The organism is Sphaerisporangium fuscum, from assembly GCF_018531465.1.
In the GTDB taxonomy this organism is placed as follows: Bacteria; Actinomycetota; Actinomycetes; order Streptosporangiales; family Streptosporangiaceae; genus Sphaerisporangium; species Sphaerisporangium fuscum.
In genome coordinates this window covers 226160-282802 of sequence record NZ_JAHDTF010000004.1, presented here as the reverse complement: position 1 = coordinate 282802, position 56643 = coordinate 226160, and the positions used below count along the sequence as shown (strand labels likewise).

Here is a 56643-nt window from a genome sequence, read left to right as displayed (position 1 = left end):
CCCGACCCCGGCGGCGGTCGACTCCCCCAGCACCGCCAGCCTGATGGGCTCGCCGCTGCCGGGAACGGACCCACGGCGAGGTCCGGCGGCCTCCGGGAGGCGCGGAGTCCGCTTCCGGACCACCAGGCCCTGCACGGCCAGCACAGGCGCGAGGCCCAGCGCCAGCGGCCAGGCGTGTCGCTCGTTCATCATCCGCCCATCTCACGGCGAGCCGTTCACCCCGCCCCGGCGACCGGTGCCCGAACGACGAAACCCCCGGAAGAAGATCTTCCGAGGGTTTCGGTTGGTAGCCCCGACCGGATTCGAACCGGCGCTACCGCCTTGAGAGGGCGGCGTCCTAGGCCACTAGACGACGGAGCCAGGCTTTGATGACCATCATATTGCTTTCGCAGTGTGGTAGTCCCGACCGGATTCGAACCGGCGTTACCGCCTTGAGAGGGCGGCGTCCTAGGCCACTAGACGACGGGACCGTGCGCACTGCTTGCCGGAGCCGGAAACCGGACCCGGCGCGACACCCTGGGGCGTCGCGGCAACGGGCGTTACTCTATCGCACCCTGAAGAGCACGACCAAACCGATCGCTCCGGACCCCCTGCGGCGCGCACCCGGCAACCGGGACGGAACCCCTCGCGTCAGTCTCGGCGCCTTGCGAGGTCGAGGAGGCCGCGGCGGTAGGCCTCGGCGACGGCGGAGGCGCGATCGCGGGCGTCCAGCTTGGCGAAGATGTGGACGAGATGGGTTTTGACGCTCGCCTCGCTGATGAACAGCCGCGAGGCCGCCTCGCGGTTGGTCGCGCCCTCGGCCACCAGTTCGAGCACCTGCACCTCGCGCGGGCTCAACGTCCCTCGGGTCACCGGCTCGCGCACCCTCTCCACCAGCATGCCCGCCACCGACGGCGCGAGGACGGTCTCCCCGCGGCTCGCGGCCCGCACCGCGCTCAGGAGCTCCTCCGTGGGCGCGTCTTTGAGCAGGTAGCCGATCGCTCCCGCCTCCAGCGCGGGGAAGACGTCGCCCTCGGAGTCGAACGTCGTCAGGACCAGCACCCGAACGCCGGGAGCCGTCCCGGCCAGCCGCCGGATCGCCGTGACGCCGTCCGTCACCGGCATGCGGAGGTCCATGAGCACGACGTCGGCCGCGCGCTCCAGCGCGAGCTCGACGGCCTCGCGCCCGTCGGCGGCCTCGCCGACCACCTCGATGTCCGGCTCGTCGAGGAACGCCGCGCGCAGGCCGTCGCGGACGATCGGGTGGTCGTCGGCGATCAGCAGCCGGATTCGCGCGCTCACATCGGCTCCACGGGGTCGGGCGCGGGCAGGGCGGGGACCAGGGCGGCGACGACCGTGCCCTGTCCGGGAGAGCTCTCGATCTCGAGGCTGCCGCCGACGCCGCGCAGCCGCTGGCGCATGGTGCCCACCCCGTAGCCTCCCTCACCCGCGCGGACGGCGGGCCGGCTCCCGTCAGCGGAGGAGGGGTCGAAGCCGGTGCCGTCGTCGCGGACGTCCAGGAGGACGACGTCGTCGAGGTAGGACAGCGTCACCCAGACGTGCCTCGCGCCGGAGTGCTTGGCGACGTTGGCCAGAGCCTCCTGGGCGACGCGGAACAGCGTGGTCTCGACGGCGCCGGCCAGCGGCCGTGGCGTTCCCGTCACCTCCACCGCCGGCGTGACCGGCGAGCCCTCCGCCCACCGCCGGGTCATCTCGGCGAGCGCGTCCGGGAGGTGCGAGTGTTCCAGCGGCTCCGGCCGCAGCGCCCGTACCGAACGGCGGGCCTCGGTCAGGCTCTGCCGCGCCAGGGACCGCACCTGGGCCATGTGCCGCCCCCACCGCTCGGCGTCGCCGTGGGCGCGCTCCGCGGCGGCACTGAGCGCCACCAGGACGGCCACCCCCGCAGCACCGGAGCCCTGGACGAAGGCCGCGAGTGTGGAGACCGCCAGGAGGGCGTACGCCAGTCCCAGGAGGACCCACCTCGTCCGGAGCCCTCCCGGATCCGCGGCTTCGTCCGGGCCCATCCAGGTCACGGTCGCAGTATTCCTGGGCGCGGGTCGAGTCGCCCAATCGCCGGTGCCGCCCTCGACCGATCGGACGACGCGCCCATCGGCCGGACGACGTGCCGACGGCACGATCCGCGGGCCTCCCGGGACGGCCATCCTGGGACCGCCGTGACCACGGCGCACATCCTCGCGACGAAGGAGCGATCACGACATGCACGACGCCACCCGTGCGGAAGGCACCCCCAGGAGGCCGGTGACGACGTTCGTCTTCGCGTCCGGCGCGAACGGCGGCGGCTCGGGCGACGCCGAGCTCACCATGCGGGGGCATCGCGTCCTCGGCCTCGACCTGCCCGGCCACGAGGCCGGCTCCGGTCAGTTCCGGCGGTCGTACCAGGCCCCGCAGGACCTCGGCGCGTTCGCCGCCGAACCCTCCCCGATGGCCGGGATCACGATGGACGACTACGTGGAGCAGGCGGTGCGGGCCGTGCGGCGGGTCGGCGCGTACGGCCCGGTCGTCCTGGTGGGCGGCAGCATGGGCGGCGCCATGCTGGGACCCGTGGCGAACGCCGTGCCGGATCTCCTCCACCGGCTGGTGTACATCTCGGCGTTCTGCTGCACGGAACTGCCCAGCGCCGCGGCGTACGTCGGCACCCCGGAGGCGTCCACGAGCCTGATCGCGAGCATGGCGGCGGGCATGGTGGGCGACCCCGCGAAGCTCGGCGCCGCGCGGACGAACTGGCGCTCGGCCGACGACCGCTGGCTCGACGACCTCAAGGCCGCCGTGATGGCCGAGGGGAGCGAGGCGGAGTTCATGTCGATGCTCAACGGCCTGCAACCCGACGAGTCCCTCGAGGTGATGACGGCGGACGCCCGGGGCCACAAGGAGACCTGGGGGCGGGTGCCCCGGACCTACGTCCGCCACTCGCTCGACCGGGTGATACCGCCCGCCCTGCAGGACCGCATGATCAGGGAGGCCGACGCCCTGACCCCGGGCAACCGGTTCGACGTGCGGACGGTGCGCACCAGCCACATGCCCACGAGGGCGGGATGGCGCGAGATCGTCGACATCCTGGACGAACTGGCGCCGTGAGAAGCGGTGCGACCACCGCCGGGAAAAGCAGAACGCCTATGCCTTCGCGGAAGGCATAGGCGCCAGCAGGAAACCTGCTGGGGTACCAGGACTCGAACCTAGACTAGCTGAACCAGAATCAGCCGGGCTGCCAATTACCCCATACCCCATTGCTTGCGACCCCCTGTGCTGCGGGCTCGCTCGCGACTTCCGAAAGAATAGCCCAGCTTGGCGGCCAAGACCAAAACGATTGAGGAAGCGCCGGATCCGTCCCGGTAAGCGGGGATCGTGACCGCTGGTCTGGGGGGTTGTCGGAGTGCCGAGCACGCGGGTTGTGTGTAACGCTGCAAGGGACAGCCTTTGCACGTGAGGAGCGCGCGCGTTGACCGACAACCCCTTCTTCGTCCCGAGTGCCCTGCCCTACGGGCTGCCGCCGTTCGCCGAGATCCGCGAGGAGCACTACGCGCCCGCCTTCGAACGCGGCATGGCCGAGCAGCTCGAGGAGGTCGAGGCCATCGCCGGCAACGCCGAGCCGCCCACGTTCGAGAACACCGTCGCGGCCCTCGAACGGTCGGGGCAGCTGCTGACCCGCGTCTCCGCCGTGTTCTTCAACCAGGCCTCCTCCGACACCAATCCGAAGGTGCAGGAGATCCAGAAGGACGTCACGCCGAAGCTGGCCCAGCACGACGACGCGATCCACCTCAACGGCCGCCTCTTCGAGCGCATCAAGGCGATCTCCCCCGAGGGGCTGGACGCCGAGCAGCAGTGGCTCCTGCAGCGGTACGTCACCGACTTCGTCCGGGCGGGCGCCGAGCTGGGGCCGGCCGACCAGGAGCGGCTCAGGGCGCTGAACGAAGAGCTGTCCACTCTTTCGACCCAGTTCGAGCAGAACCTGCTCGCCGACACCAACGCCTCGGCGATCGTGGTCGAGGACGTGGCGGAGCTCGACGGCCTGTCCGACGACGCGATCAGGGCGGCGGCGGAGACGGCGAAGTCGCGGGGGCTCGAGGGCAAGTACGTCCTCACGCTCGTGCTCCCGACCGGGCAGCCCGCGCTCGAGGAGCTCACGAACCGCGAGCTGCGCGAGCGCATCCACAAGGCCTCCGTCGAGAGAGGCCTTCGCGACAACTCCGAGCTGATCGTCCGGATCGCCGGGCTCCGCGCCGAGCGCGCCGCCCTTCTGGGCTACCGCAACCATGCCGAGTACGTCGTCGCCGACCAGACCGCGCCGAGCACCGAGGCCGTCACCGAGATGCTGGGCAAGCTGACCCCGGCCGCCGTGGCGAACGCCCACAGGGAGGCCGGCCAGCTGCGGGAGGAGGCCGGCTTCGAGATCGCGGCCTGGGACTGGTCGTTCTACGCCGAGAAGGTGCGCGAGGCGCGCTACTCGGTGGACAGCCGGCAGATGCGGCCGTACTTCGAGCTCGACCGGGTGCTGCGCGACGGCGTCTTCCACGCCGCGGGCAGGCTCTACGGGCTGAGCTTCACCGAGCGGCCGGACCTGGTGGGCTACCACCCCGACGTGCGGGTGTTCGAGGTGTCCGAGGAGGACGGCACACCGCTCGGGCTGTTCCTCGGCGACTTCTACGCCAGGGCGTCCAAGCGGGGCGGCGCGTGGATGAACAGCCTGGTCAGGCAGTCGTACCTGGAGGGCACCCGGCCGGTCGTGGTCAACAACCTCAACATCGTCAAGCCGCCGGCCGGGGAGCCGACGCTGATGACGTGGGACCAGGTCAACACGATGTTCCACGAGTTCGGCCACGCGCTGCACGGGTTGTTCTCGGCCGTCGGGTACCCGAGGTTCTCGGGCACGGCGGTGCCGCGCGACTTCGTCGAGTACCCCTCGCAGGTGAACGAGATGTGGGCGGTGTGGCCGGAGGTGCTCGCCAACTACGCCCGGCATCACGAGACCGGCGAGCCGATGCCGCAGGATCTGGTCGACCGGATGCTGGAGGCCCAGAAGTTCAACCAGGGCTACGCGACGGTGGAGTACCTCGCGGCCACGCTCCTCGACTGGGCGTGGCACACCTTCGAGGACAGGCCCGTCGACGCGCAGGAGTTCGAGGAGCGGGCGCTGCGCGAGGCCGGGGTCGACCTTCCGCTGGTGCCGCCGCGCTACCGCAGCACGTACTTCGCCCACATCTGGCAGGGCGGCTACAGCGCCGGCTACTACTCCTACATCTGGAGCGAGGTGCTGGACGCCGACACGGTCGAGTGGTTCAAGGAGAACGGCGGCCTGACCCGGGAGAACGGCGACACCTTCCGCCGGGAGCTGCTGTCCAAGGGCGGCAGCGTGGACGCCATGACGGCCTTCCGCGCCTTCCGCGGCCGCGACCCGCACATCGAGCCCCTCCTCACCCGCCGCGGCCTGCTCTGACGGGCGAGTGACGGCGGGCCGTCCTCCCGGCGGCCCGCCGTCACTTATGTCCGGTAGATGGCAATCGGGGGAAAAGTTCCGCAAAAGCGGACTGTGGCCCGGTTCATGCCCTATGCTCCCCGTCGTGAAAAGGCTCTTCCATACCGCCCACATCTACATGATCGTCGGCGTGATCAGCGGCCTGTACTACCGCGAGATCACCAAGCTGAACGACTTCACGGGCGACACCCAGCTCGGCGTGGTGCACACCCACCTGCTCGCGCTCGGCATGCTCTTCTTCCTCGGCGTCCTCGCGCTGGAGAAGCTGTTCACCCTGTCCGCCGAGAAGAAGCTCTTCGACTGGTTCTTCTGGGTCTACAACGCGGGTCTCGCGTTGACCGTCCTCATGATGACCATCCACGGCACCCAGACCGTGCTCGGCGCCAAGACCAGCGCGGCGATCTCCGGTATCGCGGGGCTGGGCCACATCGTCCTGACCGTGGGCCTGATCCTCTTCTTCGTCACCCTCGGCAAGCGCATCCCCTCGGCCAAGGAGACCGAGCAGGGGTGAGGCGCTCCCTCAGGGAGCCTTCTCGAGCTCGGCGATGGTCGTGCTGAGCCAGTCGCACTCGGCGAGGCTCGCCGCGCGGGCCACCACCAGCATGCCGCGGCGGAAGCGGTCGGCCGTCTCCGCCGCGCGCAGCGGCCTGCCGCTGGTGTAGAAGAAGCTCGCGGGCCGTTCCAGGAACTCCAGCCGCCGCCGCAGGACGCGCGCCTGGTCGGCCGGGTCGGGCAGGCGTGACAGGAACGCCAGCAGGGTGAAGAACCGCACCTGGTCGGTGATCTCGACCTCCTTGGGCTCCCGCAGGCGCCGCAGCAGCTCGGCGTGGCCGGCGTCGGTGAGCGAGAGCACCTGCCGGGGCGCCGCGCCCGTTCCCTCCTCCTCGCGCCGCTCGACCAGCCCGGCCTCGACGAGGCGGGCGATGGCGGGGTACAGCGCCCCGTCGCTCACCACCCGGATGTGACCGCTCAGGTCGCCGATGCGCGACTTCAGCTCGTAGCCGTGCATGGGTCCCTCACTGAGGAACCCGAGGATCGACAGCGGCAGCACCCGGCCTCCATCCATGACTCAGGGGCGTCACGACCCGACTTGCATCGGGCACATCGTATCGCTATACCTCTAAACGAGGCACATCGATTCGAGGTATCCACCCATGCGACTCATCCGGCTCGCCCTCCCCGTCTACGTCGAACTGCTCACCGCCGTCGTCGCCGTCAGCCTGATCGACACCCTGTGGGTGTCCGGGCTCGGCAGCGCGGCCGTGGCGGCCGTCACGATCGCCGCCACGACCGAATACCTGGCCCTCGGCGTGATGCTCGCCGTCCAGACGGGCACCACCGTGCTCATCGGGCGGCGGGACGGCCACCAGCCGCTCGGCCCGCTCATCCGCACGTCCTGGCTGCTGTGGGGGGCCGTCAGCGTGGCGGTGGCGGTCCCCGGCGTGCTGCTCAGGGACGACCTGGCCCGGCTGTTCGCCGAGGACGCCACCACCGCGTCCCTGGCCTCCGGCTTCTACGCGATCTCACTCGGCGGCCTGCCGGTGTTCTTCGCCCAGTGCCTGGTCGACGGCATCTTCAAGGGCCTGGGCGACACGCGTACGCCCATGCGCACGGCGCTGCTGTGCAACGCGCTGGTGATCGGCCTGGACCCGCTGTTCATCTACGGGCTCGGCCTCGGCGTGCGCGGCGCCGCGCTCGCCACCCTCGTCGCCCGCCTGCTCACGCTCATGGTCGCCGCCGTGATCCTGCTGCGCCGGCTGCCACGTACCGCCGAGCCGGCCGGAATCCGCTCCGGCTCCCCCCGCGCCGAGACGGCCGCGATCCTGCGTACCGGACTGCCCATGTCCGGGGACTTCCTCGCGCGCAGCATCGTGGGGATGGTGCTGGTCGGGCTGGTCGGCACCTACGGGGTGGCCGCGCAGGCCGGGTACGGCATCGGCATGAAGATCATGCTGGCCGGGGTCATGGTCTTCTACGCGCTGCGCCAGGCCACGATGATCGAGACCGCGCGCACGGGCGCGACCACACCGGCCGGCGCGCTACGCCTCGGCCTGGCGGCGGGCGTGGCGGCGGCGGTCGTGCTCAACGTGGCCGCCGCCCCCGTGATCGGGTGGTTCACCGCCGATCCGGCCGTGGCCGGCGAGGCCGTGTGGTTCCTGAGGTGCATGACGGCCTACCTCGTGCCCTTCGGCGGCCTCATCGCCCTCGGCGGGGTGCTCCAGGCGAGCGCGAGGGGCGGCCGCCTGCTCGCCGCCACACTGGCGGGCTTCGCGGTGCAGCTGCCCCTCGCCTACGGGCTGAGCGCGTGGCTCAGCGTCACGGGTGTCTGGCTGTCGATGAGCGCGGGGACCGTCGTCGCCCTCGCGCTCGCGTGCCTGCTGGGCCTCGACGGCCTCAGGACTGGGCGCCCAGCTTCGCCAGGGCGGCCCGCAGCCGGTCGAGGGCCCTCTCTCGCCCCAGAGCCTCGATCGACTCGAACAGCGGAAGCCCCACAGTGCGGCCCGTGACCGCGACACGTACCGGGGCCTGCGCCTTGCCGAGCTTGAGACCGTGCTCCGCGCCGACCTCCTCCAGGGCCGCCTTCAGCGACTCCGGGTCGAACGAGACGGTCTCCAGGCGGGCGATGTAGCCCGAGAGGATCTGCTCGGCGCCCGGCTTCATCGCCTTGTCCCAGCTGGCCTGGTCGAAGACGGGCTCCTCCAGGAAAAGGAAGTCGACGTTGGCGGTGATCTCCGACAGGACGGCGATGCGGGTCTGGGCCAGCGGGGCGAGCTTGGCGAACGCCTCCCGGCTCCAGCTCGGGTCGAGCCACGGCTCGCACCGGCTGATGAAGGTCGCAAGCGGCAGCGCCCGGATGTACTCGCCGTTGAACGCCCGCAGCTTCTTCTCGTCGAAGAACGCCGGGGAGGGGTTGACGTCGGAGAGCTTGAACAGCGGCACCATCTCCGACCAGGGCATGATCTCACGGTCGTCGCCGGGCCCCCAGCCGAGCAGCATGAGGTAGTTGACCATGGCCTCGGCGAGGTAGCCCTCGTCGCGGTAGGACTCCAGGGCCACCTTGTCGCGGCGCTTGGAGAGCTTCTGGCGCTTCTCGTTGACGATGACCGGCACATGCGCCCAGATGGGCGGCGTGACGCCGAGCGCCTCCCACAGAAGCTGCTGCTTGGGGGTGTTCGACAGGTGCTCCTCGGCGCGGACGACGTGGGTGATCCGCATCTCGACGTCGTCGATCACGTTGGCGAGGACGAACAGCGGCGAGCCGTCGCTGCGCGCGATGACGAAGTCCTCCATCGCGTCGTTGGGGAACTCCACCCGCCCCCGCACCAGGTCGTCCACCACGGTGACGCCCGCGTCGGGGGTGCGGAAACGCACCGCGCCCTCGCCGAGGCCGCGGTCGCGGCAGAACCCGTCGTACCCCTGGTGCTCGGACCCGGTGCGGGCCTTGACGTCGTCACGGGTGCAGGTGCAGTGGTACGCCCGGCCGTCGGCGACCAGCTTGGCCACCGCCGCGCGGTGCTGCTCCTCGTAGGCGGACTGGAAGTAGGGGCCCTCGAAGTACGGCGAGTCGCCGTTGATGCCGATCCAGGCGAGCGCCGAGATGATGCCCTCGGTCCACTCGGGACGGTTGCGCGCGGCGTCGGTGTCCTCGATGCGCAGCACGAACTTGCCGCCGGACTGCTGGGCGAGGGCCCAGTTGAACAGCGCCGAACGCGCGCCGCCGACGTGGAACATGCCGGTCGGGGAGGGGGCGAAACGCACCCTCAGCGTGGGCTCCGACGAGCCCCCCTGGAGATCAGTCACGGGAAACCACCCGGTTGGTCAGAGTGCCGATGCCTTCGATGCCCACGCTGACCTCGTCGCCGTCGTTGAGCGGCCCGACCCCTTCGGGCGTGCCGGTGAGGATCACGTCACCGGGGATCAGGGTCATGACGTCGGTGATGTAGGAGATCAGCTTCGGGATGTCGTGGATGAGCTGGGACGTGCGTGCGGTCTGCCTCAGCTCGCCGTTCACGGTGGTCGTGATCGCGAGGTCGGACGGGTCGAGCTCGGTCTGGATCCACGGGCCGAGCGGGCAGAACGTGTCGAACCCCTTGGCGCGAGACCACTGCCCGTCCTTCTTCTGCAGGTCACGGGCCGTGACGTCGTTCGCGCAGGTGTACCCGAAGATCACCTCGTGGGCCCGCTCTACCGGCACCTCGCGGCACAGCCGGCCGATCACGACGGCGAGCTCGCCTTCGTAGTCGACGCGCTCGGACAGCTTGTGCGGGTACGCGATGGACTCGCCGTGACCGATCACCGAGGTGGACGGCTTGAGGAACATCAGCGGCTCTTGGGGCGCCTCGCCGCCCATCTCACGGGCGTGCTCGGCGTAGTTCTTGCCGATCGCCACGATCTTGCTCGGCAGCATCGGCGTCACGAGGCGGACCTCTTGCAGCGGGTAGCGCTCGCCGGTGAACTGGATCGCGCCGAACGGATGCCCGTCGATCCTGGAGACGAACTCCTCACCCTGCGCGCCTTCGACCACACCGAACGCGACACCTTCACCTGTGGAGAACCTTGCGATACGCACTCCACAAGGCTAGTGCCGCGCGCCGACCCGCCAGGACACCTGACCCGGCCCGGCGCGGAGGGGACGGCGGGGGCGAGGGGGGCGGACCGTAGGGTGGCCGTACCGGGGCCGTACCGGCACGGTCGTCCGCTCTCGACGACCGTCCGGGCCCGGGGACGAACTCGCCTGAGGAGGAGTGGACATGTCCGTTGTGAAGATCAACGTCTTGACCGTCCCGGCCGAGATGCGCGACGAGCTCGAACGCCGGTTCGGCAACCGGGCGGGGATGGTGGAGTCGTCCGACGGCTTCGAGTGGTTCGAGCTCCTGCGTCCGGTCGAGGGCACCGACAGGTACCTGGTGTACACGCGCTGGCGCAGCGAGGACGACTTCCAGCGCTGGCAGCAGAGCCGGGCCTTCCAGGCGGGCCACGCCCAGGCCGCCGCCGACGCCGCCGCCCAGGGGCACGGCCACGGGCAGGCTCCCGCCGGTCACGGGCACGGGCAGGGCCCGGCGGCCACCGACTCCGAGGTGTGGACGTTCGAGGTCGTGCAGAGCGCCGGGCGCAAGGAGGCCTGAGCGCCCCGCGGCGGCCTGCTCACTTCGCGGTCGAGCGGCTGAAGCGGGCGGCCCATTCCCGCAGGTGGACGACGAGTTCGGGAGGCTGGACGACCTCGAAGCCGGCGCCGAGGCCGCCGAGGATCATGGCCGGCCAGTCGAGGGTCTCGGTGGCCATGCGCATCCGGCAGCTGCGCTCGTCGATCTCCTCGGCCGTCGCCCACTGGCCCACCGCCCGGCGGACCACCTCCGCGGGAGCGTGCACGACCACCTCGACGGCGTAGGTGGAGGGCATGGTGTCGATGCCGGCCCGGACGAACGCCGCCGCGTCCTCGGCCGGCAGTTCGCGCGGGCGGAACCGCTCGCCGGTGCCGTGCGGCTCCTGGAGCCGGTCGAGGCGGAAGCTGCGCCAGTCGTGGCGGGTCAGGTCATAGGCCACCAGGTACCAGCGGCGTCCGAGGGACACCATCCGGTGCGGTTCGACGTGCCGGTCGCTCCGCTCGCCGCCGCGCGCCTCGTAGGAGAACCGCATCCGCTCCTCGTCCCGGCAGGCCTGGGCGACGGCGGTGAGCACGCCGGCGTCCACGGTCGGTCCGGCGCTCCACGCCATGGGCACGGTCGCCTCGCGCAGCGCCTCGACCCGGCGCCGCAGCCGGGGTGGCATGACCTGCACCACCTTGGTCAGCGCGCGCACCGAGGACTCCTGGATGCCCGCGATCGACCCCTGCGCCGCCATGCGCAGGCCGACGGCGAGCGCGACGGCCTCCTCGTCGTCCACCACCAAGGGAGGCAACACGGCCCCCGCGGCGAGCTGATAGCCGCCGTCCACGCCGCGGAAGGCCTCGACCGGGTAGCCGAGCTCCCGCAACCGGTCGACGTCCCGGCGCAGGGTACGGACCGACACCTCCAGCCGTCCGGCCAGTTCGGCGCCGGGCCAGTACCGATGCGTCTGGAGGAGGGAGAGCAGCCGCAGGGTCCGTGAGCTGGTGTTCGCCATGACGTCAGCATGCCTGCGATTGAGGTCAGGAAGTGACCGCTGCGGAAGCGAAGGTGGGCACAGGAGATGGATGATCGTCGCGGTCTCGCGCGGGCCCCCTCGTCATCCCACTCCTGCCCGGGGACCATCACCCCACTAAACTGCGATAAATGATCGTTCTCAGTCGACGCGAGGTTGAGGCGCTGCTCGACGTCGACGCTCTGATCGACGCTCTGGCCCCGGCGATGGCGGACCTCAGCGCGGGCCTGGCCTCCGTACCCGACAGGAGCGCGGCGGTCGTGGCCGAGCGGAACGCCCTGCTGCTCGACATGCCCGGATACCTGCCGTCCTCGGGAGCGCTCGCCAGCAAGCTCGTGTCGGTGTTCCCCGGCAACGCCGGGACCGGTCTCCCGGTGCGCCAGGCGGTCATCGTCGCCTTCGACCCCGAAACCGGGGAACCCGCCGCTCTTCTGGACGGCACCTACATCACCGCCATCCGCACCGGCGCGTGCTCGGCGCTCTCCGCCCGCCTCCTGGCGCGCGAGGACGCCGCCACGCTGGCCGTTCTCGGCACCGGCGTCCAGGCCCGGGCCCACGCGCGCGCCGTCTCCCGGGTACGGCCGATCACCGAGATCCGCATCGCCGGGCGTGACCACGCCAAGGCCGCCGCGCTGGCGAAGGAGTTGTCGGGCGAAATCCCCGCCGACGTGCGGGCCACCGCGACGTACGAGGAGGCGCTCTCCGGCGCCGACATCGCCTGCGCCACCACCTACGCCCTGGAGCCGGTGGTGCGCCGCGCCTGGGTGGACCCGGGTCTGCACATCACCTCCATCGGCTACAACCCACAGGGCCGCGAGATCGACGACGCGACCATCGCCGAGGCGTCACTGTTCGTCGAGTCCCGGCACGCGGCCCTGGCGGCGGTCCCGCCGAACATGGACATCGCCGAGCCGCTCTCGCGCGGCGTCATCACCCCCGACCACATCCGCGCCGAGCTGGGCGAACTGGTCGCCGGCACCGCCGTCGGCCGTACGGACGACGAGCAGATCACCCTCTACAAGTCGGTAGGGGTGATCGTGCAGGACACCGCGGCCACGGCTCTGGTGCTCGCCGCGGCCCGCGAGCGGGGGACGGGCGTCCAGGTCACCCTCTGAGGCCGGGACCGGAAGGGCCGTGGCGTACCCGTCCGGGCATCTGCTTGTTAACGATGCGGTGGATGAGCCTCCTGCGACTTGACCGGTTCGATGTGATTCGGACAGCATGATCCGCCCCCATTTCTGGTCACGGAAGGAACTGGCGTGCGCCGCCGGACTCGAGTTCTCGGTCTTCTCCTCTCCCTCGTCCTGACCGGCGGCGCGATCTCCCAGGCTGTACCGGCGAACGCCGGAAGCCGGGAGGCGCGCGCCGCCGTCAAGCCCACCGCGGAGTGCCAGGGCGACTGGCTGCCCGCCACGCCGACCTCCGCCCAGGTCATGTCCGGGGAGGTCCAGTTCCTCGACCTCCCGCCCGTGAAGATCGGCAAGACGATCGACTGGCACTGGAGCCCGTACAAGAACCGCTCCTGGGACATGGTGTTCGCCTCCCTGCGGTGGGTCGGGCGCCTGGTCGCCGACTACGAGACCTCCGGTGACGAGAAGCTGCTCGCCCGGGCCACCGAACTCACCAAGAGCTGGGTGGAGAGCAACCCCCGGGGCGGCTCGCGGGCCAGCAAGTACGCCTGGGACGAGCACCCGATCGCCCTGCGCGCCCCCGTGCTGGTCTGCCTCAGCCGGCACGTCAAGGCGTCCTGGCTCACCGGCAGCCTGATCGACCACGCGAAGATGCTGTCGAACCCGGCCCTGTACGAGAAGGGCCACAACCACGGCATGGACCAGGACATCGCCCTGCTCCGCATCGGCTGCCGCACCGGCCACGACGAGTGGGCGAGCCTCGCCATCCGCCGTATGACGGGGTCGGTGAAGCTCGACATCGACTCCCAGGGCGCGCTCCAGGAGCAGGCCCCGCGGTACGGCATCTACGTGCACGAACGGCTGAAGGTCGGCATGGAGTCGATCACCGACTGCGGGCGCAAGGTGCCTTCGGAGATCAAGAAGCGCTGGGAGTCGCTGGAGGGGTACATCACCCACGCCACCCAGCCCAACGGGTACATGGCGCCGATCGGCGACGGCGGCGCGGACGTCAAGCCGGTGGGGTACCAGCACTCGAAGAAGACCGTGCAGGTCTTCCGCGCCGGGTACGTCTTCGGCCGCACCGCCTGGGACAAGCCCGAGTCGGCGTGGTACTCGATCCGGTTCGGTCCCGCCCTGAAGTTCCACGGGCACGAGGACCACATGGGCGTCACCTACTACGCCCAGGGGCACGACGTGCTGGTGGAGGCGGGCTTCCACTCCTACGAGCAGAGCCCGTACCGGTACTGGACCATGTCCCCCGAGGCGCACAACGTACCGGTCGTGGTCGGCAAGCCGTTCCGCGGGCGTACGCCCACCGCGCTCGTGCGCTCGTCGGTCGGCGGCGACCGGCAGTCGTACAAGTTCACCGACAAGGCCTACGGCGTGAGCCGGACCCGGTCGGTGCTGGTCAACAACGGCGACGACCTGATGGCGGTGCTGGACACGGTGCCGGGCGGGGCCCGGGCGCGCAGCTACTGGCACCTCGACCCGGCGCTCAGCCCCGTGTCCACCAGCGGCGGCCGGATCGTGGTGAAGGACAAGTCGGGCTGGAAGGCGACCCTGGTCCAGCTCGACATGACGTCCTGCGAGCCGATCTCCGGACAGTCGATCGTGCGGGGGCAGACCAACCCCTACCAGGGCTGGATCTCGCCGTCCTACATGCAGAAGGTGCCCGACTCGGTGGTCGTCTCCCCCTCCGCCGGATCACTGCTCACCATCGTCGTCCCCGGCACCGCCGACCCGCACGTCACCTGCTCCGGGTCCCGCGTCACGGTGAAGACCTCCGACGGCGAGACGTCCTTCCGCGCCGCCTCGGGGAACCTCTCCTAGGCCCGTTCTCCGCAGGGAGATCCGGGCGCGTGCGGAGAACGGGCCGTCAGCGGGTGACGAGACGGGCGTAGACGATCACGTTGCTCGTGTAGTGGCCGATGCGGCGGTCGAACGTGCCGCCGCAGGTCACCAGGCGCAGGCCGGCGTGGTCCAGCGGGCCGTACACCCGGCGGGTGGGGAACCGGCTCTTGGCGACCATCTCCACCGACTCGACGGCGAACGTGGCCGTGGAGCCGTCGGCGCGGCCGATCGTGATGGTGTCGCCGGCCCGCATCCGCCCGAGGTCGAAGAAGACCCCCTTGCGGCCCCCGCCGTCGACGTGGCCGAGGATGACGGCCGCGCCCCGCTCGCCGGGGGTCACGCCGCGCGCGTACCAGCCGGCCTGCTCCGGGTGGTCCACCGGAGGGATCTGCACGGTGCCGTCGGCGTTGAGGCCGAGCCGGCCGAGGGGCACGTGGACGCCGATCCTGGGGACGTCCAGGCGGCGCGGCTCGGATCGTGTGAGGACCGCCGGGACGGGTGTGGCGGCCGCGAGGTCCGCCGTCCGAGCCTGCGCGGTCACGGGCGGCGGGGCCGGAGGGGTCTGCTCCGGCCGGAGCCCGCAGCCCACGAGCACGGCGCCGGTCAGAACGGTGGCGGAGGCCGCCACGCCCAGGGCGTGACGGCCTCCGTTCCCCCGTGCACGTGGCACGTCAGGCCTCGGTCCGCGCACGACGGCGCAGGGCCAGCACGCCCATCCCCGCCCCCGCCGCGAGAAGGGCGCCACCGGCCGGCACCAGGACGCTCCCGGCGGGCCCGCCACCGGTCTCCGGGGCGCCCCGGGGGACGGCCGGACGGGGCGTGGCCGCCTCCTTCGGCGCCGCGCTCTCGCCGTCCCCCGCATCGGACGGTACGGGCGAGGGCGCGGCCGGCTTCGCGCTGGACGAGGGCTTGGCCTCGGCCGGCTTCGCGCTGGGCGAGGGCTTGGCGTCCGCCATCGCCGGGCCGCCCGCCGTGGTCAGGACTGCCACGCCGAGCGCGGCGGCGGCCAGGGCGGTACGAATCAGTCGCATACATCCTCCTAAGCGGTGGCACAGCGGTGCACACCGGCACGGACGTCACAGATGAGGAACGGCGACGATGCTGGCAGGAGAATGTCCGCCCGCCATGAGCGGAATGTCATGAGCATGTAATGGATGTCGCGACCAAGCGGAGGAAGTGGCGCCGTCACCGATACTTGAACCGTGGCCCGAGTGATGCTGATCGAGGACGACCCCTCCGTGCGCGAGAGCCTGCGGCTGTCACTCGGGCGGCACGGGCACGACGTCGAGATCGCCGAGACCGGCGAGGAGGGCCTGCGTCGCCTGTCCGCCGCGCCCGCCGACATCGTCGTGCTCGACCTGATGCTCCCCGGGCTCGACGGGTTCGAGGTGTGCCGCCGCATCCGCGCCGGCGGCCCCACGCCGATCGTCATGCTCACCGCCCGTGGCGACGACCTCGACGTGGTCAGCGGCCTGGAGGCGGGGGCCGACGACTACGTGGTGAAGCCGATACGGCCGCGGGTGCTGGAGGCGCGGATCCGCGCGGTGCTGCGGCGCGGCGGCCCCGCCACGGCGGCCTCGGCCGGGCAGGAGACCCACGGCGACCTGACGATCGACCGGGGCGCGCTCACCGTGTCCAAGGCCGGTGTCCCGATCACGCTGCCGCCGCTGGAACTGCGGCTGCTGCTGGAGCTGTCGGCCGCCTGCAACCAGGTGTTCAGCCGCCAGCAGCTCCTGGAGTCGGTGTGGGAGCTCGACTTCCTCGGCGACTCCCGGCTCGTCGACGCCTGTGTGCAGCGGCTGCGCGTGAAGATCGAGGACGTGCCGTCCAAGCCCCGGTACATCCAGACGGTGCGCGGGTTCGGGTACCGGTTCGGCCCCCTTTGATCCGGCTCCGCGGGAAGGCCGCCGGGGGCGGCCGGTTCTTCGTCTGGGTACGTGGCCTGCGCGCCCGGTTGATGATCGTCTGTGTGCTCCTCGCGGGGCTCAGCGCCCTGACCGCCGCCGGGCTGGTCTACCGCCAGGCGCGCGACCTGATGCTGGCGCGGACCGAATGGTCGGTCGTCAACGAGTTCCGGCTGCGTGTGGCGACCCTCACCGAGAACATGCAGCACCCGCCCGACCGCGCGGCGCTGCAACGGCTCGCCAACGGCGTCGCGCCGTCGTTCCTGGAGGCGACCGGGGCCGCCGCCTACCGGGGCTCGGGGCTGGTCGCCTCCGGCGACGACACCGAACCGATCACCACCGAGCTGCGCCGCTCGGTCATCGCGCGCAAGCGCCTGTTCCACCAGCGCGTCGTCAGGGCGGGCACGCCGTACCTGGTGGTGGGCACACCGGTCATGCTCGGCGGGCAGGCCACCCCCTCCGGCGTGGAGGTGTACCTCGTGGCGCCCCTCGTCAAGGAGCAGCGCGAGGAGGACGCCCTGGTCACGGCCGCGAGGAACGGGGCGATCCCGGTCGTGCTGCTCGCCGTGGCACTCGCCCTCGTGGCGGCCCGGGGCGTCCTGCGCCCGGTCCGCGACCTCGACCGGGCCGCGCGCAGGCTCGGAGCGGGCGAGCTGGACACGCGCCTGAAGGTGACCGGCGGCGACGAGCTGGCGCGGCTGGTCGAGACCTTCAACGCCACGGCCGCCGCCCTGGAGTCCAACGTCTCCGAGCTGCGCGGCATGGAGGTGCAGGCCCGCCGGTTCGTCGCCGACGTGTCGCACGAGCTGCGCACCCCGCTGGCGTCCATCCTCGCGATGGCCGACATGTTCGAGGAGGAGGCCGGCCGCCTGGAGAGCGACCTGGAGAAGGCGGCCCGCCTGATGAACCTGGAGGTCGGCAGGCTGGTCCGCCTCGTCGAGGACCTCATGGAGATCTCCAGGTTCGACGCCGGGGCGGCCAGGCTGATCCTGGACGACGTCGACGCGGCGGACGCGATCCGTGCCTGCCTGCGCACCCGCGGCTGGACCGGCCGGGTGGACCTCGACCTGCCGCCGGGCGTGCGGACCCGTCTCGATCCCCGCCGGTTCGACGTGATCATGGCCAACCTCGTGGGCAACGCCCTGCGCCACGGCGCTCCCCCGGTCACCGTACGGCTGCGCGCCGACGCCCATGACGTCGTCATCGAGGTCCGGGACGCGGGCGAGGGGGTGGACCCCCGGATCCTGCCGTACGTCTTCGACCGCTTCTCCAAGGCCGACGAGGCACGGACCCGGTCGGACGGCAGCGGCCTCGGGCTGGCCATCGCCCGGGAGAACGCCCGCCTCCACGGCGGTTCGATCGAGGTGGCCAACCCTCCGGGAGGAGGGGCGCTCTTCACCCTCACCCTGCCCCGCCACCCCGAGCCCGCCTCTCCCCTGAGGAGTCCGGAAGGATGACCGTTCATCGGATGGCCGCCGCCCTGCTGGCCGTCGCGGCGGCGCTGGTGGCGGCCGGGTGCGGCATCTCGCCGACCGGCGTCCTCGACGGCGGCGCGCCCGCTGAGGGATTCCGCCCGAGCACCCGGCTCTACTTCGTGTCGGGCTCGCGGCTGCGCGCCGTGACCCGTCCCATCCCGTGGCCCTCACTGAAGGAGACGCTCGACCTGCTGATGGACGGGCCGAGCGCCGCCGAGCGCGCGCGGGGGCTCCGCAACGACCTCGAGCCCGAGGAACAGGGACAGCTGAAGGTCACCTCCGGTCAGGCCCACGTCCGCATCACGCTCTCCGCGGCGAGGCCGGTGACTCGGGCGACACCCGTACCGATGCCCAGCTCGGTCGCGGTCCCCAGCGAGGCCCCCGGGGGCCGTCCCGTGCTGTGGATGGGCCAGCTGACCTGCACGGCCGCGGGCGCCCTCGCCGCCCGCGAGAACATCGACCCCGACGCCGTCACCGTCGTCATCGAGCAGAAGGTCCCTATACGGACTGATTCGTTCCGCTGCTCGGAGTTCCCCCGAGGGTAGAAGCGACCCGCCTGGGCGCCCAGGATCCGCGGCACCGCCGGCCGCCATGTGTTGACATTGCCGCCGACGTCAAGGTTTAGCCTCGTCCCCGACCTGTCGGATCTCGTAACGGGGGACCCCATGACCACCGCCACCGCGGACGTCCGCGCGACACTGCTCGACCACGACCGCCGCTTCTTCGACGCCCTGGTCGCCGGTGACGCCGCCGCGCTCGGCGACCTGCTGGCCGACGACTTCGTCCTGGTCGCCGTCGGCGACGGCGCCGTCGCCGGCAAGGCCGACCTGCTCGGCCTGGTGGCCTCCGGCGACCTCAGCTTCCCCGAGGTGGAGTCGTTCCCGGACGAGGCCGTCGTGCGGCTCTTCGGCGAGGTCGGGATCGTCGTCGGACGGACCGCCATGAACTTCACCGGTCCCGACGGCGAGGCCTTCGCCGCCGGGAGCCGCTACACGCACGTGTTCGCGCCGTGCTCGAATGGAAGCTGGCGTCTGGTCTCCGCCCAGGGCACGGAGATCAAACCCGGCGCCTGACCGCTCAGGCGCTGTGGCCGGCCCGCAGGAGACTGTAGGTGACCGCCTGCTCGAGGGCCTGCCAGGAGGCCTCGATGATGTTCTCGTCGACACCCACCGTGGCCCACTCGCCGGTCGCGTCGCTGGAGGTGATCAGCACGCGGGTGACGGCGTCGGTGCCGTGGGTGCCCTCGAGGATGCGGACCTTGAAGTCGATCAGCTCCACCTCGGCGAGCTCGGGGTACAGCCGCTCCAGGGCGAGCCGTACGGCGCGGTCGAGGGCGTTGACCGGGCCGTTGCCCTCGCCGGTGGCGACGATGCGCTCACCCTTGGCGTGCAGCTTGACCGTGGCCTCGCTGACGACGTCGCCACCCGGCCTGCGCTCGACGATCACGCGCCAGGACTCCACCAAGAAGTAGCGGCGGCGCTCCCCCGCCACGGTGTCGCGCAGCAGCAGCTCGAAGGAGGCGTCGGCGGCCTCGAAGGTGTGCCCGCGGGACTCCAGGTCCTTGACCCGCTCGACCAGGTGGCGGGACTGCTCGGGCGTCAGGTCGTACCCCAGCGCCTTGCCCTTCAGCTCGACCGAGGCCCGGCCCGCCATGTCGGAGACGAGCATGCGCATGTCGTTGCCCACCTGGGCGGGGTCGATGTGCTGGTAGAGGTTCGGGTCGACCTTGATCGCGCTGGCGTGCAGGCCGGCCTTGTGGGCGAACGCCGACACCCCGACGTACGGCTGGTGGGAGTTCGGCGTGACGTTGGTGACCTCGGTGATGGCGTGGGCGATACGGGTCATGTCGGCCAGCGACTGGGACGGCACCAGGTCGAAGCCCCTCTTGAGCTGGAGGTTCGCCACGACCGTGAAGAGGTTGGCGTTGCCGGAGCGCTCGCCGTACCCGTTGGCGCATCCCTGCACGTGGGTGGCGCCCGCCTTCACGGCGGCCAGGGAGTTGGCGACGGCGCAGCCGGTGTCGTCGTGGCAGTGGATGCCGATGCGGGCGCCGGTGCCGACGGCCTCGTGCACCACCTCGGCCAGCTCGTCGGGCAGCATGCCGCCGTTGGTGTCGCACAGGGCGATCACCGACGCCCCGGCCTCGGCGGCCGTGCGCAGCACCTCCAGCGCGTACGCTGGGTTGGACTTGTAACCGTCGAAGAAGTGCTCGGCGTCGAGGAAGACTCGCTGTCCCTCCGCACGAAGGTGAGAAACCGTGTCGCGGATCATCGCGAGGTTCTCCTGGAGAGTCGTACGGAGGGCCAGCTCCACGTGCCGGTCGTGACTCTTGGCGACAAGGGTCACGACCGGCGCGCCGGATTCGCGCAGTGCGGCCACCAGAGGGTCGTCGGCTGCCTTCACACCGGCCCGGCGGGTCGCGCCGAACGCGGCGAGCTGCGCGTGCTTCAGGTCGAGCTCGGTCCGGGCCCGCCTGAAGAACTCTGTGTCCTTGGGGTTGGCGCCCGGCCAGCCCCCTTCGATGAAGCCGACGCCCAGGTCGTCCAGGTGGCGCGCGATGGCGAGCTTGTCGGCGACAGTGAGGGACAGGCCCTCCTGTTGGGCGCCGTCGCGCAGCGTCGTGTCGTACACGTGGAACCGGTCGTCGGCCATGGTTTCGTCTCCTTCGAGGATGTGTGTGGTTCGCCTCGCGCGGTTTCCGCCCTCGGGCCCGAACCCGGCCCAAACAAAAAGACCCCTCACGGACGTGAGAGGTCTGCGCGCCGGCGGTGTCCCTTTTTCAGCCGGCGCGCCTGCTGATAATGAGCAGACCGTAGAACATGGTGCATGGCAGTCTGCCACATCTCGCCACCATGTGGCACATTGATCTCACGATCCGGGACGACACCTGGCCCGCCACCCGCCCGGCCTGGCGGTGCGCCGCCCCGGCAGCGGTGAGAATGGCGCCCATGAAGGCTTTCTCGTTCATCACCCCTGCCGTCGCCGAGTACCTGGTCGGCCACACCACTCCGCCGGACCAGGTCCTGAAGGAACTGGCCGAGGAGACGCTGACCGCGACCGGCGACGATTCGGGCATGCAGATCTCCCCCGAGCAGGGCACCTTCCTGACCATGATCACCCAGATCTGCGGGGCCCGGAACGCCGTGGAGGTCGGCACGTTCACCGGGTACTCCTCGATCTGCATCGCCCGGGGCCTGCCCGAGGACGGCAGGCTGACCTGCTTCGACGTCAGCGACGAGTGGACGTCCATCGCCCGCAAGTACTGGGAGAAGGCCCGCGTCGCCGACCGCGTCGAACTGCGGCTCGGCCCCGCGGCCGAGACCCTGCGGGAGTTCCCCCTGCGGCCCGAGATCGACCTGGCGTTCATCGACGCCGACAAGCCGGGCTACCCGGTGTACTACGAGGCGGTCATGTCACGCCTGGCCCCCGGCGGCGTCATCCTCGTGGACAACACGCTGCGCCGCGGCACGGTGGCCGACTACACCGACGGCGACGCCGCCGCCATGCGCGAGTTCAACGACCTGGTGTACGGCGACCCGCGCGTGACGAGCACCCTCCTGCCCATCGCCGACGGCCTCACCTTCATCCGCAAGCATTGACGATTTCCAGGCGGGCCGTGACTCTTCGCCGCTCCCCGAGCCGTGGAACCACACCGTCGGCACCGGGAAGCCGAGGACGCGGAGCCCTCCGGTGAGGGCTCCGCGTCCGGTGCGGGGTTCAGCAGATCTTGTGGACCCAGTTGTGGGGGTCGGGGCGGGTGCCGTACTGGATGCCGGTGAGCTCCTCGCGCAGCTGGAGGGTGAGCTTGCCGGGGGTGCCGTCGCCGACGGTCCAGCCGCCCTCGGCGCCCTTGACCGAGCCCACGGGGGTGATGACGGCGGCGGTGCCGCAGGCGAAGACCTCGGTGAGCTCGCCGGACTCGCAGCCCTCGCGCCACTCGTCGGTGGAGATCTTGCGCTCCTCGGCGGTGAGGCCGAGGTCGGCGGCCATCGTGAGGATCGAGTCGCGGGTGACGCCGGGCAGGAGCGTGCCGGTGAGGTCGGGGGTGACGAGGCGGTCGCCGAAGACGAAGAAGAGGTTCATGCCGCCCATCTCCTCGACGTAGCGGTGCTCGAACGCGTCGAGCCAGACCACCTGGTCACAGCCCTGCTCGACGGCCTGCCGCTGGGCGACGAAGGCCGCGGCGTAGTTGCCGCCGCACTTGGCGAAGCCCGTGCCGCCGGGCGCGGCCCGGGTGTACTCCTGGGACAGCCAGACCGACACCGGCTTGACGCCGCCGCTGAAGTACGCCGCGGCGGGCGAGGCGATGACCATGTACTTGAAGGTCTTCGAGGGGTAGTTGACCCCGAGCGCGGGCTGCGTGGCGATCATGAAGGGCCGCAGGTAGAGGCTGTGCCCCTCGGTCGTGGGCACCCAGTCGCGGTCGGTCTGGACGAGGAGCTCCAGCGACTCGACGAAGGCGTCCTCCGGCAGCTCGGGCATGGCCATGCGCCGTGCGGACTGGTTGAAGCGCGCCGCGTTGGCGTACGGCCGGAAGGTGGCGATGGTGCCGCCCGCCTGCCGGTAGGCCTTGAGCCCTTCGAACAGCTCCTGCGCGTAGTGGAAGACCGACGTCGCGGGGTCGAGCGTGAGCGGTCCGTACGGCATGAGGCGGGCGTCGTGCCAGCCACGTCCCTCGGTGTAGTCGATCGAGATCATGTGATCGGTGAACGTCTGCCCGAAGCCGGGGGCCGCCAGCACCCGCTCGCGCTCGGCCGGAGTACGAGCGGCGTCGGAATGCTGCACGTCGAAGCTGAGCTGCTGAGCGGTGGTCATGTCGAAGATCCTTCTCTTCTCTGTGGTCGCGCCTGCATCCATTCTGCGACGGACCGGGTAACGGGAAACTACTGCATCAACTGGACATACGGGAGTGTGGCGTCGTGGTGCCCCCGCGGCCGTCCCCGCCTGTGTGCCCCGTCCCGGGCCTGGAATACGCGAAAACGCGCACGGCGGCCCGCAGCGGGGCCACCATGCGCGTCGGTCGGCGTCGGGCAGCCCCTCAGCCGGCTACTCGAGCGGCGATGTCGTCGCCGGCTTCGAGGGTGGTGCGAGCCGCCCAGGCGGTCTGGCGCTCGACGAGGTCGTCGGCGACGGCCTGCTCGACGCGGGCCGCCTCACTCGTGAGGCCGAGGTGGTCGAGCAGCATGGCGACCGACAGGATCGTGGCCGTCGGGTCGGCCTTGCCCTGGCCCGCGATGTCGGGGGCGCTGCCGTGGACGGGCTCGAACATGCTGGGCGCCCAGGACGACGACCCCGGACGCGAGGGGTTGATGTTGCCGCTGGCGGCCAGGCCGATGCCGCCCGCGACGGCCGCGCCGAGGTCGGTGAGGATGTCACCGAAGAGGTTGTCGGTGACGACCACGTCGAACCGCTGGGGCTGGGTGACGAAGAACATCGAGGCCGCGTCGACGTGGCAGTAGTCGGTGGTGACCTCGGGGTACTCGGCGGAGACGCGCTCGACGACGCGCGCCCACAGGTCGCCGGCATAGGTGAGCACGTTGGTCTTGTGGACCAGGGTGAGCTTCTTGCGGGGGCGGGCCATGGCCTTGTCGAAGGCGTAGCGGACGACGCGCTCGACGCCGTACGCCGTGTTGAGGCTCTCCTGGGTGGCGATCTCGTGGGAGGTGCCGCGGCGCATGGCGCCGCCGGTGCCGGCGTACAGCCCCTCGGTGCCCTCGCGGACGACGATCATGTCGATGTCCTCGGGGCGGGCGCTCGCCAGCGGGGTCTCAACGCCGGGGAAGAGCTTGACCGGGCGCAGGTTGACGTAGTGGTCGAGCTCGAAGCGGAGCTTGAGCAGCAGGTCGCGCTCGAGCACGCCGGGCGGCACGCTGGGGTCGCCGATGGCGCCGAGCAGGATCGCGTCGTACCCGCGCAGCTCCGCGAGGGTCTCGTCGGCGAGGATCTCACCGGTGGCGTGGTAGCGGCGCGCGCCGAGGTCGTAGGTGGTGCTCTCCACCTTCAGGCCGACCGCGTCGAGGACCTTCAGGCCCTCGGCGACCACTTCGCTGCCGATGCCGTCTCCCGGGATGACGGCGAGACGGATGTTGTGAGAATCCCGCATGCACGTACCTTACCGTTCCGTCTCGGTGCTCGAACACGACATCTCACCAGTCGGGACATATCTGTGAGCGTCACGCGGGCGGCGCCTGGGCGACGGCGCGCTCGAAGACCAGGTCACGGGCCGTGGCGAGGCCCACGGCCATCGCGCCGAGCAGCACGGCGTCGCTGCCGAGAGTGGAGGTCTTGATCATCGGCACGCGCAGGGCGACCAGGTCGCGGAGGCACTCGGTGACGGGCCCGATGAGCAGGTCGCCCGCCTGGACGCCGATGCCGCCGCCCAGCACGACCAGCTCGGGGTCGAGCACGGCGATGACGCCGGCGAGGGCGTGGGCGATGTGGTCGGCCTCGGCGGCCACGACCTTGGCGGCCACGTCGTCCCCGTCGCGGGCGGCGTCGAAGACCTCCTTGGCGCTGCTCACGCCGCGCATGCCGAGCCGGCCGGCGAGCGCGACGACGCCGTCGGCGGAGGCCACCGACTCCAGCATGCCCCGGCCCCGATTGACGAGCGGGTCGCCCTCGCCCACCGGCATGTAGGAGATCTCGCCGGCCGCGCCCTGGGCGCCGCGGTACAGCTTGCCGTCGATGACCACGCCCATGCCGATGCCCGTGCCGATCCACACCAGGGCGAAGTGGTCGATGCCCTGGCCGAGGCCGTAGGCGCCCTCGCCGACGGCGGCGAGGTCGACGTCGTTCTCGACGAAGTACGGCGCGTCGGCGGCGACGCCGGCCAGCAGTTCGACGGCCCCGGGCCGCTCCCAGCCGGGGAGGTTGGGGGCGAGCTGCAGGGAGCTGGTCTCCTTGTCGTGGATGCCGGGAGTGCCGTAGACGGTCAGGGTGATGTCGCCGACCGTCACCCCGGCCTCCTCGGCCAGCCCGCGGGCCAGCCCGCCGAGCCACGCGACCAGCTCGTCGGGCGTCTCGCCGCCCCGGCGGTGCTCGTCTCTGCGGGCGGCGATGTCGCCGACGAGGTCGGTGAGCGCCAGCCGTACGAACTCCCGGCCCACGTCGACGGCGAGCACCCAGCCGGCCTGGGGACGGATCTCGTACAGCAGCGCGGCACGCCCGGCGTTGCCGGTGCGCAGGCCGACCGGGCGCACGAGACGGGCGCGTTCGAGGTCGGCCAGGGCCATGGAAATGGTCGGTTTGGACAGTCCCGTCGCCTGGGCCAGCTCGGGCCGCGAGACCTTCCCCAGCCGGAAGATCTCGGCGAAGACCGCCCGCTCGTTCATGACGCGCAGCACCGCTGTCGTGCTGGCCGTACCGCCGATGCTCACCACACCCCCAGATTGGCACACCGTACACGGTGCTTTCCTGCCTCGCTCCGCTCGGCGGCCCGGGGCGGCGGCGGGCAACTTCGTTAGAGACCTTGCCAAATAGGGACGCCCCGGTTCAGCATGCTGCCAAGTACCTCCACGACCTCCGAGAGGCGAGCATGCGGGCGAAATGGTTCGCGATCCCCTTTGCCATAGCCGTCCTGGCCACCGGTTGCGGTGGCTCCAACGGCACGAGCACCACGACGAAGAGCAGCGGTGGCGGGAAGACGATCGCCCTCCTGCTGCCCGAGACCAAGACCACCCGGTACGAGGCCTTCGACCGGCCGCTGTTCGAGGCCAAGCTCAAGGCCCTGTGCGCCGACTGCAAACTGCTCTATTCCAACGCCGACCAGGACGCCGTCAAGCAACAGCAGCAGATCGAGGCGGCCCTCACCCAGGGCGCCGACGTGCTCGTGCTCGACGCGGTGGACGCCGCCGCCGTGGCGCCGCTGGTCAACCAGGCCAAGCAGAAGAAGATCCCCGTCATCGCCTACGACCGGCTGATCTCCGGCATCGGCTACGACTACTTCGTCTCGTTCAACAACGTCCGGGTCGGCGAGATGCAGGGCCAGGCGCTGCTGGACGCGCTGAACGCCAAGGGCACCACGTCCAAGGGCCAGGTCGTGATGCTCAACGGCTCGCCCACCGACCCCAGCTCCGCCGACTACAAGAAGGGCGCCCACAACGTCCTCGACGGCAAGGTCAAGATCGGCCGGGAGTTCGACACCCCCGACTGGAGCCCCGACAAGGCACAGCAGGAGATGGAGCAGGCCGTCACCGCGCTCGGCCGCGAGAACATCGTCGGCGTGCTGTCGGCCAACGACGGCATGGCGAGCGGCGCGATCGCCGCGATGAAGCGCGCCGGCTACGCCCCCCTCCTGCCGATCACCGGGCAGGACGCCGAGCTCGCCGCCGTGCAGCGCATCCTCACCGGAGAGCAGTACATGACCATCTACCTCGACATCAGGAGCGAGGCGGAGAAGTCGGCCGAACTCGCCGTCGCGGTGAGCAAGGGCGACAAGCCCGCGGCGCCGACCACGGTGAACAACGGCACCGCCGCCATCCCGTCCTTCCTCCTCGACCCCATCGCGGTCACCAAGGACAAGGTCAAGGACACCATCGTGAAGGACGGCTTCTACAAGGCGGCCGACATCTGCAAGGGCGAGGCCGCGGCCGCGTGCGCCAAGGCGGGCATCAGCTAGATGATCCGCGCGAAGGACATCTCCAAGCGGTACGGCGCGGTCCAGGCCCTCGAAGGCGTGAGCCTGGACCTGCGTCCCGGCGAGGTCGTGGCCCTGGTCGGCGACAACGGCGCCGGCAAGTCGACCCTCATCAAGACCATCGCGGGCGCCGTCTCCCCCGACAGCGGGGAGATCACCGTCGACGACCGTCCCGTCCGGATCGGCAACCCGCACGACGCGCAGGCCCTCGGCATCTCGACCGTCTACCAGGACCTCGCCCTGTGCGAGAACCTCGACGTCGTCGCGAACCTGTTCCTCGGCTCCGAACGGCGCCGCTGGTCGGTGCTGGACCACATCAGGATGGAACGGGCGACCCGCGACCTGCTCGGCCAGCTCGACGTGCGCATCCGCGACATCCGCGTGCCGGTCGCCATGCTCTCGGGCGGCCAGCGGCAGTCGGTCGCCATCGCCCGGGCCCTGATCGGCGAGCCCCGGCTCGTCATCCTCGACGAGCCCACCGCCGCCCTCGGCGTCGAGCAGACGGCCCAGGTCCTCGACCTGATCCGGCGGCTGCGCGAGCGAGGGCTGGCCGTCCTGCTCATCTCCCACAACCTGGCCGACGTGCGGGCCGTCAGCGACCGGGTCGTCGTCCTGCGCCTCGGCCGCAACGCGGGCGAGTTCCGCACCGCCGAGGCCTCCCAGGAGTCGATCGTGGCCGCCATCACCGGAGCCGCCGCATGAGCGCCACCGCCGTGAACCGTCCCGCTGATCCCGTCCGCAAGCCGTACAGCCCCAGGGAGGCCGTCGAACGGCTGCGGCGCGGCGACCTCGGCGCCTGGCCCGTGGTCGGCGGCCTGATCGCGATCGCGATCGTGTTCGGGTCGCTCAACGAGCACTTCCTGTCGCCGGAGAACCTCACCAACCTGGCCCTGCAGATGGCGGCGACCGGCACCATCTCGCTCGGCATCATCATGGTGCTGCTCCTCGGCGAGATCGACCTGGCCGCCGGATCGGTCAGCGGCCTGTGCGCCGTCGTGATGACCATCCTCAACGTGCGGCACGGCTGGAACCCTCTGCTCTCCGTACTGGTCGCGGTGGCGGCGGGCGCGGCGATCGGGCTGCTGCACGGCCTGCTGTTCACGCGGGTGCGCATGCCGTCGTTCGTGGTGACGCTGGCCGGGCTGATCGGCTGGCAGGGGTTGCTGCTGTACCTGCTGGGCCAGGGCGGCACGATCAACCTTCCCTTCGACGGCTTCGTCGCCAAGCTCAGCGACACCTGGCTCCCGCCCTGGCTCGCCTGGGCGATCGTGGTGCTGCTGGTGGCCGCGTACGGCGGCTCGCTGCTGCTCGGCCGCACGCTGCGGCTGGCGGCGGACCTGCCGGTGACCCCGCTCTACTGGCCGGTGGTCAAGACGGCGGGCCTGGCGATCGTGCTGGCGGGCGCCGTGGCCGTCCTGCAGGCCGACCGGGGAGTGCCGCTGCTGCTCGTCGTCTTCGGCACCCTGGTCGTGGTCTTCGACCTCGTGCTGCGTCACACCGCGTTCGGACGCTGGATGTACGCCGTGGGCGGCAACGCCGAGGCGGCCCGGCGCGCGGGCATCGGGGTGACGCGCATCCGGGTGCTGGCCTTCGTGCTGTCCTCCAGCCTGGCCGCGTTCGGCGGCATCCTCGCCGCCAGCCGCCTGTCGGCGGTGAACCAGAGCTCGGGCGGCAGCGACATGCTGCTCATGGCCATCGCGGCGGCGGTCATCGGCGGGACGTCCCTGTTCGGCGGGCGCGGGCGGACGTACGCCGCGCTGCTCGGCATCCTGGTGATCCAGTCGATCACCAACGGGATGCTCCTGCTGAACGTCGACTCCTCGGTCCGCTTCATGGTGACCGCGGCCGTCCTCGCCCTCGCCGTGGCGATCGACTCCCTGGCCCGTCGTGGAAGCGCCTCGTGACCCGGATCGTGCTCGGCATCGACTTCGGCGGCACCAAGGTCGCCCTCGCCACGGCGGCGGCCGACAGCGTCGACCGGCCGCTGCGCAAGCTGCGGCTGCCCACCCGGGGCGGCGAAGGGGCCCAGCAGGTCCTGAGACGGTCACTGGACGCCGCGCGCGACCTCACGGGTTCTCCGGGAACGCTCCAGGCCGTCGGGGTCTCCACGTTCGGCGTGGTGCGGGGCGAGACGGTGCGGCTGGCGCCGACGGTGCCGGGCTGGGAGGGGCTGGAACTGCCCCGGCTGCTGCGGGAGGAGTTCGGTGACACGCCGGTCGCCATCGACAACGACGTCAACGCGGCCGCCGCCGCCGAACTGCGCTGGGGCGCCCTGCGCGGGGTCGGCACCGGGCTCTACCTGAACCTCGGCACGGGCCTCGCTGCGGCGCTCGTGGCGGACGGCAAGGTGGTGCCCGGCGCCCACGGGGCGGCGGGCGAGATCGGCTACCTGCTGGCCAAGGCGGGGGAACCGGCCTTCGCCGACGGGCACGCGCCGCTGGAGGAGGTCGTCTCCGGGCACGCCCTGGCCCAGCGCGGGTCGGCCCTGCTGGGCAGGCCGGTCAGCGCCGCCGCCCTTTTCGAGGAGGACCGCGACCCCGAGGTCCGGGCTCTGCTGGACGACGCGGTGGAGACCCTGGCCATGGCGGTGGCGAACGTGTGCGTCGTCCTGGACCCGCAGTGCGTGGTGATCGGCGGCGGGCTCATGGGCGCGTCCGGGCACATCCTGCCCCGCCTGACGGCCGAGATCCGCCGCGCCGTCCCGTTCCCGCCCGAGATCACCGCCGCGAGATTCGTCGACGACGCCCCCCTGTACGGCGCCCTGGCCCTGTCCCTGACCGCGAAGAACTGACCCACCGCTCCCGGCGCCCCCACCGGGAGCGGCGCCGGTCCCGCAACCGTTGCGGACCTATGCCGGCCAACGGTCGGACTTCGCTTCGAGGCCCGTAAGACGAAACGCGTTACACTCGTCACATGGAGAAGAAGACCGTCACTGTTCGTGTGGACGAGAAGACACGCAAGGAACTGGAACAGGTCGCCGAGGAGCTTGGCGAGTCTCCTTCGGAAGTAATTCGCAAGGCCATCCACCTGGCCTGGTTCACCACCATGCAGGAGCGGATGCGCCGAGAGTCCCAGGAGATCGCGAACGATCCCGAGGAACGCGAGGAGGCTGCCAAGATCCGGGAGTGGGCGCGATACCTTGCTTCGTAAGGGCTCGATCTTCCTGGTCACGCTTCCCGCGAACTCTCGTGATCACCTGCAGCAAGGTCGTCGATATGCTGTCGTCGTGACCGCGACCAGCTTCATCGGCTCAGTCGTGACGGTCGCGCCCACCTCCACGTCGGCGCGCGCGAGTCTGACGCGACCAGAGGCGGAGATCGAAGGTCGTAAGTGCAGAATCCTTCTGGAACAGATGCTCGCGGTCGACATCACCAAGCTGACGCAGTGGATCGGGATCCTGGACGACCAGGAGATGGACGCGCTCGACGACGCCCTGAGGCTCTACCACGGCCTGCTTTGACGCGGCTGCTCGGCCGGCGATCGCCTCAAGACGGAACGATCGCCCGCCGACGGAACCGTCAGCGGGTCGGTTCGCCGCCGTTGTCGCGTAGGTCCAGGGCGGCCTGGACGGGGTTCGGGGTGTCGTCCTCGTGGTGGTGCTCTTCGGCCGGGCGGTTCCAGGGGTACATGTCATACATGGCAGGTCTCATTCGCTGAGAGCGTGCACGCGGCGCACGCGATGGGACGGGGAACGCGGATTCCGGTCGCGAATCCGGACCGGGGTCTGCCCCGGGTCCGGGTCACGGACCGGGACGGGTCTGAGGGCCGACGTACGCCACTCACCGCGGCGGGTCGTCGGCCTGCCCTGATCAGGCCCCGCCGCGGCAGGTAATGAGTACGAGAACCTGGCGCGTCATCACCATTCACGTTACCTGCCGGTAGCACCCCTGTCTTGTAGGACGACCTAATATCTCACATCGTGAGACGAGAAAGGCCCATCGCCGGTACGCGATGGGCCTTTCTCGATCTATGTGTACTTGTCGGCTCACCAGGTGAGACGCCTTCGATCGCCGCGCCCGTGCTCATGGCCTCGCTACGCTCGGCGGCGAGGGGCGCCCCTTTAGGCGGCGGTCTTCGCGCGGGTCAGTCGCCGAGGTCGACGGCGCGGCCGCCCTCGGCGCCGATCTCCTGGACGATCTGGTCGAGGACCTCGGCGGGGATGGCGGAGTCGACGGTGAGCGCGATGAGGGCCTTGCCGCCCTTGGCGTCGCGGGCCACCTGCATCGAGGCGATGTTCACCTGGCGCTCGCCGAGGATCTTGCCCACGATGCCGACGATGCCGGGCCGGTCGGCGTAGGTCAGGAACGCCAGGTGGTCGGTCGGCTCGATCTCCATCTGGAAGCCGTTGACCTCGACGATCTTGGTGATCTGGCGCGGGCCGGACAGCGTGCCGGACACCGACACCGTACGGCCGTCGGCGAGCACGCCCCGGACGGTGACGACGTTGCGCCAGTCGGGGCTCTCGTCGCTGGTGACCAGCTCGACCGTGACGCCGCGGTCCTTGGCCAGGAGCGGGGCGTTGACGTACGTCACCGAGTCCTCGACGACGTCGGTGAACACGCCCTTGAGGGCGGCGAGCTCCAGCACGCGGACGTCCTGGGAGGCGATCTCGCCGCGGATCTCGACGTCGAGGCGGGTGGCCACCTCGCCCGCGAGGGCGGTGAAGACCCGGCCGAGCTTCTCGGCGAGCGGCAGGCCCGGCTTGACGTCCTCGGCGACGGCGCCGCCCTGGACGTTCACGGCGTCCGGCACGAACTCACCGGCGAGCGCCAGCTTGACGCTGCGCGCCACCTGGGTGCCGGCCTTCTCCTGCGCCTCGTGGGTGGAGGCGCCGAGGTGCGGGGTGACGACGACGTTGTCGAGCTCGAACAGCGGGCTGTCGGTGCAGGGCTCCTTGGAGAACACGTCGATGCCGGCGCCCGCGACCCTGCCCTCCTTCAGCGCGGAGTAGAGGGCGTTCTCGTCGACGATGCCGCCACGGGCGACGTTGACGATGCGGACCGACGGCTTGACGGTGTGCAGCTCCTTGTCACCGATGAGCCCGATGGTCTCCTTGGACTTCGGCAGGTGCACCGTGATGAAGTCGGCCTGCTTGAGCAGCTCCTCGAGGCTGACCAGGCGGACGCCCATCTGCGCGGCGCGGGCCGGCTGCAGGTAGGGGTCGTAGGCGATCAGCTCGACGCCGAACGGGGCGAGGCGCTGCGCGACCAGTTGCCCGATGCGGCCGAGTCCGAGGATGCCGACGACCTTCTCGTCGAGCTCGACACCGGTGTACTTCGAGCGCTTCCACTCCCCGCCCTTCAGCGCGGCGTGGCCCTGGGCGACGTTGCGGGCGCTGGCCAGGATCAGGGCGACCGTGTGCTCGGCGGCGCTGGTGATGTTGGAGGTCGGCGCGTTGACGACCATGACACCGGCCTTGGTGGCGGCTTCGACGTCGACGTTGTCCAGGCCGACCCCGGCTCGCGCGACGACGCGTAGGCGGGGCGCGTGGGACAGCGCCTCGGCATCCACCTGGGTGGCACTGCGCACGATGAGCGCGTCCACCTCGGCGAGAGCGGGCAGGAACTGCGCGCGGTCGGCGCCGTCGGTGTGACGGACCTCGAAGTCCGCCCCGAGCACGGCGAGACCGGCTTCGGAGAGCTCCTCTGCGACCAGGACGACGGGCTTGTTCACTGGTGGGTCCTTTGGGAAGTGCGGATGCACGGACAAGGTTCGAGTCTATCCGTGCTTGTGAAAGCACTCACGAGCGTCCGGCATGCGAGACGGAGGCGGCCTACCCACCTGGGGCTCATTCCACGCGTAGACCGCCATCTTGGTATTGATTGCAACATTTCTTGACGATTAGGCTCACTGGCTGTGTCCCACTACCTATCGTTTGTCGTATGAGCATCGGGAACCCCGCTCTCGGAGCAGTGCTCGCGCAGCACGGCAGCCCGCACCGTCTTCTGGCGGCACTGGCCGAGTGGGGCATCCTGGTGGCCGTGCGACCGGACCGCTCCGTCGTGCTCGGCACGACGCAGACCGGTGAACGCGTGCTCCTTGGTTACACCGGCCAGGACACCTACGCGCGGCACCGTGGCAACCACTCCCTGTCGGCCTGCGACGCCGACACCATCCTCGACATCCAGCGCGTCACCGGTGTGCGGGAGATCGTCATAGACGCGGCTGGGCCGGCTGCGGCCGCCATTCCGATCGAGGACCTCCAGCGTTACCTCGCCGCCACCCGGAGCGGCCCCACGCAGGCGCCCGCCCTGTCGAGCGCACTGCCCACGGCCTACGCCACCGGGGCCATGGCGACCGTCTCGCGCCAGCCCTCGGCGCCGAGCACGCCGGCCTTCGGGCGGAACGAGACGCTGACCGCCCCCGTGCCGAGCAGCGCCGAGGCGCCGCCGCGACCGTGGATCCCCGCGCCGAGGCCCCACCTCTCGGGCCCCATGCAACAGGTGGATCCCGGCTACAAGCGCTGCGAGCATCCGATTCTCCCCGCGCTGCGCGTGGCGATCTCCGAGCTGCTCCGCGACTTCCCGCTGGTGCACCACGTGTGGATCTCCGAGGCCCGCACGGTCTCCGGGTCCACCGGCATCATGCTGCACGTCAAGGTGCACATGCGGGCCGCCGAGGACATCGTGCGCGACCTGCACCGCCTGGTGCGGGCCCGGCTGCCGCAGCTCGCGGCGAGCGGCGCTCCGGTGCTCATGGCGCGGGTGGCGGACGCCCACACCGAACGCCGCATGATCGAGCTGGGCGCGCACGTCGTGTGCGCGGACGTCTCCGACTGCTGATCCCGGCTCACCCGTCGGGAAAGCGGATTCCGGGAAGCACGTGCCCCGGACGGCGTGAGCCGCCGGGGCACGAAGGGTCGTCACGCACGCCGGCGCGCCCGCTCGCGGCCGCTGTGAAGCACCGGCCCGAGGTCCGCTCACGCCCTCGGCGAACCTGCACGCGGCCGCTGTGAAGCACCGGCCCGGAAAGCCCGCTCACGCACGCCGGCGCGCCCGCTGGCGAACGGCGTGGGCCGCCGATGGGGTGGCGCTCGCCGCCCCATCACTTCAGTGCCTGATCACAGGTTGGCTGATTCACTGGCGGCCAAGCGCTTGCTGGACTGTAATGACGCCATGATCCCTGAGAGCACGGCGGCGTCCGGCCGGACCGTCCCGCGAAGCGTGCGCCTCGGCTACGGAGTGGGCTCGTTCTGCGCGGCGACGTTCAACACCGTCCCCGGCCTGCTGCTGTTGTTCTACATGACCAACATCCTCGCGGTGCCCGCGTGGCTGGCCGGCGTGGTGGTGTTCGCGCCCAAAGCATGGGATCTCGTCCTCAACCCGCTGGTCGGCCAGTGGTCGGACCGCACGGTCTCCCGCTGGGGACCCCGCCGCCCCTGGCTGCTCGCCGGCGCCGCCATCCTGCCCGTCGCCTACGCGCTGACCTTCGTCGGCCCGCCGCTGACCGGCACGCCCGCCGCCCTGTTCGTCGGGCTCTTCTTCCTCGTCGCCGCGACCGGTTTCGCGCTGTACGAGGTGCCGTACAAGGCGATGCCCGCCGAGATGACCGACGACTACCACGAACGGACCTCGCTGCTCCAGTGGCGCATGATCTTCGTGGCGATGGCGGTGGCGCTGAGCGGGATCCTCGCCCCCGCCATGGCGGCCCACTCCCTCGAGGGCTACCGCCTGATGGGCTTCGTCTTCGCGGCCATCCTGCTCGCGGCCATGCTCGGCACGTTCTGGGGTACGGCCCGCGCGCCGCTCACGGGCGTCACCGAGCCGGAGGCGAGCCTGCGGACACAACTGGCCTCCGCCCGGAACAGCCGTCCGTTCATGTGGTTGCTCGGCCTGTCCAGCGCGCAGACCCTCGCCGCGGGCGCGATGCTCGCCGGGGCCCCGTACTTCGCCGCCTACACCCTGGGCGACCCCGGCGCGACCAGCACACTGTTCGCCGCGCTGGTGGGGCCCCTGCTGGTCACGATGCCCCTGTGGGTGTGGCTGGCCCGCAAGATGGACAAGCGCGGCGCCATGATCCTGTCGGGCGTGCTCTTCCTCGGCGGCGCGCTGCTGGCGGCGCTGACGCCGTTCCTCGGCGCGCTGTACGCCCATCTGATGGTCGTGGTGGTCGGCATCGGCTACGCCGGGCTCCAGCTCCTGCAGTTCTCCATGCTGGCCGACGTGATCGCCTACGAGTCCGCCCTGAGCGGCAGGCGCCGCGGCGGGGTGTTCACCGGCCTGTGGACGGCCGCCGAGAACGCGGTGAGCGCGCTCGGCGCGCTGATCGTCGGGGCGGTGCTCGGCATCGGAGGGTTCCTCTCCTCCGACCCCGAGCACCCGGTCACCCAGCCGGGCAGCGCCCTGACCGCGGTGGTCGTGGCCGAGACGGTCATCCCGGCCGCGATCATCCTGCTCGGCATCCTCATGACCCTGAAGTACGACCTGACCGCCGAGCGCCTGGCCGAGGTCGTACCGCCCCAGGTCACGTCATCCGACGCGCCAGCGTGATCCTCGTCCGCGCGAACAGGGCGGCCACCAGCCCCGCCACCAGCGGGAACACCACGACGAGCAGCACCACGGTCGCCCAGGGAACGACGAGCACCGGCGTGGAAACCCCCTCAGGTGTCCATGGGCCCGGTACACGCTGCGACGACGCGAGGGCCTCGGAGGCGCCGGGGACGAACCCGGCGACGATCCCCGTCGCCACGCCGATCCCGGCGATGAACCACGCCTGGCCGAAAGTCACCAGCCGCCGCACCCCAGGTGCCGCGCCGACCGCTCCGAGGGTCGACATGTCGGGCCTGGCGTCGGCCACGGCCAGCCCGGTGGCGGCGAACGTGCCGCCGAGGGCGAGCAGGATCGCCCCCACGGTGACGAACAGCTCCACGAGCGGATAGACGCTGCGGTACCCCCGCTCCACCTGGACACCGACGTCGGGAGCCATCGTCTGGAGCGCGTCGGCGACCCGCTCCTCCTCGGCCGGCGTCACCGTGTGGCGTTCCGGGTCCACGACGAGGCGGTACAGCTGGGGCTTCAACCCCAGATCGGTGGCGAGCCGCATCGGCAGCAGAGCGCCGACGGTGTCGGGCCGCGCCGGGCTCGTCTCGATCGCGGGAACGTCCACCACGCGGTCCTTGGCCTCGTTGCCGGTGATGGTGAGCGTCGCTCTGCCCCCCGTCACCACGTCCGGAAGGAAGACCACCGCCTTGCCTGCCGCCAGCGCCGCCGCGGCCGCGGAGTCATCGCGACCGGTCAGGTAACGCAGAAGGTCGGGCCCTCCCATCTGTATGTCGTTGAGAACGCCGGTCCACATCTCCCGCTCACAGGAGTCGGAATGCGGTTTCTGACGGCATGTCGCCGATCGCATCTGGACGCTGTACCTGTCGCCCCCGGGATAGGCCGGCCGGTACACCTCCGTCAGCGGCACGCCCGGAAGCTCCGGCTGGACGACCCCCCGCAGCCGGGCCGCCTGATTCTGGTCCAGAGCACGAGACGCGTCGACGGTGAGCGCTCCGTACGCCTCCGACGGCCGATAGCCGGCCGCCGCTCGCGCGTCCCCGCTGTGCCAGATGATCAGCATCATCATCAGGGCGGCCACCGTCGCGCTCACGGCGGCGACGGCGGGTGCGGTACGGCCCCGGTTGCGAGTGGCGTCCCGAGCGGCCAGCCGGAAGGGCAGCGGCAGCCGGGCGACGAGGCCCCCGGCGACTCCTATCAGCCACGGGGTCAGGAGGACGACCCCCAGCATCTCCAGCAGCAGTCCGCCGGTCAGAGCGACGTTGGTGTCCAGGCGCCAGCGCAACGGAGGGCCGGCCCAGCGCCGGATCGTGATCAGGGCGATCCCGAGGACGAGCAGCGCGAGACCGGCGAGCGGCCACCCCCGCCGCGGCTTCGGCTCGCCACGCAGCCCGGCCAGGGCGCGTACCAGATCGGTGCGACCGGCCTGCAGGGCCGGTACGACCGCCGCCAGCACCGCGCTCAGCAACCCGAGGCACGCGACGGCGGCGACCTCCGGGACCGGCACGTCGTACGGGCCGGCCACCGAGCCGTTGTAGGCCTCCACCGGCGGGACGGCCGCCCAGGCGGCGGCGAGGCCCCCCACCACACCGAGGACCACCGCGCAACCGCCCAGCACCAGGCCGTCCGCGAGGACGATCGAGCGCAGGTGGCGTGCGGAGGCGCCCTGCGCGCCGATCAGCGCCAGTTCGCGCCGGCGCCGCCGCAGCCCCACGGCGAACGCCGGGCCGGCGAGCAGGACGACCTCCAGGACGATCATCGTGACGAGAAGGCCGCTGACGACGAGCTGGTCACTCGGCTTCCTCCACACGTAGTTGTCAAGCCTGGAGTGCGGATAGGGCTGCCCGGAGATGATGCTCCGTGACCGCATTACCACCCCCTGGGCGTTCAGCCGATCGAGATCGGCCCAGGTGAGAGGCGCCGGGGTGTCGACGAGCCACTGGGTGGCCGTCCGGTCCGCCCGTTCGTCGGGAAGGGCGATCACCAGGTCACGGTTGAGGCGGTTCAGGTCGTCGGCCACGCCCACCACGCGGTAGGCCACGGGGGACGGGGAGAGCGACAGCGTCGCGCCGACGCCGACTCCGTGCCGGGCGAGCCATCCCGACACGAGCACCTCGTCAGGGGTCTTCGGGAGACGGCCCCGCCTGAGGTAGATCATGCCTCGCGTCAGGGGGTCGCGCACGTCCAGCTCCGTCACCGGCGTGGGGTTGAGCCACTTGCCGGAGTAGGAGCGGGAGCCGGTCCATATGGGGATGGCCCGGCTGCCCGGGGGCAGCAGACGCACGATCTCGGCGGTGCTCCACGGCGTCCCTGCCAAGGGAGGAGCTTTGTGCTTCGTTTCCCAATTGATCCCCCCGGGGTCCTGCCCGACGGCTCGCCTCGGACCGGAAGGGACGATGAGGCGGGCGTCGGCGGTGCCGAGCTCGCGGCTCAGGGATTCGGCCGGAGTGAGGTCGAACGTGTTGATCAGCGTGACCAGGGCCGTGATGACCAGCACCGGGAGGCCGATCATGACGAGCACCAGGGCGCTCCTGCCCTTGGCGCGCCAGGCGTCGCGGCGGGAGATGCGCAGGGCGGCACGGAAGGCGCTGAGCCCGCCGCCTGCGCGCCCCGCCGCCCGGGAGCTCGGCCGGCTCATTCTCCGGCCTCGCGGATCCGGCCGCTCGCGGCCGCCACCGGCCCGCCGCCCGTGCTGTCGACGATCTCGCCGTCGCGCAGGAAGACGACCCGGTCGGCCCAGGCGGCCAGGCGGGGCTCGTGGGTCACCAGCAGCACCGCCGCCCCCGCGTCGCAGCGGGCGCGGAGCAACGCCAGGACGTCCTCGCCGGTCGCGGAGTCGAGGGCGCCGGTCGGCTCGTCGGCCAGCAGCAGGCGCCGCTCCCCCACCAGCGCGCGGGCGATGGCCACCCGCTGCCGCTGCCCGCCGGAGATCTCGTCCGGGAAGCGGTCGGCGATCTCGCCCATCCCCACCTCTCCCAGGGCGGCCACGGCCTCACGCCGCGCCTCCCGGGTCCGTACGCCGTCGAGCTCGCGCGGCAGCATGACGTTCTCGGCGGCGGTCAGGGACGGGATCAGGTTGAGGTCCTGGAAGACGTAGCCGACGTGCCGGCGGCGGCTCGCCGCGAGTCGCCCGGCCGGCAGGGTGGCGAGGTCGACGCCCTCGACGGCGACCGTCCCGGAGGTGGGCCGGTCGAGTCCGCCCGCGAGGTTGAGCAGAGTGGACTTGCCCGACCCGGAGGGCCCCATCACCGCGACCAGCTCTCCGGCCGCGACCTCCAGGCTCACCTCCCGGAGGGCGGGTACGGCCTGCGGGCCCGCGCCGTGGACGCGGCTCACGGCGGCTAACCGGAGGACCGGTTCAGTCGTCATTTCGTGGTCTCCTGGGAAGTGGCGATGACGGCCTCGCAGTGGTCGAGCCAGCGCTGCTCGGCCTCGGCCTGGAAGATCATGGAATCGAGCACGAGCCGCTGGGCGGCCCCCGTCTCGGCGCGCTTGGCGCGGGTGAGCTCCTGCAGAGTGCGCATGGTGGCGGTGCGCTGGGTCTGGACGACCTGGCGGACGTCGACCCCGGGGGCGGTGACGGCCATGGCGAGCTTGATCACCAGCTCGTCGCGGGGCCGGTCGGCCTGCGCGATGGGGGTGCCGAACCACCGCTCCAGCTCCGACCGGCCCTTGCCGGTGATGGCGTACACCACGCGGCCCTGGTCGTCCTGCTCCCCGGGGTCCACCAGCCCGTCGCGCTCCATCCGGGAGAGCGTCGTGTAGACCTGGCCGATGTTGAGGGGCCAGGTCGCCCCCGTCGACGTCTCGAACTCCGCGCGCAACTGGTAGCCGTACCTCGGCCCCTGCGTCAGCAGGGCGAGCAGGCCGTGTCGGATCGACATGGATACCGAGTATGCATACCGAGTATGCCCGACGCAACAGATCCCGCATATTCTGGACACCCAGCCGTTGCCAGCCCGATACTCAGGACATGAGCTCGACGCACCCGCCTGTGCGCGCCTCCGACGGGGACCGTGATCGCGCGATCAACGAGCTCCGCGATCATGCCGTCGAAGGGCAGATCTCACACGACACCTTCCTCGGCCGCGTCGACCGGGCGCTGCGTGCCCGCAGTCGTTTCGAGCTGAACGACCTCGTCTCCGACCTGCCTCCACGTGGCAGGTGGCGTCGCCGGCTCACCGAGGCGGTCTCGTCGATCTCCGATCTGACCACGCGCCTGGAGAGCGCCTGGCGGCGTCCCCGGCTCCCCCGGCTCGCCCTCCCGGACGACAGCCGCACGCGGTACGTCGTCGGGCGGGGCTCCGACTGCGACCTGGTGCTGACCGATCTCACCGTGTCACGGGTGCACGCCGAGCTGCGCCGCGAGAGCGAGGCCTGGCTCCTGGTCGACCTCGGCTCCCTCAACGGCACCCGCCTCAACGGCTGGCGCCTCGTCGGTCCGGCACGCGTACGGGCGGGCGACGAGATCTCCTTCGGCGAGTGCGCCTTCCTGCTCGCCACCCCGCAGTAGACGTACGCTCTCCCCACACAGCCGACGCCGCGCCCCCGGCCCGTGGGCGTGCGCGTGTCCGGCCACGGCAAAAACGGGCGAAATACGAAGATTTCCGTATTGCCGTCCGGCCGAGGGTTCTCGATGATCGCGACATGATCCGGGCCACACACCTCTGGAGGAACCCCGTGCGGATGCCCCGACGACCGGCCGGACTGCTGACGGCGGCGTTGCTGACCCTATCCCTGACCTGGGCATCGGGCGCGGCCGTCGCCCCGGCGAACGCCGACGACCCGGCCCCCGGCGTCACCGACCTGGTCAAGGACATCGACCAGGTCCTCAACGCCTCCAACCTCACCGTGGCCCGCGCCGGCGTGGTGATCAAGAACGCCGCCACCGGCGAGCAGCTCTACGCGCAGGACCCGGGCAAGGTGTTCATCCCGGCCTCGAACACCAAGCTGCTGACCTCGGCCGCCGCGGTGGACACCCTGGGCCTCGACTACCGCTTCACCACGAGCGTGCTGAACTCCGGGCGCCGCCTCGGCTCGACCCTCGCCGGAGACCTCTACCTCAAGGGCACCGGCGACCCCACCATGCTCGCCGCCGACTACGACGGGCTGGCCGCCAAGGTCGCCGAGTCGGGCGTCAAGCTGGTCACGGGCAAGCTGATCGCCGACGACACCTGGTTCGACGACGCGCGGCTCGGCACCGACTGGGCGTGGGACGACGAGTCGTACTACTACGCCGCCCAGATCTCCGCGCTCACCGCCTCACCGGACACCGACTACGACGCCGGCTCGGTGATCGTGTCGGTCTCCCCCGGCGACGCCCCCGGCGCACCGGCCAAGGTGACCACCACCCCGGAGACCGACTACCTGCAGATCGAGAACCACGCCACCACCGGCAGCGAGACCGACGTCCTGGTCGAGCGCGTGCACGCCACCAACAAGGTCGTCATCACCGGCACGGTCGCCGGCAAGTACGACGAGTGGGTCGCCGTGTGGGACCCGACGGCGTACGCCGCCTCCCTGTTCAGGAAGGCACTGGCCAAGCACGGCGTGCGGGTCCTCGGCCCGACGGGCCGGGGCGCGGCCCCCGAGGCGGCCAAGAGCGTCACCGAGCACCAGTCGATGCCGCTCGGGCAGCTGCTCGTGCCGTTCCTGAAGCTCAGCAACAACATGCACGCCGAGATCCTCACCAAGGCGATGGGCCGCAAGGTCTCCGGCAAGGGCACCTGGGACGCCGGCCTGGCCGTCACCCGGGCCTTCGCCAACAAGAACGGCATGAAGAACCTGCGGCTGCGTGACGGCTCCGGCCTGTCCCGGCTCGACGGCTTCACCCCCGGCGAGCTGACGGCGTATCTGATCACCATGAAGTCCAAGCCGTGGTTCCAGACCTGGTACGACGCGCTGCCGATCGCGGGCAACGCCGACCGCATGACGGGCGGCACCCTGCGCAGTCGCATGGCGGGCACCCCGGCGGCGAACAACGTGCACGCCAAGACCGGCTCGCTGACCAGCGCGACCAGCCTGTCGGGCTACGTCACCAGCGCGGACGGCGAGCCGCTGGTGTTCTCGATCATGACCAACGGATACCTGACCGGCAACCCGAAGACCAGTGTGGAGGACGCCATCGCGGTACGGCTGGCGAAGTTCAGCCGCAACGCCCCGGCGGACGTCACCGCGCCGCAGCTGAGGACCGCCTCCCCGCAGACGGGCGAGGACACCGGCCTCGAATGCTCCTGGCTCAAGCCCGTCCAGTGCTGATCACAGCCCATAAAGCGGGTAGACCCACCCTCTAACGACAAACCGGCTCCGTCCCACGCTAAACGGGACGGAGCCGGTTTGTCTTCTACAAAGCCGTGCGAAAGGCTTACTTCTCCTTGAGCCAGCTCATCATCGGGCGGAGCTTGGCGCCGGTCTTCTCGATCGGGTGCTCGGCCAGCTCCTCGCGGTACTTGCGGAAGTTGCTCTGGCCGCCGTCGAACTCGTCGACCAGCTCACGGGCGAACGCGCCGGACTGGATCTCGCCGAGGATGCGCTGCATCTCCTTCTTGGTCTCCGGGGTCACCACGCGCGGGCCGCGGGAGTAGCCGCCGTACTCGGCGGTGTCGGAGACCGACCAGTACATCTTGGAGATGCCGCCCTCGTACATGAGGTCGACGATGAGCTTCATCTCGTGGAGGCACTCGAAGTAGGCGACCTCGGGCTGGTAGCCCGCCTCGACCAGGGTCTCGAAACCGGTCTTGATCAGCTCGGACACGCCGCCGCACAGCACGGCCTGCTCGCCGAACAGGTCGGTCTCGGTCTCCTCGGTGAAGGTGGTCTTCAGGGCGCCGGCGCGGGTGCCGCCGATCGCCTTGGCGTACGACAGCACGAGCGGCCAGGCGTTGCCGGTGGCGTCACGCTCGACGGCGACCAGACACGGGACGCCGCGGCCGGCGGTGAACTGGCGGCGGACCAGGTGGCCCGGGCCCTTCGGCGCCACCATGGCGACGTCGACGCCCTCGGGCGCCTCGATCAGGCCGTAGCGGATGTTGAGGCCGTGCCCGAAGAACAGCGCGTCGCCCTCGACGAGGTTCGGTGCGACGTGCTCGGCGTACAGGTGACGCTGGATGTGGTCGGGCGCGAGGATCATGATCAGGTCGGCCTCTTCGGCCGCCTCGCTCGGGGTGACGACGCGCAGGCCGTCGTTCTCGGCCTTCTCGCGGCTCTTGGAGCCCTCGGGAAGACCGACACGGACGTCCACGCCGGAGTCGCGCAGCGACAGCGCGTGGGCGTGGCCCTGGCTGCCGTACCCAAGCACGGCCACGTGCCGGCCCTGGATGACCGACAGGTCGGCGTCGTCGTCGTAGAAGATCTCAGTCACTGGGTTTGCCTTTCGTGGTTTCGTACGGCTCGCACCCGCACGCCTTGCGGCTTACGCGCTGCGGTCCAGGGCCCGGAGCGAGCGGTCGGTGATGGAACGGGCACCGCGGCCGATGGCCACCATGCCGGACTGGACGAGCTCCTTGATACCGAACGGCTCCAGCACCCTGATGAAGGCGTCGAGCTTGTCCGGCGTGCCGGTGACCTCGATGGTCACCGCGTCCGTGGCGACGTCCACGCACCGGGCGCGGAACAGCTGCACGAGCTCCAGCACGTTGGACCGGGTCTCGGCGTCGGCCTTGACCTTGATGAGGGTCAGCTCCCGCTGCACGGACTGGGCGGGATCGAGCTCAACGATCTTGATCACGTTCACGAGCTTGTTGAGCTGCTTGGTGACCTGCTCCAGCGGGAGCTCGGCGACGTTGACGACGATGGTCATCCGCGAGATGTCGTCGTGCTCCGTCGGCCCGACCGCCAGCGAGTCGATGTTGAAACCGCGCCTGCTGAACAGCGCGGCGACGCGGGCGAGCACGCCCGGCTTGTTCTCGACGAGAACCGACAGCGTGTGGCGGCTCATGCCTTCCCTCCTGCGAAACCCGTGCCGACGGCGGACTGAGTGAGGCTCACTGCTCCTCCTCGTTGTCCCACACGGGCGCCATGTCCCGAGCGATCTTGATCTCGTCGTTGCCGGTTCCGGCGGCCACCATGGGCCAGACCATGGCGTCCTTGTGGACGACGAAGTCGATCACCACGGGGACGTCGTTGACCTCCATGGCCTTGCGGATGGTCGCGTCGACGTCCTCGGGGCGCTCGCACCGCAGGCCGACACAACCGTACGCCTCCGCCAGCTTCACGAAGTCGGGAATCCGGCGGACGGTCTGCAGGTCGGTGTTGGAGTAGCGCTGCTCATAGAACAGCGTCTGCCACTGCCGGACCATGCCGAGGTTGCCGTTGTTGATGACGGCCACCTTGATCGGCACCCCTTCGAGGGCGCAGGTGGCGAGCTCCTGGTTGGTCATCTGGAAGCAGCCGTCGCCGTCGATGGCCCAGACGGTGGCGTCGGGCCGGCCCATCTTGGCGCCCATCGCCGCCGGGACCGCGAAGCCCATCGTGCCCGCGCCACCGGAGTTGATGAACGTGCCGGGGTTCTCGTACTTGACGAACTGCGCGGCCCACATCTGGTGCTGCCCGACGCCGGCCAGGTAGAAGGCGTCGGGACCGACGATCTCGCTGAGGCGCTCGATGACGTACTGCGGGGCCAGGGAGCCGTCCTCGAAAGCGTCGTACCCGAGCGGGTAGGTCTCCTTGTAGCCGTTGAGCACCTTCCACCAGGCGGTGTGGTCGCCCACCCGGCCCTCGGCGTGCTCGTGCTTCACCGCCGCGATGAGCTCGGTGAGGACCTCGCGGCAGTCGCCCACGATCGGGACGTCGGCGTGGCGGTTCTTGGAGATCTCGGCCGGGTCGATGTCGGCGTGGATGACCTTGGCGTGCGGCGCGAAAGTGTCGAGCCGGCCGGTGACACGGTCGTCGAACCGGGTGCCGAGCGCGATGAGCAGGTCACTGCGCTGCAGCGCGCCGACGGCGGCGACGGTGCCGTGCATGCCGGGCATGCCGAGGTGCTGGGGGTGGCTGTCGGGGAAGGTGCCCCTGGCCATCAGCGTCGTGGTCACCGGGATGCCGGTGAGCTCGGCCAGCTCGGCCAGCTCGGCCGACGCGCGCGCCTTGTGGACGCCGCCGCCGACGTAGAGCACCGGGCGCTTGGACTCCACCAGGAGACGCGCGGCCTCCCTGATCTGCTTGGAGTGCGGCCGGGTGACCGGGCGGTAGCCCGGCAGGCGCATGACCGGCGGCCAGGAGAACGCCGTGGTCGCCTGCAGGGCGTCCTTGGAGATGTCGACCAGCACGGGACCGGGACGACCCGTGGAGGCGATGTGGAACGCCTCGGCGATGATGCGGGGGATGTCGTCGGCGTCGGTCACCAGGAAGTTGTGCTTGGTGATCGGCATGGTGATGCCGCAGATGTCGGCTTCCTGGAAGGCGTCGGTGCCGATGAGCGGCGACACGACCTGGCCGGTGATCGCGACGATCGGCACCGAGTCCATGTAGGCGTCGGCGATGGCGGTCACGAGGTTGGTGGCGCCGGGGCCGCTGGTGGCCATGCACACCCCGACCTTGCCGGTCGCCTGCGCGTACCCCTCGGCGGCGTGGCCGGCCCCCTGCTCGTGCCGTACGAGCACGTGCCGGACCTTGGTCGAGTCGTAGAGGGGATCGTAGGCGGGCAGGATGGCACCGCCGGGGATCCCGAACACCGTGTCGACCCCGACGTGCTCCAGCGCCCTCACAAGGGCCTGTGCACCTGTCATCTCTTCGGTCATCGGCTCGTTTCCTTGGTGGCTGAGCTGGGTGTGGCCATAAAAAATGCCCCGCTCGCCGGAGAGGCGATGCTGGGGCTGCGCGCAGGCTGGGGACTCTTCGTCAGCGACCTGCGCGCCGGCGAAGTACTACGCCCTCAGGCAGAGCCCGCATGAGCCCTGCAATCGAGTCCCCAGTGATACGCATGCCGCAACGATAGCCCCTGACACATCTGAGGTGTCAAATCCCCGGACACAAGTCTCACGATATGGGATGCCGGGCCGTGCCCGCGACCGGGGGCACGGGACCGGCGTCCCGGCCGCGGCGTTCCAGGTCAGGCGGTGTTCTGCAGCGGCGACAGGCTCGTGCGCATGAGGGAGTCGACGCCCCTGGCCGCCATCGGCCGCGCCACGAGGAATCCTTGGCCACGCGTGCAGCCCATCTCGCGAAGCAGCTCCAGCTGCTCGGGCCGCTCGATGCCCTCGGCGACGACGATCAGCCCGAGGTCGTGGCCGAGCCGCACGATGGTGCGCGTCAGCAGCGACAGCGTCTCGTCGCGCCCGAGGCCCGAGACGAACGATGGGTCGATCTTGATCATGTCGACGGGGAGCTGCCGGAGGAAGGCCAGGGAGGCGTACCCGGTGCCGAAGTCGTCGATGGCCAGCCGCACGCCGAGGGCGCGCAGCTCGGTGAGGCGCTTGACGACCTCCTCGGCGTCCTCGACGAGCATCTCCTCGATCACTTCGAGGGTGAGGGCGCTGGGGGGCAGGCCGCTCTCGTCGAGCGCCGACCGTACGGTCTCGACGAACCGGGGCGCGGTGATCTGCCGGGTGGACAGGTTGAGCGACAGCCCGATGTCCCAGGAGGAGGCCCGCCAGGCGGCCACCTCGCGGCACGCCTCACGCAGGATCCACTCGCTCAGCGGGACGATCAGCCCGGTGTCCTCGGCCGCGCCGAGGAACTGCTGCGGCGGGACGAACGTGCTCCCGCGCCACCACCGCACCAGGGCCTCCACGGCCGTCACGCGGGAGGTCGCGAGGTCGACCACCGGCTGGTACTCGACGGCGAACTGGCCGGCGAGCAGCGCCCGCTGGAGGTCGGCGGCGAGCTCCAGGCGTCGTACGACGTCGGCGTGCATGTGGGCGGCGAACACCTCGACCCGGCGCCCGCCGAGCTCCTTGGCGCGGGTCATGGCGACGTCGGCGTTGCGGATGAGGTCGCCCGCGGGCACGCCGTCCTCGGCGAAGGCGACCCCGACGCTGGCGGTGAGCGCGATGTCGCGGTCGGCGACGCGGAACGGCTCGGAGGAGACCGCCCGCACCAGCCGCTCGGCCAGGTCGATGGCCGACTGCGCGTCGGTCGTGCCCGAGCCGCCGGAACCGCCCGAACCGGACTCCAGGAGCACGGCGAACTCGTCGCCGCCCCACCGGGCCAGGGTGTCGTCGGAGCGCACCGCCGAACGCAGCCGCCGCGCGGCCTGGCTGAGGAGGTAGTCGCCACTGGCGTGGCCGACGGAGTCGTTGACGCCGGTGAACCCGTCGAGGTCGACGAAGACCACCACGGTGCGGCCCGACGCCTTGCGCGCCAGGACCTCGCGGGTGCGCTCCTCGAAGTAGGCGCGGTTGGGCAGGCCGGTGACGCCGTCATGGAAGGTCAGGTGGGCGACCTGGTTGCGCAGGGCCACCTGGTCGCTGACGTCGCGGGTGGAGATGAGGACGAGGTCCTCCCCCTCGTGGGGGTGGCGGGTGGCGACGGACTCGGCGGGCCGCCAGGTGCCGTCGGCGGCGCGTACGCGGCAGGAGACGCGGCACGCGCCCTGCCGTTCGGACGCCGCCTCGTCGTCGGCGGTCATCGTCCGCAGCGCGACCTGCACGCCCGGCGCGTCCTCCGAGTGGACGTAGTCGAAGATCGAGCGCCCCACCAGCTCGTCGGGACGGTAGCCGTACAGGGTCTCGACCCCGGCCCCCATCTCGCGGATCATGCCGTCGTGGTCGCAGACGAGGACGACGTCCCCGGCGTTCTCGGCCAGGTGCATGAGCCGGCGCTCGCCGGACTCGACCGTGCCGCGCATGCTCGTGGCCTCCAGGGACAGCACGAAGACCTTGGCGAGCAGCACGAGCACCACCGAACCGGCGACGATCGGCAGCACGGCCACCGGCGGTCCGGGCCTGCTCGTGAGCACCTTCACGGCGAGGACGACGGTGGCCACCGCCGCGAGCACGAGCGGCGCCCCCTCGACGATCAGCCAGGCGGCGGGACGGGCCGGGCGTGAGCGGTCGCCCGCCCACGGCACGGCCGCGAGCAGCAGGAACGCCACCGGGGCCACCATGCCCGCGACCACGGGCGGCGCGCCCCCGCCGGTCATGCGGGAGACCGCCGTGGCGAACTCCTCCACGGTGATCGCCGCCAGCGCGAGCAGCGCGGCCAGCCCGACCCGTCTGCCGGCGGAGCGCGCTGCCAGCACGGCGGGCGCCACGGCGCAGGTCGCGGCCAGGCACAGCACCGGGGACGCGAGCGTGATGGGCTCGTCGGCCTTGGCGTAGACGGGCGCCAGTAACGTGACCCAGCCGATCGTGAACAGCGACGCCGCGCCGACGTAGGCGTTGGTGACGTAGTGGAGCAGCGACCTGCCGTACGCGGGCCGGCGCGCGCTGCGTCCGGCGCCGATGGCGAGCAGCAGGGTGCCGACGAGCGACAGCACGTCGGCGAAGGTGAGCGCGAACGGCGTGCCGTCGGCCACCGGCCGTACCCCGACGCCCACCAGCCAGGTGATCGCGCCCGAGGCGAGCCAGCGCCACGAGGAGGACCGGCGCGGCGAGCGCGGCGTGATCCGCACGGAGGCGACCAGGAGCGAGACGGCCGCGACGAGGCCCGTCACCACCCCGGCCACCGCCGTGACGACGGTGGAGTGCCCGTCGACCAGCAGGGCAGCCGCAAGGGCCACCGCGCCGAGCCCGGCGGCGGCGGTCAACGGGACCCTTGGGTCACGAAGGCCGTTCAACATCGTCGCCCATGCGGCTCATCCCTGTCACATCGCCAGTGTCGCGCCCGCCCGGCGGCGCAGGAGGCGGCAACCGCTCAGTCGTCACCGATCTGATAACCGCGGATCGGTGGCGCGATTAGGACTCACCGTACGCATGCGAGGTCACGAGGCAGCCACGGTACGGGTTTGCTTTTCTATCGGTCGCAGTCAGGAAGCGATGTCAAGGCTGTCAGTAGGAGCCCGTGATCACGTTGTTCAGCGGTTCCCCGGACATGTATCTCAATATTTGAGACCGGACGAGTTTACGGGTGCGCCGCACGGAGGCGGGGGTGCTGCCGGCCACATGGGGGGTGATGAAGACCCCGGGAGCCGTCCACAAGGGGTGGCCCGGGGGAAGCGGCTCGGGGTCGGTCACATCGAGGGCGGCCCGCAGCCGTCCCTTCCGGAGCTCGGCCACCAGCGCGTCGGTGTCGACCACGGGGCCGCGGGCGGCGTTGACCAGCAGAGCGCCGTCCTTCATCCGCTCGAGGAAGCCGGCGTCCACCAGGCGGGCCGTGCCCGTGGTCGAGGGCACCAGCAGCACCACGACGTCGGCCTCCGGCAGCAGGCGGGGCAGTTCGTCCTCGCCGTGCACCCCCTCGCGGGCCGAGCGCGCCACCCGGACGACCTCCACCTCGAACCCCTCGAGGCGGCGCTCCAGCGCCTGGCCGATGGAGCCGTACCCCACGATCAGCACCGTCGAGTCGGCCAGCACGCCCGTGTGGTGGTAGGCCCACTCGCCGCGCTCCTGGGCCGCCGTGAAGGCGGGGAAGTCGCGCAGCACCGCGATCATGGCCCCCACCGCCCACTCGGCCGTCCCCGCTTCGTGCACCCCGCGCGCGTTGCACAGGACGGCCCCCTCGGGCAGGTGAGGGAGGTAGGGGTCCACGCCGGCCGTCACGGTCTGCAGGAGGCGGAGCCCGGACATGCGCTTGAGCAGCTCGGGGGTCGGACGCGGGGGGATCAGCGGAGGGATCCACACCTCGACCTCCTCGGCGCCCTCCGGCGGCAGCGGGCCGCCGTCGTAGAGCACGCACTCCACGTCGGGAAGGTCGGTCAAGACTTCGGCGATGGCCTGCGACGGAGCCCAAATCTTCATGACCGTTAACCCTAACCAGGCCCTCCCGAGGCCGTGAACCTCGCCTCCGGGGCAGGAGTATGGAGTCACGGAGGAGGTTTCATCATGGCGAAGCAATCGTCGCGCCCACGTACCGCCGCCGGACGGGCACTGGCGACGGCGGTGACGGTCGCGCTGCTCGGCGGGTGCACGGCCGGGACGGCCGCCCGCACGGACGGGACGACCGGTCGTACCGGCCTATCGGACGCGGGGAAGGACGGCGGCACGGCGGCGCCGTCCCGGCTCACCGACGACCCCGCGCGCCCCGCGCCCGGCACCCCGCGGACGCTGGTCGAAGGCCTGGCCGTACCGTGGGGCATGGCCTTCCTGCCCGGCGGCGACGCGCTGGTGACCGAACGCGACTCGGCGCGCCTGCTACGCGTCACCCCCGCCGGCAAGGCGAGCGAGGTGGGGGTCGTCCAGGGCGCGTCCCCGAGCGGGGAGGGCGGCCTGCTCGGCGTCGCCGTCTCCCCCAGGTTCGGCCGGGATCACCATGTCTTCGTGTACTTCACCTCGGCCTCCGACAACCGCATTGTGCGCTACCGCTACGACGGCGGCCTGACGGACCCGGTGACCATCGTCAGCGGCATCCCGAAGGGGAACATCCACAACGGGGGCCGCCTGGCGTTCGGCCCCGACGGCCACCTCTACGCCTCCACCGGCGAGACCGGCGAGCGGTCGCTCGCACAGGACAAGAACTCCCTGGCCGGCAAGATCCTGCGCATGACCCAGGACGGGAAACCCGCGCCGGGCAACCCGTTCGGCACACTGGTGTGGACCTACGGCCACCGCAACGTCCAGGGCATGGCCTGGGACCCGCAGGGGCGCATGTACGCCTCGGAGTTCGGCCAGGACACCTGGGACGAGGTCAACCGCATCCAGAAGGGCCACAACTACGGCTGGCCCGAGGTCGAGGGCTTCGGCGGCGACGGCCGCTACACCGACCCGCTGCTCACCTGGCGTACCTCCGAGGCCTCCCCCTCCGGCATGGCCTACGCCGACGGTTCGCTGTGGGTCGCGGCGCTGCGCGGCCGGCGCCTCTGGCAGGTCCCGCTGACCGGCGACGGCCGCGTGGGCAAGCCCGTCCCGTGGTTCGAGGACCGGTACGGCCGGCTGCGCGCGGTGGCGACGTCCCCGAAGGGAGGGTTGTACCTCGGGACGAGCAACAAGGACGGCCGCGGCGACCCCAAGCCGGGCGACGACCACATCCTGCTCGTCCCACTCGGCACCCATTAGCCGAACCCTCCGGGGTGGCTCCGGCGCCGCCGTAGGTCGCTCAGCCCGGGTTCGTGGCGGCGGTGGGCTCCGCCTGGATCTCCCAGCCGTCGTCGGAGAGCCTGAACGCCGTCCTGTCCACGCCGCCGTCCGCCGAGGACGTCGCCTCGGAGGAGGCCGAGTGCCTCTGCTCGCACACGACCTTCGGCTGGGGGTCGTACACGGTGGTGCGGGGCTTGTCCCGCATGAACTCCTTGCCGTCCTTGTAGAACACCCGGACGACGGTGACGGTGAACCCCGGCCCGCCCTCCATCGGGATGCAGCCCGGGGTGTCGTCGTAGATGGTCTCCGGCTGGGTCACGGCGGTCCGGTCGGAGGTCTCCGCCTCGATCCGGTCGTACTTCTTGGTGCTCCACAGGGCCACCGTCACCGAGGTGTCGGAGACGGACGTGTCGATCAGTACCCCGTTGTCGGTGTCGTTGCGCCACTGCAGGTCCGGGTCGGGGTAGGCCACGGTGGCGTCCCTTCCGGCGGGGAAGCGCGAGATGTAGAAGGCGTGCGGGCTGCGGTCGATCTCTTGGAGGCCGGCGAGGAAGACCGCGTTGTACATGGTGCCGGCGAGCTGGGAGATGCCGCCGCCCGTCGCGACGACCAGCCGGTCGCCCTCGACGGACTGCGCGGGAACGAAGCCCCGCTCGGGGTCCGGGTCACCGACGACGGCGTTCAGCGAGAAGGTCTCCCCCGGCTTCACCAGCATGCCGTCCACCAGCTCGGCGGCCTTGCGGATGTTGGTCACCCTGGGGGCGCAGCAGGGGAAGTAGGTGGTGAACTCGGCGACCTTCTCATGCACGCCGAGCTTCAGGGCGCCCTCGTCGGTCAGCTGGGGCCGGGTGATGGCGAGGGACACCGGGATCGTACGGCTGCCGCCCTGGGTGACGACCTTGACCACCGCTCCCGCCAGCGCGGCGGCGTCGATCCCCTTGCCGACATGGGCGTGTACGAGCTTGGGCTTGCCGTTCTCGATCGTGAAGCCCGCCTCACGCGGTGCCGCGGCGACGCCGACGAGCCTGGTCTCCAGGCCGGCGACCGCCTTGGCGGCGTCGAACCTCGGCCCGACGGTCCCGTGATCGTCGGCCTCGAAGGTGAGGTGGGCCGCGATGACCTTGGTGGACAGGTGGGCGCTCCGGCCGCCGTTCACCAGGGTGATCGGGGAGGAGACCGCCCGTCGCGCCGTCTCCATGGCGTCGGTGAAGGCCCGCTCCTTCGCCTTGGGGTGGTCGGGTGTGACGATCAGGCTGACCGAGGCCGGGATGTTGGCGAAGGCGCGCTTGATCGCCTCGCCGGTCGCCGGCCGGTCGAGGACCATCCCCTCCTTGGGCGGGATCACCTTCGGGACGGTGCCTTCGTAAAGGATCTTCCCCTCGGCGGCGGGCCGGTCGACCTGCTTGGCGATCTCGCGGATGCGGCGGGCGAACTTGTCGGAGTTCAGGGAGAGCCGGAGCGGCAGATGACGGTCTCCGGTCATGGCCTGCCAGACCGCTGCGGGGCTCGGGTAGCCGGTCTGCGCCTCGGCGACGGTGGCCTGGGCGTCGATCGTCAGGCCGGCGTCGCGCGGGTCCAGCGTGTCGATGCGCCGGCCGTTCAGGAACAGCCCGATCACCTGCTGGTCGTTGCCGTCGAAACGCTGACGGAGGCGGTCGATGGCCTGGGTCTCGCTCAGGCCGCCGATGTTCACCGAGCCGACGCGGGTGCCCGGCAGCACCTTGCCCCACATGTACGTCGCGGGGACCCCGTAGGCGAGCAGGAAGAGCAGGCAGAACCCGCCGGCCACCAGCAGCAGCGTGCGAAGCCGTGTGTTGGGGGCGGCCGGTTCGGGATCGGCCGTGATGACGACCGTCGCCTCGGCCTTGGCGCGCTCGGCCCCCCGGCGGGCGCGCCGGCTCTCGGCGATGGGCCACGGCTCGGCGGGCGGCGCCGGAGGCGGGAGGCTGGTCGGCTTGCCGGAGTTCGCGGATCTGCGAGGGCTCGGCCGAGCCGGGCGCGGTGGCGGAGCGAATATTTCGGGGGATACGCCAGGCGGCAAGGGTGAAACGCCGCGAGGAAGCTTTTTACGGCCGGTTCCGGGCGCACCCTGTCTGCTGGTATCCACTCCCGGGATGGTGCGGTCGGTGGAATCCTCGCCCTCGGCGGGCACGGCATCGGAAGACTCCGGACGCACCGCCGCGAACGGGTCGGGCGGCGGGTCGATGGACGGTCCGGCGTTGCGCACGCCCTCGTCTCCTCCCGCTCCGTACCGATTTCCCCCACATCACCCTAAACCACAGCCCCTCCGAAATTCTTCTACATCGGTGGACGAATTCCACCCCACGTATGACGACTTAACATTGAAACCCGTACTAAGTACCAAAGAAATCGTGCATAAGGAGCAAAACGGGCCGCACTGAGCCCATTGACCGCCCCGCCCGGGTGGACGTCGCCCAAGAAGACCCGCCCGCCTCCTGGAGACCGAGCGGATCTCCGGGAGGCGGGCGGGACGGGACGACCTACTCGGCGACGCCGAGCTTCTCGAGGATCAGTTCGCGGGCACGAGCGGCGTCGGCCTTGCCGCGGCTGGCCTTCATCACGCCGCCGACCAGGGCGCCGACGGCGGCGATCTTGCCGGAGCGGACCTTGTCGGCCGCGTCGGCGTTCGCCTCGAGCACCTGGTCGATGATCGACGCCAGCTCGCCCTCGTCGCTGACGATCTGGAGGCCCCGGGCCGCGACGACCTCGTCGGGGGAGCCCTCCCCCGCCAGCACGCCTTCGAGCACCTGGCGTGCCAGCTTGTCGTTCAGCGCACCGGACGCGACCAGCTCGACCACCCGGGCGATCTGCGCGGGCGTGATCGGAAGGTCGGCGAGGGCCACACCGGACTCGTTGGCGCGCCGCGCCAGCTCGCCCATCCACCACTTGCGGGCGTCGGCGGCGGGCACGCCCGCGGCGACCGTCGCCTCGACCAGCTCGAAGGCGTCGGCGTTGCGCATCGCCGCCATGTCGAGGTCGGACACGCCCCACTCGGCCTGCAGCCGCCTGCGGCGGGCGGTGGGCAGCTCGGGAAGCTCCGACCGCAGCTCCTCGATCCACTCCGGGCTCGGGGCGATCGGCAGAAGGTCGGGCTCGGGGAAGTAGCGGTAGTCCTGCGCCTCCTCCTTGGACCGGCCCGAGGTGGTGGCGCCGGTGTCCTCGTGGAAGTGGCGGGTCTCCTGCACGATCTTGCCGCCGTCGGCGAGGATCGCCGCCTGCCGCTCGATCTCGCCCCGCACCGCGCGCTCGACGCTGCGCAGCGAGTTGACGTTCTTGGTCTCGGTGCGGGTGCCCCACTCGTCCGACCCGCGCGGCATCAGCGAGACGTTGACGTCGCAGCGCAGCGAGCCCTGCTCCATGCGGACGTCGGACACCCCGAGGGTGCGCATGAGCTCGCGCAGCTCGGTGACGTACGCCCTCGCGACCTCGGGCGCGAGCCGGTCGGTGCCCGTGATGGGCTTGGTGACGATCTCGACCAGCGGGATCCCGGCGCGGTTGTAGTCGACGATGGAGTAGTCGGCGCCGTGGATGCGGCCGGTCGCGCCGCCCACGTGGGTCGACTTGCCGGTGTCCTCCTCCAGGTGCACCCGCTCGATCTCGACGCGCACCGTGGCGCCGCCCACCTCGACGTCGAGGTAGCCGTTGGTGCACAGCGGCTCGTCGTACTGGCTGATCTGGTAGTTCTTCGGCATGTCCGGATAGAAGTAGTTCTTCCGGGCGAACCTGCACCACTCGGCGATCGTGCAGTTCAGAGCGAGACCGATGCGGATCGTCGACTCGATCGCCTTGTCGTTGGCCACCGGCAGCGCGCCGGGCAGGGCCAGGCAGACCGGGCAGACGTGGGTGTTCGGCGGGGCGCCGAAGGCGGTGGGGCATCCGCAGAACATCTTGGACGTCGTGCCGAGCTCGACGTGGGTCTCCAGGCCGAGCACCGGCTCGAAGCGCTCCAGCGCCTCGTCGTACGGCATCACATCGTGCGTGGTGGTCACAGGGACGGAGCCTCCTTCAGCAGCGGGCCGCCCCAGCGGTCCTCAAAGGCCTTCTCGACGGCGGCGCCGACCCGGTAGCAGCGGTCGTCTCCGAGCACCGGGGCCATGATCTGCAGGCCGACCGGCAGGCCGTCCTCGTCGGCGAGGCCGCACGGCACGGAGATCGCGGCGTTGCCCGCCAGGTTGGCCGGGATGGTGCACAGGTCGGCGAGGTACATCGCCATCGGGTCGTCGGCGCGCTCGCCGATCGGGAACGCCGTGGTCGGCGTGGTGGGCGAGATCAGGACGTCGACCTGGTGGAAGGCCGCCTCGAAGTCGCGCGCGATCAGCGTGCGGACCTTCTGCGCCGAGCCGTAGTAGGCGTCGTAGTAGCCGCTGGACAGGGCGTAGGTGCCCAGCATGATGCGCCGCTTGACCTCCGGTCCGAAGCCGGCGGCCCGGGTCAGCGCCATGACCTCCTCGGCGCTGCGGGTGCCGTCGTCGCCGGCGCGCAGGCCGTACCGCATGCCGTCGAACCTGGCGAGGTTGGACGAGCACTCCGACGGCGCGATCAGGTAGTACGCCGGGAGGGCGTAGGTGAAGTTCGGGCAGGAGATCTCGACCACCTTGGCGCCGAGGGACTCCAGCAGCTCGACGGCCTCACGGAAGCGGGCCAGCACACCCGGCTGGTACCCCTCGCCACCGAACTCCTTGACCACGCCGACCCGCAGCCCGGCCACGTCACCGTGCCTGGCGGCCTCGACGACCGGCGGCACCTCCTCGTGGATCGAAGTGGAGTCCATGCTGTCGTGCCCGGAGAAGGCCTCGTGCAGCAGCGCGGCGTCGAGCACGTTACGGGCGAACGGGCCCGGCGTGTCGAGCGAGGAGGCGAAGGCGATCAGGCCGTACCGGGACGAGCCACCGTAGGTGGGCTTCATGCCGACGATGCCGGTGACGGCGGCGGGCTGGCGGATCGAGCCGCCCGTGTCGGTGCCGGTGGACAGCGGGGCCTGGTAGGACGCCACGGCCGCGCTCGAACCGCCGGAGGAACCTCCGGGGATGCGGTCGAGATCCCACGGGTTGCGCGTCGGGCCGTAGGCGGAGTTCTCGGTGGAGGATCCCATCGCGAACTCGTCGAGGTTCGTCTTGCCGAGGATCACCAGGCCGGCCTCGCGCAGGCGCGCGGTCACGGTCGCGTCGTACGGCGGGAGGTACCCCTCGAGGATCTTGGATCCGGCCGTGGTCGGCATGTCCTTGGTGGTGAAGACGTCCTTGTGGGCGATCGGCACGCCCGCGAGCGGGCCGAGCTTCTCGCCGGCGGCGCGCCGGGCGTCGACCGAGCGCGCCTGCTCCAGGGCCGACTCGGCGGCCACGTGCAGGAAGGCGTTGACCTGCGGGTCGACCTCGGCGATGCGGTCGAGGTGGGCCTGGGTGACCTCGACGGCCGAGACCTCGCCGGAGGCGATCAGGGCGCCGAGCTCCGCAGCGGTCTTGCGGGTGAGACTCATGCCTCCTCCCCGAGGATGCGCGGGACGCGGAACCGGTCGTCCTCGACTGCCGGGGCGGCCGCCAGCGCGTCGTGCGGAGCGAGGCCGGGCCGCGGCTCGTCGGGACGGTAGACGTTCGTGAGCGGCAGGGCGTGCGAGGACGGCGGGATGTCGTCGGTGGCGACCTCGGCGACGCGCGCGACCGCGGCGATGATGTCGTCGAGCTGCGCGGCGTAGTGGTCGAGCTCGTCTTCGGCCAGCGCCAGCCGGGACAGCCGGGCGAGGTGAGCGACCTCGTCGCGGGTTATGGCGGACATGAGTCGTTAACCCGTTTCATGGATGGCAATTGGACATTGTCATCCTAGGGCGCGTGACCGAACGTGGCCGAACCATTAACCATCGTTCTCCAAGGCCATGACCGCTCATGGCCCCGCCGCGGGGTCACGCCGGGGTTTCCGGATCCGCACCCGGCCGCCGCCGGCGCGGTGAGGCGGTGGTGCCGGCCGTCGATCCATCGCACGGCCGGCTCCGGTCATCCGGCGTTCACAGCGTGGTCACCTCGGCCGACGGGCACCTGCCGAACGACGCCTCGTTCAGGCGTTCCCGCAGCCACACCGTCGCCTCGGCGGCGGGCATGGGCTCGGCGAAGCGCCATCCCTGGCCCGCGTCGCAGCCCATCTCCCGCAGGCGCTGGGCGACCTCCTCGGTCTCCACGCCCTCGGCCACCGAGCGCAGGCCGAGCGAGCGCACCAGGTCGACGATCGAGCGGACGATGCGCTCGTCGTCCACCGACTTCCCGAGCCGCTGGACGAACGAGCCGTCGATCTTGACCTCGCGCACCTGGAGCCGCTGGAGGCGGACCAGCGAGGAGTAGCCGGTGCCGAAGTCGTCCAGCGCGAGGGGGATGCCGAGCTCGACCAGCGCGTGCACCGAGTCGGCGGTGTACGCCTGGTCGGTCATCAGGATCCGCTCGGTGA

Annotated in this window: 50 protein-coding genes and 3 tRNA genes (2 of these 53 only partly in view); 23 read left to right on the top strand and 30 right to left on the bottom strand. The window is 71.1% G+C overall.

Features of this window, described 5'->3' with window-relative positions; genetic code table 11:
- The 5 genes from KIK05_RS06295 to KIK05_RS06275 all read right to left on the bottom strand — a co-directional run.
- On the bottom strand, positions 1-192 hold the start of the coding sequence (locus tag KIK05_RS06295) for an SGNH/GDSL hydrolase family protein (protein ID WP_214409593.1). Its footprint begins 510 nt before the window's first position; only the first 192 of its 702 coding nucleotides appear in the window; its start codon is at positions 190-192; its stop codon lies beyond the left edge, outside the window.
- 92 nt (positions 193-284) lie between these two features.
- A tRNA-Glu gene (locus KIK05_RS06290) sits at positions 285-360 on the bottom strand.
- Positions 361-394: 34 nt separating this feature from the next.
- A tRNA-Glu gene (locus tag KIK05_RS06285) sits at positions 395-470 on the bottom strand.
- Positions 471-630: 160 nt separating this feature from the next.
- On the bottom strand, positions 631-1281 hold the full coding sequence (locus KIK05_RS06280; RefSeq protein WP_308249773.1) for a response regulator: 651 nt from the start codon (positions 1279-1281) through the stop codon (positions 631-633).
- A complete protein-coding gene (locus tag KIK05_RS06275; RefSeq protein WP_284681217.1) occupies positions 1278-2003 on the bottom strand; it encodes a sensor histidine kinase in 726 nt (241 codons plus the stop codon). Before KIK05_RS06275 ends, KIK05_RS06280 begins: the two co-directional genes overlap by 4 nt.
- Before the next feature lie 193 nt (positions 2004-2196).
- On the opposite strand from KIK05_RS06275, the gene KIK05_RS06270 reads away from it, so the two are divergent.
- Positions 2197-3075 carry an alpha/beta hydrolase gene (locus tag KIK05_RS06270; RefSeq protein WP_214409591.1) on the top strand — a complete coding sequence of 293 codons (879 nt, stop codon included), beginning with the start codon at positions 2197-2199 and terminating at the stop codon, positions 3073-3075.
- Positions 3076-3152: 77 nt separating this feature from the next.
- Here the strand turns inward: KIK05_RS06270 and KIK05_RS06265 are convergent.
- Positions 3153-3224: transfer RNA gene (locus KIK05_RS06265), tRNA-Gln, on the bottom strand.
- A 212-nt stretch (positions 3225-3436) separates the two neighbouring features.
- Between KIK05_RS06265 and KIK05_RS06260 the strand changes: the two genes are divergently transcribed.
- Together KIK05_RS06260 and KIK05_RS06255 are read left to right on the top strand one after the other, a co-directional pair.
- Positions 3437-5431 (top strand): M3 family metallopeptidase, encoded by a 1995-nt coding sequence (locus KIK05_RS06260; RefSeq protein WP_214409590.1) that lies wholly within the window; start codon positions 3437-3439, stop codon positions 5429-5431.
- Positions 5432-5555: 124 nt separating this feature from the next.
- Positions 5556-5981: a DUF2871 domain-containing protein gene (locus KIK05_RS06255; protein WP_214409589.1), complete on the top strand. Its 426-nt coding sequence runs from the start codon at positions 5556-5558 to the stop codon at positions 5979-5981.
- 9 nt (positions 5982-5990) lie between these two features.
- Here KIK05_RS06255 and KIK05_RS06250 read toward each other — a convergent pair whose 3' ends face one another.
- On the bottom strand, positions 5991-6521 hold the full coding sequence (locus KIK05_RS06250) for a PadR family transcriptional regulator (protein ID WP_308249772.1): 531 nt from the start codon (positions 6519-6521) through the stop codon (positions 5991-5993).
- A 103-nt stretch (positions 6522-6624) separates the two neighbouring features.
- Here KIK05_RS06250 and KIK05_RS06245 point away from each other — a divergent pair, with 103 nt between their 5' ends.
- Positions 6625-7977 (top strand): MATE family efflux transporter, encoded by a 1353-nt coding sequence (locus tag KIK05_RS06245; RefSeq protein ID WP_214409587.1) that lies wholly within the window; start codon positions 6625-6627, stop codon positions 7975-7977.
- Here the strand turns inward: KIK05_RS06245 and gltX are convergent.
- Positions 7865-9202, bottom strand: coding sequence for a glutamate--tRNA ligase (gene gltX, locus KIK05_RS06240; protein ID WP_250562377.1), 1338 nt, complete (start codon positions 9200-9202; stop codon positions 7865-7867). The genes KIK05_RS06245 and gltX overlap by 113 nt on opposite strands.
- A gap of 61 nt (positions 9203-9263) precedes the next feature.
- Positions 9264-10040 (bottom strand): fumarylacetoacetate hydrolase family protein, encoded by a 777-nt coding sequence (locus KIK05_RS06235; protein WP_214409586.1) that lies wholly within the window; start codon positions 10038-10040, stop codon positions 9264-9266.
- A 181-nt stretch (positions 10041-10221) separates the two neighbouring features.
- On the opposite strand from KIK05_RS06235, the gene KIK05_RS06230 reads away from it, so the two are divergent.
- Complete coding sequence (locus tag KIK05_RS06230; RefSeq protein ID WP_214409585.1) at positions 10222-10596, top strand: antibiotic biosynthesis monooxygenase family protein; 375 nt, start codon at positions 10222-10224, stop codon at positions 10594-10596.
- A gap of 19 nt (positions 10597-10615) precedes the next feature.
- Here KIK05_RS06230 and KIK05_RS06225 read toward each other — a convergent pair whose 3' ends face one another.
- Entirely contained in the window at positions 10616-11572 is a 957-nt protein-coding gene (locus KIK05_RS06225) for a helix-turn-helix transcriptional regulator (protein ID WP_214409584.1), read from the bottom strand.
- A gap of 149 nt (positions 11573-11721) precedes the next feature.
- Here KIK05_RS06225 and KIK05_RS06220 point away from each other — a divergent pair, with 149 nt between their 5' ends.
- Both KIK05_RS06220 and KIK05_RS06215 read left to right on the top strand, forming a co-directional pair.
- Positions 11722-12705, top strand: a complete 984-nt coding sequence (locus KIK05_RS06220; RefSeq protein WP_214409583.1) for an ornithine cyclodeaminase family protein — start codon at positions 11722-11724, stop codon at positions 12703-12705.
- Between the two features lie 144 nt (positions 12706-12849).
- Complete coding sequence (locus KIK05_RS06215) at positions 12850-14550, top strand: heparinase II/III domain-containing protein (RefSeq protein WP_214409582.1); 1701 nt, start codon at positions 12850-12852, stop codon at positions 14548-14550.
- 46 nt (positions 14551-14596) lie between these two features.
- Here the strand turns inward: KIK05_RS06215 and KIK05_RS06210 are convergent, their stop codons facing one another.
- Both KIK05_RS06210 and KIK05_RS06205 read right to left on the bottom strand, forming a co-directional pair.
- Positions 14597-15241 (bottom strand): class F sortase, encoded by a 645-nt coding sequence (locus tag KIK05_RS06210; RefSeq protein ID WP_214409581.1) that lies wholly within the window; start codon positions 15239-15241, stop codon positions 14597-14599.
- Between the two features lies 1 nt (position 15242).
- Positions 15243-15602 (bottom strand): hypothetical protein, encoded by a 360-nt coding sequence (locus KIK05_RS06205; protein WP_214409580.1) that lies wholly within the window; start codon positions 15600-15602, stop codon positions 15243-15245.
- A gap of 171 nt (positions 15603-15773) precedes the next feature.
- Here KIK05_RS06205 and KIK05_RS06200 point away from each other — a divergent pair, with 171 nt between their 5' ends.
- The 4 genes from KIK05_RS06200 to KIK05_RS06185 all read left to right on the top strand — a co-directional run bounded on the left by KIK05_RS06200 (position 15774) and on the right by KIK05_RS06185 (position 19023).
- Positions 15774-16457 (top strand): response regulator, encoded by a 684-nt coding sequence (locus tag KIK05_RS06200; RefSeq protein ID WP_214409579.1) that lies wholly within the window; start codon positions 15774-15776, stop codon positions 16455-16457.
- A complete protein-coding gene (locus tag KIK05_RS06195; RefSeq protein WP_250562310.1) occupies positions 16454-17932 on the top strand; it encodes an ATP-binding protein in 1479 nt (492 codons plus the stop codon). Before KIK05_RS06200 ends, KIK05_RS06195 begins: the two co-directional genes overlap by 4 nt.
- Positions 17929-18495, top strand: a complete 567-nt coding sequence (locus tag KIK05_RS06190; protein WP_214409578.1) for a hypothetical protein — start codon at positions 17929-17931, stop codon at positions 18493-18495. The genes KIK05_RS06195 and KIK05_RS06190 overlap by 4 nt, the downstream gene beginning before the upstream one ends.
- Before the next feature lie 120 nt (positions 18496-18615).
- Positions 18616-19023, top strand: a complete 408-nt coding sequence (locus tag KIK05_RS06185; protein ID WP_214409577.1) for a YybH family protein — start codon at positions 18616-18618, stop codon at positions 19021-19023.
- Positions 19024-19027: 4 nt separating this feature from the next.
- Here the strand turns inward: KIK05_RS06185 and cimA are convergent, their stop codons facing one another.
- A complete protein-coding gene (gene cimA / locus KIK05_RS06180) occupies positions 19028-20602 on the bottom strand; it encodes a citramalate synthase (protein ID WP_214409576.1) in 1575 nt (524 codons plus the stop codon).
- Positions 20603-20898: 296 nt separating this feature from the next.
- Between cimA and KIK05_RS06175 the strand changes: the two genes are divergently transcribed.
- Positions 20899-21549, top strand: a complete 651-nt coding sequence (locus KIK05_RS06175; protein WP_214409575.1) for an O-methyltransferase — start codon at positions 20899-20901, stop codon at positions 21547-21549.
- Positions 21550-21667: 118 nt separating this feature from the next.
- Here the strand turns inward: KIK05_RS06175 and KIK05_RS06170 are convergent, their stop codons facing one another.
- The 3 genes from KIK05_RS06170 to KIK05_RS06160 form a co-directional block, all read right to left on the bottom strand.
- Positions 21668-22765, bottom strand: coding sequence for a branched-chain amino acid aminotransferase (locus KIK05_RS06170; protein WP_214409574.1), 1098 nt, complete (start codon positions 22763-22765; stop codon positions 21668-21670).
- Between the two features lie 223 nt (positions 22766-22988).
- A complete protein-coding gene (locus tag KIK05_RS06165) occupies positions 22989-24053 on the bottom strand; it encodes a 3-isopropylmalate dehydrogenase (RefSeq protein ID WP_214409573.1) in 1065 nt (354 codons plus the stop codon).
- Positions 24054-24123: 70 nt separating this feature from the next.
- Complete coding sequence (locus tag KIK05_RS06160; RefSeq protein ID WP_372455572.1) at positions 24124-25056, bottom strand: ROK family protein; 933 nt, start codon at positions 25054-25056, stop codon at positions 24124-24126.
- A 428-nt stretch (positions 25057-25484) separates the two neighbouring features.
- On the opposite strand from KIK05_RS06160, the gene KIK05_RS06155 reads away from it, so the two are divergent.
- The 6 genes from KIK05_RS06155 (at position 25485) to KIK05_RS06130 (ending at position 30045) form a co-directional block, all read left to right on the top strand.
- A complete protein-coding gene (locus KIK05_RS06155; protein WP_214409571.1) occupies positions 25485-26567 on the top strand; it encodes a sugar ABC transporter substrate-binding protein in 1083 nt (360 codons plus the stop codon).
- The gene (locus KIK05_RS06150; RefSeq protein WP_214409570.1) at positions 26568-27287 is read left to right on the top strand and encodes an ATP-binding cassette domain-containing protein; all 720 of its coding nucleotides are present in this window, start codon (positions 26568-26570) and stop codon (positions 27285-27287) included.
- Positions 27284-28489 carry a sugar ABC transporter permease gene (locus KIK05_RS06145; protein ID WP_214409569.1) on the top strand — a complete coding sequence of 402 codons (1206 nt, stop codon included), beginning with the start codon at positions 27284-27286 and terminating at the stop codon, positions 28487-28489. Before KIK05_RS06150 ends, KIK05_RS06145 begins: the two co-directional genes overlap by 4 nt.
- Positions 28486-29376, top strand: coding sequence for an ROK family protein (locus tag KIK05_RS06140; RefSeq protein ID WP_214409568.1), 891 nt, complete (start codon positions 28486-28488; stop codon positions 29374-29376). The genes KIK05_RS06145 and KIK05_RS06140 overlap by 4 nt, the downstream gene beginning before the upstream one ends.
- A gap of 122 nt (positions 29377-29498) precedes the next feature.
- Entirely contained in the window at positions 29499-29735 is a 237-nt protein-coding gene (locus tag KIK05_RS06135; RefSeq protein WP_214409567.1) for a ribbon-helix-helix protein, CopG family, read from the top strand.
- Positions 29725-30045: a type II toxin-antitoxin system PemK/MazF family toxin gene (locus KIK05_RS06130; RefSeq protein ID WP_214409566.1), complete on the top strand. Its 321-nt coding sequence runs from the start codon at positions 29725-29727 to the stop codon at positions 30043-30045. The genes KIK05_RS06135 and KIK05_RS06130 overlap by 11 nt, the downstream gene beginning before the upstream one ends.
- A 623-nt stretch (positions 30046-30668) precedes the next feature.
- On the opposite strand, the gene serA is transcribed toward KIK05_RS06130, so the two are convergent.
- Positions 30669-32258 carry a phosphoglycerate dehydrogenase gene (gene serA, locus KIK05_RS06125; RefSeq protein WP_214409565.1) on the bottom strand — a complete coding sequence of 530 codons (1590 nt, stop codon included), beginning with the start codon at positions 32256-32258 and terminating at the stop codon, positions 30669-30671.
- A 209-nt stretch (positions 32259-32467) separates the two neighbouring features.
- On the opposite strand from serA, the gene KIK05_RS06120 reads away from it, so the two are divergent.
- Both KIK05_RS06120 and KIK05_RS06115 read left to right on the top strand, forming a co-directional pair.
- Positions 32468-33367, top strand: a complete 900-nt coding sequence (locus KIK05_RS06120) for an RAD23 family protein (protein ID WP_214409564.1) — start codon at positions 32468-32470, stop codon at positions 33365-33367.
- A gap of 333 nt (positions 33368-33700) precedes the next feature.
- A complete protein-coding gene (locus KIK05_RS06115) occupies positions 33701-35074 on the top strand; it encodes an MFS transporter (RefSeq protein ID WP_214409563.1) in 1374 nt (457 codons plus the stop codon).
- On the opposite strand, the gene KIK05_RS06110 is transcribed toward KIK05_RS06115, so the two are convergent.
- From KIK05_RS06110 to KIK05_RS06100, 3 genes are read right to left on the bottom strand one after another with little or no spacing between them, the layout of a single operon-like run.
- A complete protein-coding gene (locus tag KIK05_RS06110; RefSeq protein ID WP_214409562.1) occupies positions 35049-37721 on the bottom strand; it encodes an ABC transporter permease in 2673 nt (890 codons plus the stop codon). The two genes, KIK05_RS06115 and KIK05_RS06110, sit on opposite strands and share 26 nt — an antisense overlap.
- The gene (locus KIK05_RS06105) at positions 37718-38452 is read right to left on the bottom strand and encodes an ABC transporter ATP-binding protein (protein ID WP_214409561.1); all 735 of its coding nucleotides are present in this window, start codon (positions 38450-38452) and stop codon (positions 37718-37720) included. Before KIK05_RS06105 ends, KIK05_RS06110 begins: the two co-directional genes overlap by 4 nt.
- Positions 38449-38967 carry a PadR family transcriptional regulator gene (locus KIK05_RS06100; RefSeq protein WP_214409560.1) on the bottom strand — a complete coding sequence of 173 codons (519 nt, stop codon included), beginning with the start codon at positions 38965-38967 and terminating at the stop codon, positions 38449-38451. Before KIK05_RS06100 ends, KIK05_RS06105 begins: the two co-directional genes overlap by 4 nt.
- Before the next feature lie 89 nt (positions 38968-39056).
- On the opposite strand from KIK05_RS06100, the gene KIK05_RS06095 reads away from it, so the two are divergent.
- Both KIK05_RS06095 and dacB read left to right on the top strand, forming a co-directional pair.
- A complete protein-coding gene (locus KIK05_RS06095; protein WP_214409559.1) occupies positions 39057-39596 on the top strand; it encodes an FHA domain-containing protein in 540 nt (179 codons plus the stop codon).
- A gap of 173 nt (positions 39597-39769) precedes the next feature.
- The gene (gene dacB / locus KIK05_RS06090) at positions 39770-41341 is read left to right on the top strand and encodes a D-alanyl-D-alanine carboxypeptidase/D-alanyl-D-alanine endopeptidase (RefSeq protein WP_214409558.1); all 1572 of its coding nucleotides are present in this window, start codon (positions 39770-39772) and stop codon (positions 41339-41341) included.
- Positions 41342-41447: 106 nt separating this feature from the next.
- Here dacB and ilvC read toward each other — a convergent pair whose 3' ends face one another.
- The 5 genes from ilvC to KIK05_RS06065 form a co-directional block, all read right to left on the bottom strand.
- Positions 41448-42434, bottom strand: a complete 987-nt coding sequence (ilvC, locus tag KIK05_RS06085) for a ketol-acid reductoisomerase (protein WP_214409795.1) — start codon at positions 42432-42434, stop codon at positions 41448-41450.
- A gap of 60 nt (positions 42435-42494) precedes the next feature.
- Positions 42495-43019 carry an acetolactate synthase small subunit gene (gene ilvN / locus KIK05_RS06080; protein WP_214409557.1) on the bottom strand — a complete coding sequence of 175 codons (525 nt, stop codon included), beginning with the start codon at positions 43017-43019 and terminating at the stop codon, positions 42495-42497.
- Between the two features lie 46 nt (positions 43020-43065).
- Positions 43066-44862: an acetolactate synthase large subunit gene (locus KIK05_RS06075; RefSeq protein WP_308249793.1), complete on the bottom strand. Its 1797-nt coding sequence runs from the start codon at positions 44860-44862 to the stop codon at positions 43066-43068.
- A 266-nt stretch (positions 44863-45128) separates the two neighbouring features.
- The gene (locus KIK05_RS06070; RefSeq protein ID WP_214409555.1) at positions 45129-47798 is read right to left on the bottom strand and encodes a putative bifunctional diguanylate cyclase/phosphodiesterase; all 2670 of its coding nucleotides are present in this window, start codon (positions 47796-47798) and stop codon (positions 45129-45131) included.
- Between the two features lie 208 nt (positions 47799-48006).
- Positions 48007-48915: a 2-hydroxyacid dehydrogenase gene (locus KIK05_RS06065; RefSeq protein WP_214409554.1), complete on the bottom strand. Its 909-nt coding sequence runs from the start codon at positions 48913-48915 to the stop codon at positions 48007-48009.
- 84 nt (positions 48916-48999) lie between these two features.
- Between KIK05_RS06065 and KIK05_RS06060 the strand changes: the two genes are divergently transcribed.
- Positions 49000-50169, top strand: a complete 1170-nt coding sequence (locus KIK05_RS06060; RefSeq protein ID WP_214409553.1) for a PQQ-dependent sugar dehydrogenase — start codon at positions 49000-49002, stop codon at positions 50167-50169.
- Between the two features lie 40 nt (positions 50170-50209).
- Here KIK05_RS06060 and KIK05_RS06055 read toward each other — a convergent pair whose 3' ends face one another.
- The 5 genes from KIK05_RS06055 to KIK05_RS06035 form a co-directional block, all read right to left on the bottom strand.
- A complete protein-coding gene (locus KIK05_RS06055; RefSeq protein ID WP_214409552.1) occupies positions 50210-52231 on the bottom strand; it encodes a VanW family protein in 2022 nt (673 codons plus the stop codon).
- Positions 52232-52691: 460 nt separating this feature from the next.
- Complete coding sequence (gene gatB, locus KIK05_RS06050) at positions 52692-54236, bottom strand: Asp-tRNA(Asn)/Glu-tRNA(Gln) amidotransferase subunit GatB (RefSeq protein WP_284681224.1); 1545 nt, start codon at positions 54234-54236, stop codon at positions 52692-52694.
- Positions 54197-55687 carry an Asp-tRNA(Asn)/Glu-tRNA(Gln) amidotransferase subunit GatA gene (gene gatA / locus KIK05_RS06045; RefSeq protein WP_214409551.1) on the bottom strand — a complete coding sequence of 497 codons (1491 nt, stop codon included), beginning with the start codon at positions 55685-55687 and terminating at the stop codon, positions 54197-54199. The genes gatB and gatA overlap by 40 nt, the downstream gene beginning before the upstream one ends.
- Positions 55684-55983, bottom strand: coding sequence for an Asp-tRNA(Asn)/Glu-tRNA(Gln) amidotransferase subunit GatC (gene gatC / locus KIK05_RS06040; RefSeq protein ID WP_214409550.1), 300 nt, complete (start codon positions 55981-55983; stop codon positions 55684-55686). The genes gatA and gatC overlap by 4 nt, the downstream gene beginning before the upstream one ends.
- A 226-nt stretch (positions 55984-56209) precedes the next feature.
- Positions 56210-56643: the 3' end of a putative bifunctional diguanylate cyclase/phosphodiesterase gene (locus KIK05_RS06035; protein WP_214409549.1), read on the bottom strand. Its footprint extends 1633 nt past the window's final position; only the last 434 of its 2067 coding nucleotides appear in the window; its start codon lies off the right edge, out of view — the gene reads right to left on this strand; the stop codon is at positions 56210-56212.

Excerpts from the sequence above, each read along its gene's own strand:
- KIK05_RS06275 (WP_284681217.1), bottom strand. The coding sequence starts at position 2,003 with ATGGGCCCGGACGAAGCCGCGGATCCGGGAGGGCTCCGGACGAGGTGG.
- KIK05_RS06270 (WP_214409591.1), top strand. The coding sequence starts at position 2,197 with ATGCACGACGCCACCCGTGCGGAAGGCACCCCCAGGAGGCCGGTGACG.
- KIK05_RS06245 (WP_214409587.1), top strand. The coding sequence starts at position 6,625 with ATGCGACTCATCCGGCTCGCCCTCCCCGTCTACGTCGAACTGCTCACC.
- gltX (WP_250562377.1), bottom strand. The coding sequence starts at position 9,202 with ATGTTCCACGTCGGCGGCGCGCGTTCGGCGCTGTTCAACTGGGCCCTC.
- KIK05_RS06230 (WP_214409585.1), top strand. The coding sequence starts at position 10,222 with ATGTCCGTTGTGAAGATCAACGTCTTGACCGTCCCGGCCGAGATGCGC.
- KIK05_RS06225 (WP_214409584.1), bottom strand. The coding sequence starts at position 11,572 with ATGGCGAACACCAGCTCACGGACCCTGCGGCTGCTCTCCCTCCTCCAG.
- KIK05_RS06220 (WP_214409583.1), top strand. The coding sequence starts at position 11,722 with ATGATCGTTCTCAGTCGACGCGAGGTTGAGGCGCTGCTCGACGTCGAC.
- KIK05_RS06205 (WP_214409580.1), bottom strand. The coding sequence starts at position 15,602 with ATGCGACTGATTCGTACCGCCCTGGCCGCCGCCGCGCTCGGCGTGGCA.
- KIK05_RS06190 (WP_214409578.1), top strand. The coding sequence starts at position 17,929 with ATGACCGTTCATCGGATGGCCGCCGCCCTGCTGGCCGTCGCGGCGGCG.
- KIK05_RS06185 (WP_214409577.1), top strand. The coding sequence starts at position 18,616 with ATGACCACCGCCACCGCGGACGTCCGCGCGACACTGCTCGACCACGAC.
- cimA (WP_214409576.1), bottom strand. The coding sequence starts at position 20,602 with ATGGCCGACGACCGGTTCCACGTGTACGACACGACGCTGCGCGACGGC.
- KIK05_RS06175 (WP_214409575.1), top strand. The coding sequence starts at position 20,899 with ATGAAGGCTTTCTCGTTCATCACCCCTGCCGTCGCCGAGTACCTGGTC.
- KIK05_RS06170 (WP_214409574.1), bottom strand. The coding sequence starts at position 22,765 with ATGACCACCGCTCAGCAGCTCAGCTTCGACGTGCAGCATTCCGACGCC.
- KIK05_RS06165 (WP_214409573.1), bottom strand. The coding sequence starts at position 24,053 with ATGCGGGATTCTCACAACATCCGTCTCGCCGTCATCCCGGGAGACGGC.
- KIK05_RS06155 (WP_214409571.1), top strand. The coding sequence starts at position 25,485 with ATGCGGGCGAAATGGTTCGCGATCCCCTTTGCCATAGCCGTCCTGGCC.
- KIK05_RS06150 (WP_214409570.1), top strand. The coding sequence starts at position 26,568 with ATGATCCGCGCGAAGGACATCTCCAAGCGGTACGGCGCGGTCCAGGCC.
- KIK05_RS06145 (WP_214409569.1), top strand. The coding sequence starts at position 27,284 with ATGAGCGCCACCGCCGTGAACCGTCCCGCTGATCCCGTCCGCAAGCCG.
- KIK05_RS06135 (WP_214409567.1), top strand. The coding sequence starts at position 29,499 with ATGGAGAAGAAGACCGTCACTGTTCGTGTGGACGAGAAGACACGCAAG.
- KIK05_RS06120 (WP_214409564.1), top strand. The coding sequence starts at position 32,468 with ATGAGCATCGGGAACCCCGCTCTCGGAGCAGTGCTCGCGCAGCACGGC.
- KIK05_RS06115 (WP_214409563.1), top strand. The coding sequence starts at position 33,701 with ATGATCCCTGAGAGCACGGCGGCGTCCGGCCGGACCGTCCCGCGAAGC.
- KIK05_RS06110 (WP_214409562.1), bottom strand. The coding sequence starts at position 37,721 with ATGAGCCGGCCGAGCTCCCGGGCGGCGGGGCGCGCAGGCGGCGGGCTC.
- KIK05_RS06105 (WP_214409561.1), bottom strand. The coding sequence starts at position 38,452 with ATGACGACTGAACCGGTCCTCCGGTTAGCCGCCGTGAGCCGCGTCCAC.
- KIK05_RS06100 (WP_214409560.1), bottom strand. The coding sequence starts at position 38,967 with ATGTCGATCCGACACGGCCTGCTCGCCCTGCTGACGCAGGGGCCGAGG.
- KIK05_RS06095 (WP_214409559.1), top strand. The coding sequence starts at position 39,057 with ATGAGCTCGACGCACCCGCCTGTGCGCGCCTCCGACGGGGACCGTGAT.
- dacB (WP_214409558.1), top strand. The coding sequence starts at position 39,770 with ATGCCCCGACGACCGGCCGGACTGCTGACGGCGGCGTTGCTGACCCTA.
- ilvN (WP_214409557.1), bottom strand. The coding sequence starts at position 43,019 with ATGAGCCGCCACACGCTGTCGGTTCTCGTCGAGAACAAGCCGGGCGTG.
- KIK05_RS06070 (WP_214409555.1), bottom strand. The coding sequence starts at position 47,798 with ATGTTGAACGGCCTTCGTGACCCAAGGGTCCCGTTGACCGCCGCCGCC.
- KIK05_RS06065 (WP_214409554.1), bottom strand. The coding sequence starts at position 48,915 with ATGAAGATTTGGGCTCCGTCGCAGGCCATCGCCGAAGTCTTGACCGAC.
- KIK05_RS06060 (WP_214409553.1), top strand. The coding sequence starts at position 49,000 with ATGGCGAAGCAATCGTCGCGCCCACGTACCGCCGCCGGACGGGCACTG.
- gatA (WP_214409551.1), bottom strand. The coding sequence starts at position 55,687 with ATGAGTCTCACCCGCAAGACCGCTGCGGAGCTCGGCGCCCTGATCGCC.
- gatC (WP_214409550.1), bottom strand. The coding sequence starts at position 55,983 with ATGTCCGCCATAACCCGCGACGAGGTCGCTCACCTCGCCCGGCTGTCC.